59 protein-coding genes, 1 tRNA gene, 1 other RNA gene and 1 pseudogene (1 of these 62 running past the window's edge) are annotated in these 55,424 nt (G+C 53.7%); 27 read left to right on the top strand and 35 right to left on the bottom strand.

The features are described 5' to 3' along the window. The 4 genes from RW65_RS17490 to yceD form a co-directional block, all read right to left on the bottom strand. On the bottom strand, positions 1 to 697 hold the 5' portion of the coding sequence (locus RW65_RS17490) for a beta-ketoacyl-ACP synthase III (RefSeq protein WP_039058084.1). The gene continues 257 nt to the left of window position 1, outside the view; 697 of the gene's 954 nt are visible here — the first part of the coding sequence; its start codon is at positions 695 to 697; its stop codon lies beyond the left edge, outside the window. Positions 698 to 703: 6 nt separating this feature from the next. Beyond that, complete coding sequence (gene plsX, locus RW65_RS17485; RefSeq protein ID WP_156124024.1) at positions 704 to 1,792, bottom strand: phosphate acyltransferase PlsX; 1,089 nt, start codon at positions 1,790 to 1,792, stop codon at positions 704 to 706. 79 nt (positions 1,793 to 1,871) lie between these two features. Continuing rightward, a complete protein-coding gene (rpmF, locus tag RW65_RS17480) occupies positions 1,872 to 2,045 on the bottom strand; it encodes a 50S ribosomal protein L32 (protein WP_007374494.1) in 174 nt (57 codons plus the stop codon). Positions 2,046 to 2,061: 16 nt separating this feature from the next. Further along, the gene (yceD, locus tag RW65_RS17475; RefSeq protein ID WP_039058082.1) at positions 2,062 to 2,583 is read right to left on the bottom strand and encodes a 23S rRNA accumulation protein YceD; all 522 of its coding nucleotides are present in this window, start codon (positions 2,581 to 2,583) and stop codon (positions 2,062 to 2,064) included. A gap of 141 nt (positions 2,584 to 2,724) precedes the next feature. Here yceD and RW65_RS17470 point away from each other — a divergent pair, with 141 nt between their 5' ends. Together RW65_RS17470 and RW65_RS17465 are read left to right on the top strand one after the other, a co-directional pair. Beyond that, positions 2,725 to 3,309 (top strand): Maf family protein, encoded by a 585-nt coding sequence (locus RW65_RS17470; protein ID WP_039058081.1) that lies wholly within the window; start codon positions 2,725 to 2,727, stop codon positions 3,307 to 3,309. 85 nt (positions 3,310 to 3,394) lie between these two features. Continuing rightward, a complete protein-coding gene (locus tag RW65_RS17465) occupies positions 3,395 to 4,546 on the top strand; it encodes a dienelactone hydrolase family protein (protein ID WP_039058080.1) in 1,152 nt (383 codons plus the stop codon). Positions 4,547 to 4,575: 29 nt separating this feature from the next. On the opposite strand, the gene rluC is transcribed toward RW65_RS17465, so the two are convergent. Then, on the bottom strand, positions 4,576 to 5,529 hold the full coding sequence (gene rluC / locus RW65_RS17460) for a 23S rRNA pseudouridine(955/2504/2580) synthase RluC (RefSeq protein ID WP_039058079.1): 954 nt from the start codon (positions 5,527 to 5,529) through the stop codon (positions 4,576 to 4,578). Positions 5,530 to 6,099: 570 nt separating this feature from the next. Between rluC and rne the strand changes: the two genes are divergently transcribed. Beyond that, entirely contained in the window at positions 6,100 to 9,324 is a 3,225-nt protein-coding gene (gene rne, locus RW65_RS17455; protein WP_039058078.1) for a ribonuclease E, read from the top strand. A gap of 42 nt (positions 9,325 to 9,366) precedes the next feature. Here the strand turns inward: rne and RW65_RS17450 are convergent, their stop codons facing one another. Further along, positions 9,367 to 10,305 carry a LysR family transcriptional regulator gene (locus tag RW65_RS17450; protein ID WP_039058077.1) on the bottom strand — a complete coding sequence of 313 codons (939 nt, stop codon included), beginning with the start codon at positions 10,303 to 10,305 and terminating at the stop codon, positions 9,367 to 9,369. 124 nt (positions 10,306 to 10,429) lie between these two features. On the opposite strand from RW65_RS17450, the gene RW65_RS17445 reads away from it, so the two are divergent. Continuing rightward, entirely contained in the window at positions 10,430 to 11,635 is a 1,206-nt protein-coding gene (locus RW65_RS17445; RefSeq protein ID WP_039058076.1) for an MFS transporter, read from the top strand. 265 nt (positions 11,636 to 11,900) lie between these two features. On the opposite strand, the gene RW65_RS17440 is transcribed toward RW65_RS17445, so the two are convergent. The 13 genes and pseudogenes from RW65_RS17440 to flgB form a co-directional block, all read right to left on the bottom strand. Beyond that, entirely contained in the window at positions 11,901 to 12,329 is a 429-nt protein-coding gene (locus RW65_RS17440; RefSeq protein ID WP_039058075.1) for a hypothetical protein, read from the bottom strand. Continuing rightward, positions 12,326 to 13,029, bottom strand: a pseudogene (locus RW65_RS17435) (hypothetical protein). The gene RW65_RS17440 and the pseudogene RW65_RS17435 overlap by 4 nt, the downstream one beginning before the upstream one ends. Before the next feature lie 638 nt (positions 13,030 to 13,667). After that, positions 13,668 to 14,636: a flagellar hook-associated protein FlgL gene (flgL, locus tag RW65_RS17430; protein WP_039058074.1), complete on the bottom strand. Its 969-nt coding sequence runs from the start codon at positions 14,634 to 14,636 to the stop codon at positions 13,668 to 13,670. Between the two features lie 14 nt (positions 14,637 to 14,650). Beyond that, entirely contained in the window at positions 14,651 to 16,300 is a 1,650-nt protein-coding gene (gene flgK, locus RW65_RS17425) for a flagellar hook-associated protein FlgK (protein ID WP_039058073.1), read from the bottom strand. A gap of 75 nt (positions 16,301 to 16,375) precedes the next feature. After that, positions 16,376 to 17,332, bottom strand: coding sequence for a flagellar assembly peptidoglycan hydrolase FlgJ (gene flgJ / locus RW65_RS17420; RefSeq protein ID WP_039058072.1), 957 nt, complete (start codon positions 17,330 to 17,332; stop codon positions 16,376 to 16,378). Then, positions 17,332 to 18,429 (bottom strand): flagellar basal body P-ring protein FlgI, encoded by a 1,098-nt coding sequence (locus tag RW65_RS17415; RefSeq protein WP_039058071.1) that lies wholly within the window; start codon positions 18,427 to 18,429, stop codon positions 17,332 to 17,334. Before RW65_RS17415 ends, flgJ begins: the two co-directional genes overlap by 1 nt. 12 nt (positions 18,430 to 18,441) lie before the next feature. Continuing rightward, entirely contained in the window at positions 18,442 to 19,140 is a 699-nt protein-coding gene (gene flgH, locus RW65_RS17410; protein WP_082022464.1) for a flagellar basal body L-ring protein FlgH, read from the bottom strand. Positions 19,141 to 19,197: 57 nt separating this feature from the next. Further along, positions 19,198 to 19,980, bottom strand: a complete 783-nt coding sequence (gene flgG, locus RW65_RS17405) for a flagellar basal-body rod protein FlgG (protein ID WP_039058069.1) — start codon at positions 19,978 to 19,980, stop codon at positions 19,198 to 19,200. Positions 19,981 to 19,996: 16 nt separating this feature from the next. Next, entirely contained in the window at positions 19,997 to 20,752 is a 756-nt protein-coding gene (locus RW65_RS17400) for a flagellar basal body rod protein FlgF (RefSeq protein WP_039058068.1), read from the bottom strand. Between the two features lie 20 nt (positions 20,753 to 20,772). After that, positions 20,773 to 22,050 carry a flagellar hook protein FlgE gene (flgE, locus tag RW65_RS17395; protein WP_039058067.1) on the bottom strand — a complete coding sequence of 426 codons (1,278 nt, stop codon included), beginning with the start codon at positions 22,048 to 22,050 and terminating at the stop codon, positions 20,773 to 20,775. A 26-nt stretch (positions 22,051 to 22,076) separates the two neighbouring features. After that, positions 22,077 to 22,766: a flagellar hook assembly protein FlgD gene (gene flgD, locus RW65_RS17390; RefSeq protein ID WP_039058066.1), complete on the bottom strand. Its 690-nt coding sequence runs from the start codon at positions 22,764 to 22,766 to the stop codon at positions 22,077 to 22,079. 11 nt (positions 22,767 to 22,777) lie between these two features. Further along, complete coding sequence (gene flgC, locus RW65_RS17385; RefSeq protein ID WP_039058065.1) at positions 22,778 to 23,182, bottom strand: flagellar basal body rod protein FlgC; 405 nt, start codon at positions 23,180 to 23,182, stop codon at positions 22,778 to 22,780. A 4-nt stretch (positions 23,183 to 23,186) separates the two neighbouring features. Continuing rightward, a complete protein-coding gene (flgB, locus tag RW65_RS17380; protein WP_039058064.1) occupies positions 23,187 to 23,603 on the bottom strand; it encodes a flagellar basal body rod protein FlgB in 417 nt (138 codons plus the stop codon). A gap of 157 nt (positions 23,604 to 23,760) precedes the next feature. Here flgB and flgA point away from each other — a divergent pair, with 157 nt between their 5' ends. The 3 genes from flgA (at position 23,761) to flgN (ending at position 25,234) form a co-directional block, all read left to right on the top strand. Next, positions 23,761 to 24,420, top strand: a complete 660-nt coding sequence (gene flgA / locus RW65_RS17375; protein ID WP_039058063.1) for a flagellar basal body P-ring formation chaperone FlgA — start codon at positions 23,761 to 23,763, stop codon at positions 24,418 to 24,420. Between the two features lie 93 nt (positions 24,421 to 24,513). Further along, entirely contained in the window at positions 24,514 to 24,807 is a 294-nt protein-coding gene (flgM, locus tag RW65_RS17370) for a flagellar biosynthesis anti-sigma factor FlgM (protein WP_039058062.1), read from the top strand. Positions 24,808 to 24,811: 4 nt separating this feature from the next. After that, positions 24,812 to 25,234, top strand: coding sequence for a flagella biosynthesis chaperone FlgN (gene flgN, locus RW65_RS17365; RefSeq protein ID WP_039058061.1), 423 nt, complete (start codon positions 24,812 to 24,814; stop codon positions 25,232 to 25,234). A 51-nt stretch (positions 25,235 to 25,285) separates the two neighbouring features. Here flgN and murJ read toward each other — a convergent pair whose 3' ends face one another. The 4 genes from murJ to rimJ all read right to left on the bottom strand — a co-directional run bounded on the left by murJ (position 25,286) and on the right by rimJ (position 29,247). Then, positions 25,286 to 26,824 carry a murein biosynthesis integral membrane protein MurJ gene (gene murJ, locus RW65_RS17360; protein ID WP_039058060.1) on the bottom strand — a complete coding sequence of 513 codons (1,539 nt, stop codon included), beginning with the start codon at positions 26,822 to 26,824 and terminating at the stop codon, positions 25,286 to 25,288. A gap of 252 nt (positions 26,825 to 27,076) precedes the next feature. Further along, entirely contained in the window at positions 27,077 to 28,000 is a 924-nt protein-coding gene (locus tag RW65_RS17355; RefSeq protein WP_039058058.1) for a Gfo/Idh/MocA family protein, read from the bottom strand. Between the two features lie 2 nt (positions 28,001 to 28,002). After that, positions 28,003 to 28,650, bottom strand: coding sequence for a YceH family protein (locus RW65_RS17350; RefSeq protein WP_039058057.1), 648 nt, complete (start codon positions 28,648 to 28,650; stop codon positions 28,003 to 28,005). A gap of 9 nt (positions 28,651 to 28,659) precedes the next feature. Further along, a complete protein-coding gene (gene rimJ, locus RW65_RS17345; RefSeq protein WP_039058056.1) occupies positions 28,660 to 29,247 on the bottom strand; it encodes a ribosomal protein S5-alanine N-acetyltransferase in 588 nt (195 codons plus the stop codon). Positions 29,248 to 29,484: 237 nt separating this feature from the next. On the opposite strand from rimJ, the gene mdtH reads away from it, so the two are divergent. The 10 genes from mdtH to RW65_RS17300 all read left to right on the top strand — a co-directional run bounded on the left by mdtH (position 29,485) and on the right by RW65_RS17300 (position 36,918). Further along, on the top strand, positions 29,485 to 30,693 hold the full coding sequence (gene mdtH / locus RW65_RS17340; RefSeq protein WP_039058055.1) for a multidrug efflux MFS transporter MdtH: 1,209 nt from the start codon (positions 29,485 to 29,487) through the stop codon (positions 30,691 to 30,693). Between the two features lie 65 nt (positions 30,694 to 30,758). Continuing rightward, entirely contained in the window at positions 30,759 to 31,406 is a 648-nt protein-coding gene (grxB, locus tag RW65_RS17335; protein WP_039058054.1) for a glutaredoxin 2, read from the top strand. A gap of 118 nt (positions 31,407 to 31,524) precedes the next feature. After that, positions 31,525 to 32,085, top strand: coding sequence for a lipoprotein (locus tag RW65_RS17330; protein ID WP_039058053.1), 561 nt, complete (start codon positions 31,525 to 31,527; stop codon positions 32,083 to 32,085). Positions 32,086 to 32,210: 125 nt separating this feature from the next. Then, on the top strand, positions 32,211 to 33,254 hold the full coding sequence (pyrC, locus tag RW65_RS17325; protein WP_039058052.1) for a dihydroorotase: 1,044 nt from the start codon (positions 32,211 to 32,213) through the stop codon (positions 33,252 to 33,254). 75 nt (positions 33,255 to 33,329) lie between these two features. Then, positions 33,330 to 33,575, top strand: a complete 246-nt coding sequence (gene dinI, locus RW65_RS17320) for a DNA damage-inducible protein I (protein WP_039058051.1) — start codon at positions 33,330 to 33,332, stop codon at positions 33,573 to 33,575. 278 nt (positions 33,576 to 33,853) lie between these two features. Then, a complete protein-coding gene (gene bssS / locus RW65_RS17315) occupies positions 33,854 to 34,108 on the top strand; it encodes a biofilm formation regulator BssS (protein ID WP_039058050.1) in 255 nt (84 codons plus the stop codon). Positions 34,109 to 34,229: 121 nt separating this feature from the next. Continuing rightward, entirely contained in the window at positions 34,230 to 35,348 is a 1,119-nt protein-coding gene (solA, locus tag RW65_RS17310; protein WP_039058049.1) for an N-methyl-L-tryptophan oxidase, read from the top strand. A gap of 52 nt (positions 35,349 to 35,400) precedes the next feature. Beyond that, positions 35,401 to 35,511: a DUF2770 family protein gene (locus RW65_RS22210; RefSeq protein WP_072037789.1), complete on the top strand. Its 111-nt coding sequence runs from the start codon at positions 35,401 to 35,403 to the stop codon at positions 35,509 to 35,511. A gap of 263 nt (positions 35,512 to 35,774) precedes the next feature. Beyond that, a complete protein-coding gene (locus RW65_RS17305; RefSeq protein ID WP_039058048.1) occupies positions 35,775 to 36,341 on the top strand; it encodes a cytochrome b in 567 nt (188 codons plus the stop codon). Position 36,342: 1 nt separating this feature from the next. Next, the gene (locus tag RW65_RS17300) at positions 36,343 to 36,918 is read left to right on the top strand and encodes a YceI family protein (RefSeq protein WP_039058047.1); all 576 of its coding nucleotides are present in this window, start codon (positions 36,343 to 36,345) and stop codon (positions 36,916 to 36,918) included. A 29-nt stretch (positions 36,919 to 36,947) separates the two neighbouring features. Here the strand turns inward: RW65_RS17300 and trhO are convergent, their stop codons facing one another. Beyond that, a complete protein-coding gene (gene trhO, locus RW65_RS17295; RefSeq protein ID WP_039058046.1) occupies positions 36,948 to 37,997 on the bottom strand; it encodes an oxygen-dependent tRNA uridine(34) hydroxylase TrhO in 1,050 nt (349 codons plus the stop codon). Between the two features lie 217 nt (positions 37,998 to 38,214). Here trhO and RW65_RS17290 point away from each other — a divergent pair, with 217 nt between their 5' ends. The 3 genes from RW65_RS17290 (at position 38,215) to RW65_RS17280 (ending at position 41,072) form a co-directional block, all read left to right on the top strand. After that, positions 38,215 to 39,135: a Kdo(2)-lipid IV(A) acyltransferase gene (locus tag RW65_RS17290; RefSeq protein WP_039058044.1), complete on the top strand. Its 921-nt coding sequence runs from the start codon at positions 38,215 to 38,217 to the stop codon at positions 39,133 to 39,135. A 131-nt stretch (positions 39,136 to 39,266) separates the two neighbouring features. Further along, positions 39,267 to 40,529, top strand: coding sequence for a multidrug efflux MFS transporter MdtG (mdtG, locus tag RW65_RS17285; RefSeq protein ID WP_039058043.1), 1,263 nt, complete (start codon positions 39,267 to 39,269; stop codon positions 40,527 to 40,529). A 168-nt stretch (positions 40,530 to 40,697) separates the two neighbouring features. Next, positions 40,698 to 41,072, top strand: a complete 375-nt coding sequence (locus tag RW65_RS17280) for a MysB family protein (RefSeq protein ID WP_156124027.1) — start codon at positions 40,698 to 40,700, stop codon at positions 41,070 to 41,072. On the opposite strand, the gene RW65_RS17275 is transcribed toward RW65_RS17280, so the two are convergent. From RW65_RS17275 to mdoG, 3 genes are all read right to left on the bottom strand, one after another. Then, complete coding sequence (locus tag RW65_RS17275; protein ID WP_039058041.1) at positions 41,073 to 41,300, bottom strand: YceK/YidQ family lipoprotein; 228 nt, start codon at positions 41,298 to 41,300, stop codon at positions 41,073 to 41,075. It lies immediately after the preceding gene. 76 nt (positions 41,301 to 41,376) lie between these two features. Next, positions 41,377 to 43,905 (bottom strand): glucans biosynthesis glucosyltransferase MdoH, encoded by a 2,529-nt coding sequence (gene mdoH, locus RW65_RS17270; RefSeq protein WP_039058040.1) that lies wholly within the window; start codon positions 43,903 to 43,905, stop codon positions 41,377 to 41,379. Continuing rightward, positions 43,898 to 45,433: a glucans biosynthesis protein MdoG gene (gene mdoG / locus RW65_RS17265; protein WP_156124026.1), complete on the bottom strand. Its 1,536-nt coding sequence runs from the start codon at positions 45,431 to 45,433 to the stop codon at positions 43,898 to 43,900. The genes mdoH and mdoG overlap by 8 nt, the downstream gene beginning before the upstream one ends. Positions 45,434 to 45,706: 273 nt before the next feature. Here mdoG and mdoC point away from each other — a divergent pair, with 273 nt between their 5' ends. After that, positions 45,707 to 46,855, top strand: coding sequence for a glucans biosynthesis protein MdoC (mdoC, locus tag RW65_RS17260; protein ID WP_039058038.1), 1,149 nt, complete (start codon positions 45,707 to 45,709; stop codon positions 46,853 to 46,855). Between the two features lie 35 nt (positions 46,856 to 46,890). Here the strand turns inward: mdoC and ymdB are convergent, their stop codons facing one another. The 4 genes from ymdB to csgB form a co-directional block, all read right to left on the bottom strand. Continuing rightward, positions 46,891 to 47,421 carry an O-acetyl-ADP-ribose deacetylase gene (ymdB, locus tag RW65_RS17255; protein ID WP_039058037.1) on the bottom strand — a complete coding sequence of 177 codons (531 nt, stop codon included), beginning with the start codon at positions 47,419 to 47,421 and terminating at the stop codon, positions 46,891 to 46,893. 249 nt (positions 47,422 to 47,670) lie between these two features. Continuing rightward, complete coding sequence (csgC, locus tag RW65_RS17250; protein WP_039058036.1) at positions 47,671 to 47,994, bottom strand: curli assembly chaperone CsgC; 324 nt, start codon at positions 47,992 to 47,994, stop codon at positions 47,671 to 47,673. Between the two features lie 52 nt (positions 47,995 to 48,046). Continuing rightward, the gene (gene csgA / locus RW65_RS17245) at positions 48,047 to 48,493 is read right to left on the bottom strand and encodes a curli major subunit CsgA (protein ID WP_039058035.1); all 447 of its coding nucleotides are present in this window, start codon (positions 48,491 to 48,493) and stop codon (positions 48,047 to 48,049) included. Between the two features lie 42 nt (positions 48,494 to 48,535). Next, positions 48,536 to 48,991 carry a curli minor subunit CsgB gene (gene csgB / locus RW65_RS17240; RefSeq protein WP_039058034.1) on the bottom strand — a complete coding sequence of 152 codons (456 nt, stop codon included), beginning with the start codon at positions 48,989 to 48,991 and terminating at the stop codon, positions 48,536 to 48,538. Positions 48,992 to 49,578: 587 nt separating this feature from the next. On the opposite strand from csgB, the gene csgD reads away from it, so the two are divergent. The 4 genes from csgD to csgG are packed head-to-tail and all read left to right on the top strand — an operon-like array spanning position 49,579 to position 51,921. After that, positions 49,579 to 50,229: a biofilm master transcriptional regulator CsgD gene (gene csgD, locus RW65_RS17235; RefSeq protein ID WP_039058033.1), complete on the top strand. Its 651-nt coding sequence runs from the start codon at positions 49,579 to 49,581 to the stop codon at positions 50,227 to 50,229. A gap of 4 nt (positions 50,230 to 50,233) precedes the next feature. Further along, positions 50,234 to 50,623, top strand: a complete 390-nt coding sequence (gene csgE / locus RW65_RS17230; protein WP_039058032.1) for a curli production assembly/transport protein CsgE — start codon at positions 50,234 to 50,236, stop codon at positions 50,621 to 50,623. Positions 50,624 to 50,648: 25 nt separating this feature from the next. Continuing rightward, on the top strand, positions 50,649 to 51,062 hold the full coding sequence (gene csgF, locus RW65_RS17225) for a curli production assembly/transport protein CsgF (protein ID WP_039058031.1): 414 nt from the start codon (positions 50,649 to 50,651) through the stop codon (positions 51,060 to 51,062). A gap of 25 nt (positions 51,063 to 51,087) precedes the next feature. Continuing rightward, positions 51,088 to 51,921 (top strand): curli production assembly/transport protein CsgG, encoded by an 834-nt coding sequence (gene csgG / locus RW65_RS17220; RefSeq protein ID WP_039058030.1) that lies wholly within the window; start codon positions 51,088 to 51,090, stop codon positions 51,919 to 51,921. A 21-nt stretch (positions 51,922 to 51,942) separates the two neighbouring features. On the opposite strand, the gene RW65_RS17215 is transcribed toward csgG, so the two are convergent. The 4 genes from RW65_RS17215 to ghrA form a co-directional block, all read right to left on the bottom strand. Then, positions 51,943 to 52,425, bottom strand: coding sequence for a DUF1097 domain-containing protein (locus RW65_RS17215; protein ID WP_156124023.1), 483 nt, complete (start codon positions 52,423 to 52,425; stop codon positions 51,943 to 51,945). A gap of 99 nt (positions 52,426 to 52,524) precedes the next feature. After that, positions 52,525 to 53,082, bottom strand: coding sequence for a TorD/DmsD family molecular chaperone (locus RW65_RS17210; RefSeq protein WP_039058028.1), 558 nt, complete (start codon positions 53,080 to 53,082; stop codon positions 52,525 to 52,527). A gap of 18 nt (positions 53,083 to 53,100) precedes the next feature. After that, positions 53,101 to 53,838 carry a phosphatase gene (locus tag RW65_RS17205; RefSeq protein ID WP_039058027.1) on the bottom strand — a complete coding sequence of 246 codons (738 nt, stop codon included), beginning with the start codon at positions 53,836 to 53,838 and terminating at the stop codon, positions 53,101 to 53,103. 79 nt (positions 53,839 to 53,917) lie between these two features. Further along, positions 53,918 to 54,856 carry a glyoxylate/hydroxypyruvate reductase GhrA gene (gene ghrA, locus RW65_RS17200; protein WP_039058026.1) on the bottom strand — a complete coding sequence of 313 codons (939 nt, stop codon included), beginning with the start codon at positions 54,854 to 54,856 and terminating at the stop codon, positions 53,918 to 53,920. A gap of 261 nt (positions 54,857 to 55,117) precedes the next feature. Between ghrA and RW65_RS17190 the strand changes: the two genes are divergently transcribed. Both RW65_RS17190 and RW65_RS22205 read left to right on the top strand, forming a co-directional pair. Continuing rightward, a tRNA-Ser gene (locus RW65_RS17190) sits at positions 55,118 to 55,205 on the top strand. 46 nt (positions 55,206 to 55,251) lie between these two features. After that, positions 55,252 to 55,388, top strand: a non-coding RNA gene (locus RW65_RS22205) — RtT sRNA. Positions 55,389 to 55,424: the final 36 nt, after the last annotated feature.

Raw genomic sequence — 55,424 nt, 5'->3', positions numbered from 1 at the left:
GATTATTCGCGGCTAAGGTTTCATCAACAATATGCGCAAGCTCCGTCACCGCCACTTTAAACACTTCGTTACCCGCCATGGTTAAATAGGTCGGGTTTTCCGGGTTCACGCGATCGAGATTCGGCAGCGCCAGCAGCTCGCCGTAACTGCCGTCGGCATGCATATGGGTGGAAATGATCCCTTGCTCTTCAGACGCCCCCAGCACTACGGCGCCCGCGCCATCGCCAAACAGAATAATCGTGCCGCGATCGGCAGGATCTAATGTCCGCGCCAGCGCATCGGAACCAATAACCAGCGCATGTTTCACCGCACCGGATTTCACATATTGATCGGCGATGCTTAAGGCGTAGGTGAAGCCTGCACAGGCCGCGGCGACGTCAAAAGCCGGGCAGCCTTTGATGCCCAGCATATTCTGGATTTGGCAGGCTGCGCTTGGAAATGCGTGCGTTGCTGAGGTCGTTGCAACAATGATCAAGCCAATCTGTTCGTTATCAATGCCGGACATTTCAAGCGCGCGTTTGGCGGCTTCATAGCCCATCGTCGAAACCGTTTCATTTGCGCCCGCAATACGGCGCTCACGGATCCCCGTACGGGTGACAATCCACTCATCTGAGGTTTCAACCATCTTCTCTAAATCAGCATTGGTTCGAACCTGCTCAGGCAGATAACTGCCGGTACCAATAATCTTTGTATACATGTACGCTCAGTCACTCTTGGGTAATATACACACGCTCTGGTTTTCGCCCGCAGAGGGCTGCGAAGACGAGGGTGCATACACAGATTCGAGGCGAGCGGCGATCCGTTGTGGAACCTGCCGCTGCACCGCCTGCACTGCCTGCTCAATAGCGACGCTAAATGCGCGCTGATTGGCTGCGCCGTGACTCTTAATCACGGTGCCGCGCAATCCTAACAGACAGGCGCCATTATACTGGTCGGGGTTGAGGTGACTGAATCGCCTTGTCAGGCTTTTTTGTAACCAACGCTTTAATAAAATCAGCCACCACGACCTTTTTTTTCCTTCCCCCTGCGATTTCAGCAGTGAAAGGAACATTCTGACCACGCCTTCCATGGTTTTTAATGTAACGTTTCCTGTAAATCCGTCACAAACCAGTACATCCGTTTTGCCAGTCAATAGTTCATTTGCTTCAAGATAACCAATGTAATTCATTGCGGGCATCGCGCGTAATATTACTGCGGCATCGCGAATGCTATCGTGCCCTTTGGTCTCTTCTTCGCCAATATTCAGCAGCGCCACGCGCGGCGTGGCAATGCCGAGGATCTCTTCGGCCATCACCGCGCCCATCACCGCAAACTGCGCCAGCATAGTGCTATCACAATCAACGTTAGCGCCAAGATCCAGCACCACGGTTTTGCCTTTCTGTTGGTGCGGCAGCACCGTCACCAACGCAGGACGCTCAATCCCTTCTAAGGGCTTGAGCAGCATTTTCGCCAGCCCCATTAGCGCGCCGGTGTTGCCTGCGCTGACGCAGGCCTGAGCGCGCCCTTCTTTAACCAGCTCAAGCGCCATGCGCATTGAGGTGCCGCGGCTATTACGGATCGCCTGCGCTGCGCGCGCATCACTGGCAATAACTGACTGTGCAGGAACAATAAGCAAACGAGAGCGTTGCTCGAAATCAGCTTTGGCAAGTAATGGCGTGATAGCGTCGGGATCGCCGACTAAAAGAAGGTTGAGTTGCGAATTAGAATTCAGTGCCTGCAAAGCTGCAGGCACTGTCACGGATGGGCCGAAATCTCCCCCCATGACATCTAACGCCAGGGTTAGACGTGTCAAGGTATCGTCGCAGCCTCGTTCGGTATATCCCCGCTTACGCGGGGAAATCCTCACTAAGCTTCATCACGCTTGCGCGTGATTACTTAGTGATAACCTTGCGGCCGCGGTAGAAACCGTCGGCAGTAATGTGGTGACGCAGGTGGGTTTCACCAGAGGTTTTGTCTACAGACAGGCTGGTGACTGCGGTCAGCGCGTCATGAGAACGACGCATGCCACGTTTGGAACGGGTTGGTTTATTCTGTTGTACGGCCATGGACCTTACTCCTTAATTACTTACGCTTTAAACTGGCTAATACGGCAAATGGATTTGGTTTTTGCGCTTCATCAGGCAGTTCCCCAAAGACCATGTCCGCCTCGGACACTTCACAGTGTTCAGAATCATGCACCGGAACTACCGGCAGGGAGAGAATGATTTCATCCTCGACCAGCGCCAGCAGATCGATTTCACCGAATTCGTTAACCTCAATCGGCTCATACGCTTCCGGCAGTGCTTCAGCCTGCTCGTCTGAACGCACAGGACTAAAACAATACGTGGTGTAGACCTGATGAACGAACGGTTTCCCGCAACGCTGACATTCGAGCGATACCGTGACCTTCGCATCGCCGGTTAACACGGCAAGGCGCTGGTTATCGATAGCGAACGACATGGAGCATTCTACATCACTGTCTACGCTGGCTACAGACTCAGCGACGCGCTCCGCCTGGTCGGGAGTATAGATACCCTCGTAATCAAGGCGTTTTTGAGCCGTACGAACCGGGTCAAGAGTCAGGGGTAATTTTACCTTTTGCATAGGGCGCGCATATTAACTTTGTAACGTCATAGAGTCAAAGAAAAAGGCAGCCTGCGGTTGCCTTTTGCCAATAATTCGCACACATTGCGGCCTACAGTTTAAAATGCCTGGCATTGTTAAGCCATATTTGGTGAAAAAAATATGTCGCAAATTATCCTTGCTTCCACTTCGCCCTGGCGACGCGCCCTGCTCGACAAGCTCGGTTTACCCTTTGAGTGTGCCGCGCCACAAACCGACGAAACGCCTCATCCAGGCGAAACGCCACGCCATCTGGTATTAAGGCTGGCACAAGAAAAAGCCCACTCGCTGGCCCACCTTTACCCGCAACATTTAATAATTGGCAGCGATCAGGTTTGCGTACTGGATGGCGAAATCGCCGGCAAACCGCACACCGTTGAAAACGCGTGCCAGCAGTTGCTCAAGGCCAGCGGCAATATTGTGACCTTTTATACTGGCCTTGCGCTGTTAAATACCGTTACAGGTCATTGCCAGACGGAATGCGAACCCTTCGACGTGCATTTTCGCCACTTAAGCGAACAAGAGATCGAAAATTATGTGCGCAAAGAGCACCCGCTCAGTTGCGCCGGCAGTTTCAAAAGCGAAGGGTTAGGCATCACGCTTTTCGAACGGCTTGAGGGACGCGATCCTAATACGCTGGTGGGTTTGCCGCTGATTGCGCTCTGTCAGATGCTGCGCCGCGAAGAGTGTAACCCGTTGTTAAACTAATGCTTTGCCGATCACAGATTCTTTTTTAAGCAATCACTACATTCTTCATCAATATTAAAACGTCGTTTTAATTTAAGGAGAGATGATGAAGTTATGTCGTGCGCTGCCGCTGGCCCTTGCGCTGTTGGCTTCCGCCCCTGTCTGGGCACAAGAGACGTGGCAAAAAGAGGGGATTGTCGAAGGCAATCTCCCGGCAAGCTGGCCTGCAATGAAAGCGCAAATGCGCTATCCCGACTCCTGGCTATCGGGAAATTTCAATGACTTTCATCACTGGCAAACCCATAGCCGCCAGCTTCTTCGTCACGCCCTGCTTACCCCCGATGCGACAAAACCTTTTGCGCCACAGTCGATAGCAAAAGAAGATCGCGGCAGCTATACGGCTGAAAAACTGGCGATCAATATCACCGATGATAATCGTATTTCTGCCCTGCTGCTGATGCCGAAATCCCCCGGCCCACATCCGGCGATGGTACTGCTGCACGATCATGGTTCGAAGTTTGATATCGGCAAAGAGAAATTGATTCGTCCCTGGGGCGACAAAGAAAAGCTTACCAGCGCCCAGGCCTGGGCGGACAAATTCTTCAGCGGTAAATTTATTGGCGATGAGCTGGCTAGCCGGGGCTATGCCGTTATCGCTATCGACAGCCCAGGCTTTGGCGATCGCGGACCGATGGTGTATGAGCAACAGCAGGCGTTAGCCAGCAACTACTTCAATCTGGGTCGATCGCTGGCGGGCGAAGTGGCCTATGAAGATATGCGTACCGTCGATTTTATTGCCGCGCTACCGGGAGTTGATCCGCAACGGGTTGGCGTACTCGGCTTTTCTATGGGCGGTTTTCGCGCCTGGCAGCTGGCAGCACTGAGCGATAAAGTCGCCGCTACCGCCGTCATTTCGTGGTTTGGCACCTATAACGGTCTGATGCAGCCCGGCAACAACGTGCTGCGCGGCCAGTCGGCGTTTTATATGCTGCACCCGGGCATGCCCGCTCGAATGGATATTCCCGATATCGCCAGCATCGCGGCGCCAAAACCGATGCTGATTTTTAGCGGCGGCAAAGATACGCTATTCCCGGCGGAGGCGGTAACAGAGGCGTTTGATAAAGCTCACCGCGTTTGGTCGTCACAGCAGGCAGACGACAGGCTGGTGACCAAAAGCTGGCCGCAACTGGGACACGTTTTTTATAAGGAACAGCAGGAGGAAGTGTTTCCGTGGCTGGATAAGTGGCTAAAACCTTAATCACACCCCTCGCCTGCGCGAGGGGGCTTTTATTTAGCGTTGCGTAATACCTGCAGGCAGCGCTTTAGCGCCTCATCAAGGGGCGCTTCAATACGCAGCGTCTCGCCGGTATTTGGATGGGTAAATTTGAGCGCCGCAGCATGCAAGAACAGACGCGACAGGCCCGTACCTGCCAGTTGCTTATCAAATTCCCGGTCGCCGTAGCGATCGTCAAAGGCAATAGGATGGCCCGCATGCTGAGTGTGCACACGAATCTGATGCGTGCGACCCGTGACCGGGCTGCAGCGTACCAGCGTGGCGAACTCGTAGCGCTCTTCGACTTTAAAACGCGTTTCTGAAGGTTTGCCTTCGCTGTTTACCCGCACAATGCGCTCACCGCTTTGCAGAATATTTTTCAGCAACGGCGCCTGCACCGCTTTCACATGGGACTGCCACTGACCACGTACCAGCGCCAGATAATCCTTCTGCATCTCTTTACCGCGCAGCTGTTCGTGCAGCGAACGTAAAGCGGAACGTTTTTTTGCCACCAGCAAGACGCCAGAGGTATCGCGATCGAGACGGTGCACCAGCTCAAGGAAACGGGCTTCCGGGCGCAACGCGCGCAGACCTTCAATCACGCCGAAACTTAATCCGCTACCGCCGTGTACCGCCGTACCGGAGGGTTTGTTGAGCACCAGGATATGATCGTCTTCATACAGAATAACGTCGCTGAGCTGGGCCACTTTTTGCAGATGCGGGGAGACCGCCTCTTCTTCTCTTTCTGCCACACGCACCGGCGGAACGCGAATTTCATCGCCCGCTTCCAGTTTATATTCCGGCTTAACGCGTTTTTTGTTCACCCGCACTTCGCCTTTACGCAGAATGCGGTAAATCATGCTTTTAGGCACCCCTTTGAGCTGGGTACGCAAAAAATTATCGATGCGCTGCCCCGCTTCGTCGGCGGTAATAGCAACAAATTTTACGGATGGTGTCTCAGTTTTCATGGGAGGCGATTCTAAATAGCCGCGATGATTAGCGCCACTCATTTTTCTATGCTTATATTTACAATTGACTCGGCAACTTCGTTTTACACCGATGAGGCGGCGGTTCTTAAACCAATCTTCGCACAAAGGTGAAAAAACTGTGAGTAACCGGGTGATAAATGGTAAAAGTCAGCTTGCTATAACAGGGTTCGCAGGGAATAATGTTGCGGTTTTCCGTGTTGAATCTTGTTAAAACAAGTAAATAAACGGAATGACCAGTTTTGCCTGTCCGATCATACACGCAGCAATGGCGTAAGACGTATTGAGCTTTCAGGCAGTTAGCGGGCTGCGGGTTGCAGTCCTTACCGGTAGATGGAATCTTCTCTGGAGAGTTTTTCCCAGGCTGTTCCCCTGATAATTGCGCTGTGTTTTCCACAGGAAACACAGGCAACCGACACACTGCGCCTCTTAAGCGAACGACAACCGTGAGGTTGGCGACGTGAACAGACTCGAGGCCATCGGTTCTCCCCCGGAAAGGCGATATCTTGCCCGCAGCTTAGTCGTCAATGTAAGAATAATGAGTAAGTTACAATGAAAAGAATGTTAATCAACGCAACTCAGCAAGAAGAGTTGCGTGTCGCACTTGTTGATGGGCAACGTCTGTACGACCTGGATATCGAAAGCCCGGGCCACGAACAGAAAAAAGCGAACATCTACAAAGGTAAAATCACCCGCATTGAACCCAGCCTTGAAGCCGCATTTGTTGATTACGGTGCCGAGCGTCACGGTTTCCTCCCCCTCAAAGAGATCGCCCGCGAATACTTCCCTGCTAACTACAACGCACATGGTCGTCCGAACATCAAAGATGTGCTGCGCGAAGGCCAGGAAGTTATCGTCCAGATTGATAAAGAAGAGCGCGGTAACAAAGGCGCAGCGCTGACGACGTTTATCAGCCTCGCCGGCAGCTATCTGGTGCTGATGCCCAACAACCCGCGTGCGGGCGGTATCTCGCGCCGGATTGAAGGCGACGATCGTACCGAACTGAAAGAAGCGCTCTCAAGCCTTGAACTGCCGGATGGCATGGGCCTTATTGTGCGTACCGCCGGGGTGGGTAAATCCGCCGAAGCGCTGCAGTGGGATCTGAGCTTCCGTTTGAAACACTGGGAAGCCATCCAGAAAGCGGCCGAAAGCCGTTCTGCGCCGTTCCTGATCCATCAGGAAAGCAACGTGATTGTGCGCGCCTTCCGCGACTATCTGCGCCAGGATATCGGCGAAATCCTTATCGATAACCCGAAAGTGCTTGAGCTGGCTCGTCAGCACATCTCCGCGCTGGGCCGTCCCGATTTCAGCAGCAAAATTAAACTCTACACCGGTGAAATTCCGCTGTTCAGCCATTACCAGATCGAGTCGCAAATTGAATCCGCTTTCCAGCGTGAAGTGCGTCTGCCGTCCGGCGGCTCCATCGTTATTGACAGTACCGAAGCGCTGACCGCTATCGATATTAACTCTGCGCGCGCAACTCGCGGCGGCGATATCGAAGAGACCGCGTTCAACACCAACCTGGAAGCGGCGGATGAGATTGCTCGCCAGCTCCGTCTGCGCGACCTTGGCGGCCTGATCGTTATCGACTTTATCGATATGACCCCGGTGCGTCACCAGCGTGCGGTTGAAAACCGCCTGCGCGAAGCGGTCCGTCAGGATCGTGCACGTATCCAGATTAGCCATATTTCCCGTTTCGGCCTGCTGGAGATGTCCCGCCAGCGTCTGAGTCCGTCGCTGGGCGAATCCAGCCATCATGTTTGCCCGCGCTGCAGCGGCACCGGCACCGTTCGTGATAACGAATCCCTGTCGCTGTCGATTCTGCGCCTGATTGAAGAAGAAGCGTTAAAAGAGAACACCCAGGAAGTGCACGCGATTGTGCCGGTTCCGGTCGCCTCTTACCTGCTTAACGAAAAACGCGCGGCGGTCAGCGCCATCGAAGCCCGTCAGGGCGGCGTACGCTGCGTGATCGTGCCAAACGACCAGATGGAAACGCCGCACTATTCCGTGCTACGCGTACGCAAAGGCGAAGAGACGCCAACCCTGAGCTACTTGTTGCCGAAACTGCATGAAGAAGCGATGGCGCTGCCGTCTGAAGAAGAGTACGCCGAACGTAAATTACCGGAACAGCCTGCGCTGGCCACCTTTGTGATGCCGGATATTCCGCCAGTACCGCAAGCGCCAGCCACCGCCGCGCCAGCCGTGCAGCCTGCTACTGCAACCGCATCAACTAACGATGCCGCGCCGGGCCTGTTTGGCCGTTTCCTCTCTGCACTGAAAGGTCTGTTCGCGGGCGAAGCAGCCCCGGCGCCGGTTGAAGTGGAAGAGGAGAAAAAAGCCGACAAGCCGGAGCGTTCACAGGATCGCCGCAAATCGCGTCAGGGCAACCGTCGCGATCGCAACGACCGTCGTGATAGCCGCAGCGAAGGCAACGAAGGGCGCGAAAGCCGCGATAACCGTGATAATCGTGATAACCGCGAAGAAAATCGTCGTAATCGCCGCGAAAAATCGCAGCAGAACGCAGAAACCCGTGAGTCTCGCCAGCCGGTCGCTGTGGATGAAACCGAAAAGGCGAAATCCCGTGATGAGCCGCAGCAGCCTCGCCGTGAACGCCCGCGTCGCCGTAACGATGATAAGCGCCAGGCGCAGCAGGACGTTAAAGAACTGACCCGTGACGAAGTACCTGCTCAGGAGACTGAACAGGAAGAGCGCGTGCAGGTGATGCCGCGTCGTAAACAGCGTCAGCTGAGTCAGAAAGTGCGTATCGTCGACAGCCGCGAAGAAAATCGCGTTGAAGAGGCTGCCGAGCCGATCGCTCCCGCGCAGAACACTCAACTGGCAAAAGTCGACCTGCCGGCAGTTGTAGATACCGCACCGGTGCTGGAGCACGAAGAGAATAACGACGCGCGCGAAAACGCGATGCCGCGCCGTTCTCGCCGTTCTCCTCGCCATCTGCGCGTCAGCGGTCAACGTCGTCGTCGCTACCGCGATGAGCGCTATCCGATGCAGTCAGCAATGCCGCTGGCGGCTGCCTGTGCGTCCCCGGAAATGGCGTCTGGTAAAGTGTGGATCAGCTATCCGGTTGCACGTGTTCAGGAAGAGCAGCAGGTGCAGGAGATGCCGGTTGAAAACACTGTTGTTGCCGGGCAGGATGTCGCTCCGGCGATGGCAGAAGCGCAGCTGGTTACCGCTCGTCAGGGCGACGTTGTTGAACCGCAGGCGGCGACGGAAAGCGCAGAGCCGGTGGTGGTTGAACCGCAGGTCAGCACTGAAGAACCGCAAGCGGTAAGCGTTGAAACCCGTCATCCGGAAGCGATCGATACTGAGGTAGATGCACAGCCGCAGCTCATCGCCGAAGAAGATCGTACCGTTGCTCAGCAAGTGGTGGAAGAAGCCGAACCGGCGCGTCAGGACGCTGTCCCGACAGAAGCTGAAACTGAAACCCCTGCCCCTGTGGTGGTTGAGGTTGAAGAAACCGCTAGCGTTGAAGAAAAAGCAGCGGAAACCGTTGCCCCTGTGCAGATGCCTGCTCCGGTCGTTGCTCCTGCTCCGGTCGTTGCTCCTGCTCCGGTTGCTGCTCCGGCTGTCGTTGCTGAGCATAAAGTTGCCAGCGCGCCAATGACCAAGGCACCAGCACCGGACTACGTCCCGGAAGCACCGCGTCACAGCGACTGGGTACGTCCGCACTTCGTCTTTGACGGTAAAGGTTCAGCGGGCGGCCACAGCGCCACCCACACGGCTACCGCACCGGCGACAAAGCCGAACGCTGTCGATTAAGCGACGGACAGTAAAAACCAGCCGACCTTCGGGTCGGCTTTTTTATGCCTGGCGCACCGGCTGGCGCATGCCGCCGAGCCCCGGCATCACTTCACGCATCAGTTGCAAAAATTTACGCAGTCGCGCCGGATAGTAACGCGCCCACGGATAGACCAGATGAACAGGCAGCGGCGCGGCCTGCCACTGTGGCAATAGCGCAATCAGTTTGCCGCTGCGTAACTCTTCTTCCACAGCCCAACTGGAAATCAGCGTCACACCTAATCCCGCAAGGGCGGTATTACGCGCCGCATACAGGCTGTCCGTATAGAGTCGCGGCGCGATAGCCACCTGCGCGCTCTCCCCGCTGTTTACATCGGTAAGATTGATTTCATGCTGGTAAAAGGTGTTCAGCGCAATCCACGGTAGCGCGGAGAGCTGCTGCGGTGTCTCAACGACGGGGAAACGCGCCAGCAGCGTCGGCGAAGCAACCAGACTTCTGGGCACTTCCGCCAGCAGTACCGACACCGTGGCCGGATCCACTTCTGCGCCAACGCGAATGGCACAATCGATATTGGCACTGAGGAAATCGACATGTTTATCATTGAGCATCCACTCGACGGAGAGCTGCGGATGCCGTTCCAGAAACTCTGCCAGCGGCACGAGGAGTTGCTCCTGACCAAAGGCATGGGGCGCGCGAACGCGTAAAATCCCTACCGGCTCGTCATCGGACTGGTTCAGCTCATCCTCCAGCGCCATCCAGGCATCGGTGACCCGCTTTGCGTGTTGATAGCAACGTTCACCATCATCCGTCAGCTTCATGGCGTGGGTGGTGCGCAGCAGTAGCTTAGCGCCGAGCAGCGCCTCCAGCGACTGCAAACGGCGGCTAACCGTCGCCTGGGTAGTCTCCAGCTGCCTGGCCGCCGCCGATAGCGATCCCGCCTCAACGATACGAATAAAGGTGCGCATCAGATCCACCCGGTCTATACGCTCTTGCCGCTTCATAAAATTATTGCCTATACGTTTAACGTATAACCGTTTTACCACTTCGCCGGCTACCGCGCTATGTCCCGCCGGGTAAAAATGGCTTCACTTTGTTAATCACACCAAACGTTGCGGGAAACCTACTATGAACCCTCTCTCATCAAAAGCCGTTAGCTGGGTTATTTTCGCCCTCGCCCTCGGTGCCGGATTCAGCGTCGCGGCAATCTATTACTCACAGCCGTTGCTGCCGTTGATGGGCAGCGATCTACATTTAACCATTAACGGGATGGGGCTAGTGCCGACGCTGACCCAGGCCGGTTATGCGTTGGGTATTTTGTTTCTGCTGCCGCTGGGCGATCGCCATGACCGTCGCCGCCTGATCCTGGTGAAAAGCGCCGCGCTGGCATTATTGCTGCTGGTCTGTAGCCTGACCGCGCATTTGCCTTCCCTGTTAATCGTCAGTTTGTTGATAGGAATGGCGGCGACGATGGCGCAGGATATTGTCCCCGCCGCCGCGATCCTCGCCCCGGAAGGTAAGCAGGGGAAAATGGTCGGCACGGTGATGACCGGCCTGCTGCTCGGTATTCTGCTCTCGCGAACCGTGAGCGGCTTTGTCGGCGCGGCGTTCGGCTGGCGCATCATGTATCAGTTGGCCGCTGTCAGTATTGCGCTGATTGGCGTGTTGATGTGGTCGGTACTGCCGCGTTTCGCCACGCACTCGACGCTGAGTTACCCGGCGCTGATGAAAACGCTGGTGCACCTGTGGCAACGCTACCCGACGCTGCGCCGCGCCGCATTCGCCCAGGGCTTTTTATCCATCGCCTTTAGCGCCTTCTGGTCCACCCTTGCGCTGATGCTGCTGGAAAAATACCAGTTAGGCAGCGCGGTAGCGGGGACTTTCGGTATCGCCGGTGCTGCAGGGGCCTTAGCGGCACCGCTGGCAGGCGGACTGGCGGATAGAGTGGGCGCGGAAAAAGTCACACAGTTAGGCGCAGGTCTGGTGACCGTCTCTTTTGCCCTAATGTTCCTGTTGCCGGTGTTGCCGCCCCACGGTCAGCTGATACTGATTGCGCTCTCCGCGGTGGGTTTTGACCTGGGTCTGCAATCGAGCCTGGTGGCGCACCAGAACCTGGTCTACGGGCTGGAACCGCAAGCGCGAGGACGTCTGAACGCCCTGCTATTTACCGGCGTGTTTATTGGTATGGCGCTCGGCTCGGCGCTCGGCAGTAAACTTTACTCAATCGCTTCATGGCAGGGTGTGGTGATGCTGGCCAGCGTATCGGGTTTGATTGCCCTGCTGATTCGGCTGTTCGATGCGCGTCAGTTACAGCGTGCGGCACAGAAAGCGTAAGGCAAAAAAAGCTCAGCGCGGATTTGCTCTCCTCTGAAAACAGCGCCAGCCGGGCTACGTTTACAACTATTCAGTCCAGTAGTAAATGACATAAGTAATATGGATTGAGGTAACGAGATGGGCGGAAGCAACATTAAATCCGCATGTTCATGTCGACTATCTTCCCCCATCTCGCCAGGCAAATACCTGGCTTATAAAAAATGAAATTTTGTGAGTTGACTCCCCGGATAGTGATCACTTTCCAGGGAATCAAAGATGGAGGCTATCAATTGTAAGAGCTGCGATAAATTTGCACTAACACGGTATCAGGGGAAGTAATCCTGGCGACGGTGACAGTGTCATTAGTCAATCCAGCCTTCCAGCATTCAGCCTCTAGATCACACTTCTCTTGAGGTTTATAGCCAGCCGATGCAAGGTAATCGCGAACCTTTGTGGTGTCCTGAGCATCTTCAAACTTGATACCGTAAACGAAAGCTTGAGGCCCGCTTATGTTCATGTACTGAAAGGAATACCTTTCTGATATACGCGGCATATCTTTGAGCAAGTCAGGCGTATAATAGTCATACTCTCGCTTATCATCCTGCGTATAGTAGGCGCTGCTGGCAAATTCCATTTTTGCAATTGGCCAGACATAGGCTATTGCTGCGCAACATACCACCGCCGCTGCGAGGATATAGGAGATTTTTTTTCTCATAATCCCATCCTGCCATTACTGGTGCCGAATACCATAAAAGTTTTGTCGCGCCGCGGCAAAATCACGTTACCTGAAAGAAAATCATTATAGGGGACAATGGTCCGCATGAAAGCAGGCAGAATGCCCTTACGCGGCTTAGCCTTTGGAAATTTTTCAGGATCAGGAAAGAGCAAAGGGATGAATTCAGTTACTTGAAAGAGCCGATTGGGCCGTAATAATCCCACCGTTTCAGTGCCTCCTGCTTACTTACAGGACGTAATATTGGAAAAGGGTGAGGGGTTGAGGCTACGCGATAAAACCCAAGTAAGTCAGACACCAGATCTTCACCGCTATAACCACTATCAGTGACGAAATTATAAGGAAATGAACCCTGGAATGCTTCGAAGCGTTTTGCAGCGGTCATCATCATCGCAAGTGCAATACTCTTCTGCTCCCAAAATGGGCGCCCGCGACGGATTCTCCATGTGATGACCTTACCCGAGCGCATAAATCCTCCAGGCGTGGTCATCCCTTGAGAATAGGTTATATCGTAATATTCATCTCCTGAAGCCTCCCCCTTTCGAATTTTTTCTAGTATGTCTCTAATGTCCTTCCCTCGCGCATGGCCTAAATCAACCCACCCGAGAACTTCGGTATAAACTAACCCACCGTTAGCGCTAGCGGCGAGTTTGCCATCGATGATGTCCTTTCTTTTACTCATTCCTAACTTCCCTCCGTAAAGTCAGTTACTTATCAAATTCTATCATTTGGCTTATGAACTTAAGTAACGGTTATACGTCGATCTATGTCACAACCTCTTCAATACTTTGCACGGTGGTAATCTGTTTAATGCGCATTGGAAAATACCCCCCCGCTTTAGCAAACAGACAGTTCCTCGCCCCATCGCAGTGCTTTTTTTCGCAGGATAATGACGTTAATGCCCCTGCTGGGCGTGTAGCCTGGCGGCAAAGTAGAGGCGTTATATCATCATCCAGAAGGATTGCTTGTTTTCGGCGATTCTTACCTCACCGAATACAATGCCATTTTCCTTAAAAATGGAAAGTTGGCGCATGGCTGCTTAACTAACAGAAAACGTTAGAAATTCATAATAGAGATGTATTTGTTGTCGATGTAGAAATGATAATGCGTTCAGAAAAGGCGCTTAAGGGATAAATTACGGTACTGGCTATGTCTTCAGCTTTGGTAGCGCAGGCTGTGATGCAAGCTCTTCAACCGGTTGCAAGCTCGTTATCCGGGAAGATAAAAACGCATTCCCCGGTAAAAAAAAAGCCCGCTCCGGAGTGATGGAGCGGGCATAGCGAACATGCCCAGTTTCAAGACATGCCCAAAATGAAAATGTTATCGATTCATCTGGAACAACGACAGGCCCTGCATATCGGTAAATGCTTTGTAGGACGCCTGCAGCGCAGCTTGTTGCATAGTATAAGACGAAATCACCGAGTTCCAGTCCACATCAATCAATTCGCTCTTCTGCTGCTTCAGCGCGACCCCGCGGTCATCACCGAGAGCATCCAGCGTGTCCAGCTCGTTCAACTGCGTACCCAGTTCAGCACGTACCGTCGAGACGTTGTTGAGGGAGTTGCCGAGGCCACGGCTGGTTTTATCAATCACCGCGCGTGCCGCCGCCTGCGCGGTTTCATTACCTGCGACCGGATTTTTCAGGGCGGTAATGGCCGTATCCAGCATTTTGAACAGATTGGTTTCCGGCGTGCCCGGCAGGTTGGTCGCAGGATCAATAGGTTCCAGCGTCGCATTACTGCTGATGTGGTTAAACACCTCATCGCCCGTATGAGCAATAACCATGGTACGCGAGGCATCAACCTGCTGAGAAATCGCCTGGTTGCCGCCGCTGTAGACGCCACTGGCATTATACGGCGCGCTTTGTGTCTTATAGCCGGCAAAAATGTAGCGCCCGTTACCGTCGGTACTGTTCGCCAGGTTCAACAACTGATCGCGATAGCCCTGCAATTCGGTCGCCAAAGATGCACGGTCATCATCACTCAACGCACCGTTACCTGCTTTAACAATGGTTCCCTGCGCGCCGGTAATCGCCGTCGTCACCTGCTGCAACACACTCTCTTCCAGCGACACTTTCTGCGTGGCAAAGGTACGCGCTGTCGCATACTGATCGTTCTGCGCCTGCGCCTGAGAAATCACGACTGCCTGCGACGCGGCAATCGGGTCGTCGGACGGGCGGTTAACTTTCTGCCCCGTCGACATCTGCTGACCGTAGTCCAACCACTTACTCTGTGAGTTGGTCACGCCGCGCATGCTTTGGTCATACATCATCTGTGTGCTGATACGCATCACTCACCTCTTACTTAACGAATTCCCAACAGCGCGTTAAACAGCGTGCCCGCAGTCTGTAAAACCTGAGCATTCGCCAGGTAATATTGCTGATAACGCTGCAGGTTGCCGTACTCTTCATCAAGGTTAACCCCGGAGATCGACTGCTGTTGCTTGGTCAACTGCGTGACAACGTTGGTCTGCGTGGTAGTGCTGGTTTTCAGCGTTGAGGTTTTGTTACCTACATCGCTTACCAGCGTGGCATAGGCGTCGTTAAAGGTTTTGTTGCCGCCAACGACTTTGGCACTTTGCAGGTTCAACATCGCCTGGCCGTTGCGGTTATCGCTCGCACCGGCGTTGGCGACAGCAGCCATGGCGATTTTCGATTCATCCGTTACTGCCACGCTCATATTGACGATCGCGTTGCTAACCGGACGAACGGTAAAACTGTCGTTGGCTTTCGCGCCGGTGGTTCCGCTGATGCTCACCTTCAGACCGTCGAAATTCAACGAACCGTCGGTGGTATCCGGCGTCACGGCGAAAGAGGTGTTATTGGACAGGCGGGTCACATTCCAGTTGGTACCGTCAAAGGCGACTTTGTAGTCAGTCGCCTGCACCGCAGAACTGGTGGTCACGGAGGCTGTTAGCACCGCATCGCCGGTATTTTTGCTGTTGCTGGTGGTGGAAGGCGCACCGATGGTAAAGAACTGGCCGCCTTGATCGCCATTGGCGTCATACCCCTGGGTATGTTGCTTGTTAAACGAATCCGCAAAGCTCTGCGCCATTTGTCCAAGCTTATTGCGCGCCAGATCCAGATCCTGTGAACGGAACGTCAGCAGCCCGCCCAGTGAACCGGTGGTGATCTGCTTTTCCGGGATCTCAATATTACCGGCAATTTTATCAACGTACGCCACGGCGGTACGTGCCGGATCAGCACTGGACTGCACCGCGGCCAGCTGGCGCGCATCGCCGCCCTGAACCAGCGTGTAACCGTCACCCATGCTGATGTTATAGGTGTTACCGTCCTGGACGTTCACTTCCACGCCAACGATTTTGTTCAACTGGCTGACTAACTGATCGCGCTGATCGAGCAGGTCGTTCGGCGACGAGCCGCCACCTACTGCGGTGAGACGAGAAATTTGTTCGTTAAGGTTGGCAATCTGCGACGAGTAGTTGTTGATCTGGTCAACACTTGAGGAGATGGACAGATTAACCTGTTTATCCTGATCGCGCAGATACTGATCGGCCACCTTGAACTGGTTTACCAGCCCATCAGCCTTACCCAGCAACGCCTGACGTGATGACGGGTCAGAAGCGTTACTCACCAGCGTTTGCATGCTGGAGAAGAAACTCTGCAGGCTGGTCGACAGCGAGTGGGTAGTATCTGACAGCACATCGTCAATTTTTGACATCTGCTGATAGCGCGTGGTCAGACCGCTGTTCTGGTTTTCTGCCGCACGCAGCTGATTGGTAATAAAGGCGTCATACTCACGCTGAACGCCGGAAACGACTACACCATTGCCAACCCAGCCGCCGCCGGTCAGGGTACTGTTGCCCGCAGTCAACACCGTGGTCTGGCGGGTATAGCCCGCGACGTTATAACTGGCGATGTTATTACTGGCGGTACTTAGCGCGGCCTGAGCGGCGCCAAGCCCGCTCATGGCGCTATTAATCAAACTGGACATGGAGGTTCCTTATACACTTTCAGACATGAGTCCTGTTGATAATTATCGGCAACCCAGGAGGAAACTTGAGTGCTTTCAGAACAGATTTTGTGTATCCGTGCTATACGCTTTGCTGACTTTTTCGCCCATCGATTTGAGCTGCTGGATCATGCTTGTTAACTTACGCGCGTAGTGTGGATCGGTGGCGTAACCCGCATTCTGCAATGCCTGTGCGCCCTGCTCCGCCGTCGCAGCGGTGGTGACCGCCGCATAGCGTTTATTGCGCGTCAGCATGCCGACGTAATCAGAAAGCGCTTCCAGATAGGAGCTGTAGACGCGGAATTTAGCTTTCACTTTTACCGCTTCACCGTTCTCATATTCCGTGGTGGTGATTTCCGTGGTCGGCCCTTTCCAGCCGGGAGTGGCTTTCACACCAAAAATGTTAAAGCTCGGCTCACCGTTTTCACGCGGGATCTGCCGCTGGCCCCAGCCGGATTCCAGCGCCGCTTGCGCCAGAATAAGATGGTGCGGTACACCGCTCTGCTGGCTGGCAAGCCGCGCGGGCAGAGAGAGCTGCGCCAGGAAGTCTTTGCTGTCGCCGGTTAACGGCTCGTCGCTGTCGTCCGGCGCTTTAGGCATCGCTTTACGTACCAGCTGCGTCAGCGCCTGATTTTGATAACTGGTGACGGTTTCCAGCGGGAGCTTCATCGGCACCTGCTGCATCTGATCGGCAGGGTCGACCGGCGTTTGATCGCCGGCCATCTGTTTCACCATCATATCCGCCAGCCCCAGACCCTTACCGGCCGTCATCTGTTGGGCAATTTGTTGATCATACATACTGGTGTATAGCCGCGTTGAATCACTGCTGAAAATCCCGTCCTTCGGCAGGGCTTCGCGCATGCTTTTCAGCATCATTTGCACGAACATCCCTTCCATCTGACGGGCCACCGGGCGCAGGTTCGCGCCGGGATCCTGTCGGGTTTGCGACTTCAGTTCATTCAATGATTGCGCGTCCCATGCCGCGCTGTTCAACAATCGGCTATCCGTCAGCATTAGATGACCTCCACTTTCGCACGCAGGCAGCCTGCGGTTTGCATCGCCTGCAGAATGGACATCAGTTCCATCGGCGAGGCGCCAAGAGCGTTGAGTGCGCGCACTACGCTATTGAGGTTGGCGCTGGAGCGCACGCTTTGCAGCGAGCCGCCGCTCTGGCGTAAATCGATTTGTGTTTGTGGCGTGACCACCGTTTGGCCGCCGCCAAATGGCGTATTCGGCTGGCTGACGTTCGCCTGCTGGCTGACCGTCACCGACAGGTTGCCCTGAGCAATAGCACAGTTATCCAGCGCCACTTCGCGGTTCATTACCACCGAGCCGGTACGCGAATTGATAATCACTTTCGCATCCTGCTGGGTAACGCCCACTTCCATATTCTGAATATCGGCCAGTAAACGCACCTGCGAGCTGCTGCCGCTGGAAACACGCACCTGTACGGTACGCGCATCCAGCGCGGTAGCGCTGCCATAGCCGCGATTGCGGTTAATGGTATCGGCGATTTGCTGTGCCATGGTGAAGTCTTCCTGATTCAACTGCAGGTTAAGGGTGTTACCTGCGCCGAACTGGGTCGGCAGCTCGCGCTCAATTACCGCGCCGTTGGTGATGCGGCCACCGTTAAGCTGGTTGACCTGCACGCTGCTACCGCCGGCGGACGCGCCCGCGCCGCCGACCAGAATGTTACCCTGCGCCAACGCGTAGACCTGGCTATCGACGCCTTTCAGCGGCGTCATCAGCAGCGTACCGCCGCGCAGGCTTTTCGCGTTACCCATCGAGGAAACCACCACATCGATGGTTTGCCCCTGGCGGGCAAAGGCCGGGAACTGCGCGGTTACCATTACCGCCGCCACGTTCTTTAACTGCATATTGGTGCCGGTAGGAACGGTGATCCCCATCTGCGACAACATGTTATTTAAGGTTTGTGTGGTAAATGGCGTCTGGGTGGTCTGGTCGCCTGTACCGTCCAGGCCCACCACCAGTCCATAGCCAATTAAGGAGTTTTCACGTACGCCCTGTACACTGGTGAGATCCCGGATACGGTCAGCCTGGGCGAAAGTCGCCACCAGCGCTAACACGATGCCAGTCAAAATCTTAAACATAATTCACCCCGGTTACATCGGCGATAAGTTGAGGAAGAAACGTTGCAGCCAGCCCATATTCTGCGCTTCGTTGATATAGCCGTTGCCGACATACTCGATACGCGCGTCCGCCACCTGGGTGGACGGTACGGTGTTGCTGCCGCTGATAGTGCGTGGGTTCACAACCCCCGAGAAGCGGATGAATTCAGTGCCCTGGTTGATGGCGATCTGTTTTTCACCCACCACATGTAAATTGCCATTGATCAGCACCTGATCGACCGTAACGGTCAACGTGCCGCTAAAGGTGTTGCTGGCATTGGCGCCGCCTTTGCCGTTAAAGTTGTTGCCGCCGGACGCTTCAATATCGGCTTTGGCATTACCGAACAGACCTTCGAGGTAGCGCGGCGTGGTATCCATGCCGAATTTAGCCTTGCTGTCGCGGCTGGCGTTAGCCGACGAACTCTTGCTTGCGCTGACGTTTTCCTGCAGCACAATCGTCAAGGTATCGCCCACGTTACGTGGACGGCGATCTTCAAACAGCGGCTGATAGCCGTAATTGATCGGCTGCGCAGTTTGATAAATCGAGCCATTGACCACCGGCACCGGTCCCGGAATCGGTTGAGCGGTGGTCGCTCCCTGAACCAGCGGTGTTGATGGAACCCAGGCACATCCCGTCAGGGTGAGTACCACTAAAGTCACAATCGGATAGCTGCGCACGGCGTATTTTTGCATTGCATTCATCTTCGAAATCAGGGTTCCGGTGCGGCATTTACCGCACCGGATAACGCCTTAGAGTTGCGTCAGTTTTTGCAGCATCTGATCGGTGGTCGATACTGCTTTACTGTTTATTTCGTAAGCGCGCTGAACCTGGATCATATTCACCAGTTCTTCGGCAACGTTTACGTTTGAGGTTTCCACAAACCCCTGATACAGCATCCCCGCACCGTTCAGCCCCGGCGTCGTGGAGTTTGGCGCGCCTGATGACTGGGTTTCTGCGTACAGGTTTTCACCGAGACTTTCCAGACCGGTGTCGTTCATAAAGGTAGTCAGGTTGAGCTGACCAACCTGAACCGGTGCGGCATTGCCCTGCTGTGTCACGCTAACCACACCGTCGCGACCGATGGTGATGCTCAGCGTGTTCGCCGGAATGGTAATCGCCGGCTGCACCTGGAAACCACCCGCCGTTACCAGTTGGCCGTTCTGATCAACCTGGAAAGAACCGTCGCGGGTATAGGCGGAAGTGCCGTCCGGCAGCAGCACTTCAAAGAAGCCCTGCCCTTTGATTGCCACATCTTTACTGTTGTTGGTTTGTGACAGGTTGCCCTGGCTATGCAGACGCTCGGTGGCGACAGGGCGCACACCGGTACCAATCTGCAAACCCGATGGCAGGTTTGTCTGCGCAGAGGATTGCGCACCAGGCTGACGAATAGTCTGGTAGAGCAAATCTTCAAATACCGCGCGTTGACGCTTAAACCCGTTGGTACTGACGTTCGCCAGGTTGTTGGCGATGACATCCATATTGGTTTGTTGAGCGTCGAGGCCGGTTTTTGCGATCCATAATGAACTGATCATATGTAGTCCTGTTTAATTAGCCCATTGACAGCAATTGGTTGGCGCGCTGCGCGTTGTCGTCGACGTTGCTGATAACTTTCATCTGCATTTCGAAACGACGGGCGCTGGCGATCATGTCGGTCATCGCTTCGACCGGCTTGACGTTACTGCCTTCCAGCACGCCGGACATTACACGGATTGTAGGATCGTCCTGCAATGTCGTACCGCGCGTTGCTTGAGCGGTCTGGTTCAGACGGAAAAAGCCGTCATCGCCACGTACCACTTCCTGCGCATTCGCCTTCACCAGCTTCAGCTTACCGACCGGGGCGATAGTGTTCGCCGGGTCGCCAGGGGTCAGCGCAGAGATAGTGCCGTCAGCGGCAATGGTGATTTGCGAACCTTCCGGCACCGAAATCGGACCGCCGTCGCCCATTACCGGATGCCCCTGAATGGTCAACTGCCCCGTCGGCGTCACCTGGATATTACCGTTTCGGGTATACCCTTCGGTGCCGTCCGCCGTCTGCACCGCCAGCCAGCCGTCCTGCTGCAGCGCAACGTCAAGCGGGCGCGAAGTGTAATCCAGTTGACCCGGTGTCATATCGGCACCGGGGGTAGATGCCACCACCAGCGTACGGGTCGGCAGCGACAGGCCTTGTACCGGCACCGCGCGCAGCGCGTTGAGCTGCGCGCGAAAACCGGGCGTGGAGGCGTTTGCGAGGTTGCTGGCGGTGACAGCCTGCTGATTCAGCGTCTGGCTGGCAGCGCCCATCGCGGTATATATTGCGTGATCCATTAAGCCATCCCGTCAGACAATTAACGCAGGTTAACCAGCGTGTTGAGGATCTGATCCTGGGTTTTGATGGTCTGCGCGTTCGACTGATAGTTACGCTGCGCGACGATCATATTGACCAGTTCTTTACTCAGATCCACGTTTGATGCTTCCAGCGCACCGTTCGTCAGCTTACCGAAGTTACCGGAACCCGCCGTACCAAGCAGCGCAACGCCGGAAGAGGTCGTCGAAGACCAGACGTTGTTCCCTTCAGATTTCAGGCCTTCATTGTTGGCAAAGTTCGCCAGCACGATCTGCCCCAGCAGCTGCGTTTTTTCGTTCGAGTAGCTACCCACCACGGTACCGTCATCGTTGATGGCATAGCTCACCAGCGATCCTGGCGGGAAACCATCCTGATCGACGGAGACCGCGCCGCTGCTACCGGTGTTCTGCTGCATCGAGTTCAGGAAACTCAGGGAGTAGCTGCTGGCCGCGGAACCGTTCAGGCTCTGCAGCGCGATGTCGATCTGCGGCTGGGCATTCGGCGTTGCGGCCAGAGTCCAGGTACGCGGGTTGGTCGCAGGCAGCACTTCGTTATAGTTGGTCACCGAAGAGAGGGTACCGTTAGAGCTGAAGGACATCTGGGCTGCTTTTTGATAGTTCGCACCGGCTACGCTGGAGTCCTGGGTGTAGACATCCCATGTATTAGCGGCGGTTTTCACAAAATAACTATATATAGCGTGTTCGTTACCCAGGCTATCGTACGAAGTGATGGTGGTTTTCTTGTTATAGCTGTCCGAGTTAGCCGGATTGAACGGTGTTGTCGTTGGGATGCTGGCCGTCGAGTTCAGGTTCATCGGCATGGTCGCCGTCGTGGTCGCACGGGCGGACATCACGGTATTCGGGATGGTAATTGCCGTCGGGTTCGCACCGGTCAGCACCGCTGGCGGCGTACCGGCTACCGGATAACCCGTGACCTGCATACCCTGCATGTTGACCAGGTTGCGGTTTTCGTCGAGTTTGAACTGACCGTTACGGCTGTAGTAAACAGAACCGTTGCTGTCGGTCATACGAAAGAAACCGTTTTGGCTGATCGCCACGTCCAGACCACGACCGGTGTTGGTCGTTGTGCCATCGGCGAAGTCCTGAGTGATCCCTGCCACTTTTACGCCAAGACCTACTTTAGAACCGGCAAACATATCGGCGAAGGACGCAGATCCGGACTTAAAGCCATAGGTGGCGGAGTTGGCAATGTTGTTACCAATGACATCGAGGTTGGTGGCCGCAGCATTCAGGCCGCTGACCGCTTGTGAAAAGGCCATGACTTACTCCTGATAAGTGTTTTGGCTTAGATAATCTGCCGTACTTCGTCGAGTGTGGTGGTACCGTAGGTACCTAAATCCAGGGTGCTACCTTTGTCGCCGCGGGTCACACCTTGCACCATCGCAAACTGCAGCGGTTGCGCAACCAGCTGTGTTGCACCGGAGCTGGCAGCAATAGTGACTTTATAAGAGCCATCCGGTGCCGCCGTTCCATCTGTTTGTTTGCCGTCCCAGCTAAAGGTGTGGACGCCAGCTGTTAAGCCGCCGATATCCATAGTGCGTACCACGGTGCCGCTTTTGTCGGTCACGGTGGCGGTCACTTTGTCAGCGGCCTGAGTCAGTTCAACGCCAAACGGGGTGCTTGTTTCTTTACCTACCAGCACGGTTTGCCCTGGGATCATCACGCCATGACCGATCAGGCTCGTCGCCTGCAGCGACTGGCTGTTGTCGATCTGGCCGGAAATCGAACCCAGCGTGGTGTTCAGTTTTTCAATCCCGCTGACGGTGCTGATTTGCGCAAGCTGCGTGGTCAATTCGTTATTTTGCAGCGGGTTGGTGGGATCCTGGTTTTTCAGCTGCGCAACCAGAAGGGTTAAAAAGCTCCCCTGCAGGTCGGAGGCGCTGTTGGTCCCCGTCGCGCTGGTAGTGCTGGTTTTGCTGGTCGATGAGGATGCACCGGTACTGGTCGGGTCATCCAATCTTACGGCGATAGACATGCGCGTCTCCTTTACTGGCCGAGCGTGAGGGTTTTGAGCATCATGCTCTTAACGGTATTAAGCACTTCAACGTTTGCCTGATAGCTGCGGGACGCGGACATGGTGTTCACCATCTCGCCGACCACATCAACGTTTGGCATCTTGACGTAGCCACTGGCATCGGCCAGCGGGTTACCCGGTTCGTAAACCAGTTTGTCCGGTGCCTGGCTTTCCACCACATCAGCCACTTTCACGCCGCCGGTCGCCTGTCCGGGCGCAGCATCTACCTGGAACACCACCTGCTTGGCGCGATACGGCTGGCCGTCGGGTCCGGTGACGCTGTCGGCGTTCGCCAGGTTACTGGCGGCGACGTTCAAACGTTTGGACTGCGCGGTCAGCGCGGAGCCTGCGACATCAAAAATATTCAGCAATGCCATTTACTTAGTTCCCCTGTTGCAGAACAGTCATCATGCTTTTGATCTGCCCACCCAGCACGGTTAAACCGGTCTGGTATTTGACGCTGTTGTCGGCGAACTGCGTACGTTCACGATCCATATCCACGGTGTTGCCATCCATAGACGGCTGATCGGGAATGCGGTACAGCAGATCCGTAGACGGTGCGGTCATCGCCTGCGCCGGAATATGGCGCGAAGAGGTCAGGGCCAACGAAACGCCGCTACCTTCAGCACGACCCCGCTCCATGACTTTTTTTAATTCGCTGGCGAAATCGATATCGCGTGCCTGATACCCTGGGGTATCGGCGTTGGCGATGTTAGCCGACAGAATTTCCTGACGCTGAGCGCTCAGGTTCAGCGCCTCTTGCTGGAAACGAAGTGCGGCATCGAGTTTATCGAGCATGTCTCCCCCACTGATGACAATTATTTAGCCAACAGCTTAAATCCCTGCCGTCAAACTTATCGTTGGAATAAGGGCAAAATGCGTCGCTATTTATTGCGTTGATAGATTCGCTGTGCGGTTAAAATCTCCGCATCCAATCAACAGGCAGGAGTCTGCGATGAACACGTTGAAAGGCGGTTTAGCCGCGACCTTACTGTTATTAGCCACCTTTACCCATGCTGCGGATTTACAGGCGCAGCTGACGTCATTTTTTGCTCAACGTCTTGCTGGCTTTAGCGATGAGGTAGTGGTAAATATACGCACCCCGCAAAACCAGCTGCCCAAATGCGACCAGCCCGCGCTGAGCGTACTCGGTAATGCTAAACTGTGGGGAAACCTGAACGTGCTGGCGAATTGCGCGGGTGAGAAGCGCTATTTGCAGGTTATTGTTCAGGCGACCGGCAACTACGTAGTGGCTGCGCAAAACGTCGCACGCGGCAGCACTTTGCAGCCCGGTAGCGTGACGTTACAGCGCGGCCGTCTCGATCAGTTGCCGCCGAGAACGATGCTGGATATTACCCAGGCGCAGGATGCGGTCAGTTTGCGCGATCTCGCTCCCGGACAGGCGATTCAACTGTCGATGCTGCGCCAGGCGTGGCGGGTAAAAGCGGGTCAGCGTGTACAGGTTGTGGCGTCGGGTGATGGCTTTAGTGTGAACGGCGAAGGTCAGGCCATGAACAATGCAGCGGTGGCGCAAAACGCCCGTGTACGCATGGCTTCAGGGCAGATTGTCAGCGGTATAGTGAACGCTGATGGGAATATTCTGATTAACCTATAATCTTTTTAAAGAAATCATGTCGGCTGCCGATAAATAAGCAACGACTAAAGATATCTGGCCAAAACGCCGTGATACCTCGATGAGGAAAACACTATGAGTATTGATCGTACATCGTCACTGAAACCGGTTAGCACTGTTCAACAGCGTGAAACCAGCGATACCCAAACGCAGAAAACGCGTGTGGAAAAAGCAGCGACGGCAAACAGCACCAGCGTCACCCTCAGCGGCGCGCAAACCAAGCTGATGCAAGCGGGTGCGAATGACATCAATATGGATCGCGTGGAAAAACTGAAAACGGCGATTCGTAACGGTGAACTGAAGATGGACACCGGCAAAATCGCCGATGCCCTGATTGATGAAGCGCAGAGTTACTTACAGAGTAAATAACAGTATGAATCGACTGTCAGACATCCTTGATCAAATGACAGTTATCCTGAGCGCACTGAAAGACGTGATGGATACTGAGCAAAAACAGCTTTCCGTAGGCCATATCAATGGCAGCGCGCTACAACGTATTACGGAAGAAAAAAGCTCATTGCTCGCGACGCTCGATTACCTGGAGCAGCAGCGTCGTTCGACGCAAAAAGAGCCGCACAGCGCAAACGACGATGTCGCCGATCGTTGGCAGACGATTACGCAGAAAACGCAGCATTTGCGCGACCTTAACCAGCACAATGGATGGCTGCTGGAAGGGCAGATTGCGCGTAACAAGCAGGCGCTGGAAGTTCTGAGGCCCCACCAGGAACCTCAGCTTTACGGTGCCAACGGCCAGACCGCTTACGGCAGTCGCGGCGGAAAGAAAATCTCCATTTAAGTAAACCTATTTTTTTTGCCAGGGATAACGCCCTGGCATTTTGCTTTTCTGTTACGCCGTGGTCCTGCGCGCGAACTCTTTCACTTTAAAGCCCAGTAGCGCAAGCGTCGCGAAATAAGCTATCACCCCAATCAGCACCACCGCCATTAAGCGCAGCAGTCGATACGGCATCGTGCCCGTTGACCACTCCGGCATCACATAAAGCATGCCCACAAGCGCCGCCGCCATCACCACGACAGCAATCACTAAACGCAGCAGGAAGCGCGCCCAGCCAGGTTGCGGCGTGAAAATCTGTTGTTTGCGCAGCTGCCAGTAAAGCAGGCTGGCATTCAAACACGCCGCCAGTCCAATCGACAGTGATAAGCCGGCATGTTTCAGCGGGCCAATAAACGCAAGGTTCATTACCTGCGTCAAAATCAGGGTAACAATGGCGATTTTTACCGGCGTTTTAATGTCCTGCCGCGAATAGAAACCCGGTGCCAGTACTTTGACCACAATTAGCCCCATCAGCCCGACGGAGTATGCAATCAGGGCATGTTGTGTCATTAGCGCGTCGTGGGCGGTAAATTTCCCGTACTGGAACAGCGAGACGGTCAGCGGTTTCGCCAGAATGCCAAGCGCCACTGCGCTCGGCAGCGCCAGCAGAAAACAGAGCCGCAGCCCCCAGTCCATTAAGCGGCAATACTCATCATGGTTGCCGCTGGCAAAGCTTTTCGACAGCGACGGCAACAGGATTGTCCCCAGCGCCACGCCAAGCACGCCGGACGGGAACTCCATCAGCCGGTCGGCATAGTACATCCAGGATACGGATCCGGAGACCAGGAACGAGGCGAAAATAGTGTTAATGATGAGGGAGATTTGACTGACCGAAACCCCAAGTATCGCCGGTCCCATCTGTTTGATTACCCGCATCGCGCCAGCATCTTTAAGGTTAATGCGCGGTAGCACCAGCATGCCAATTTTCTTCAAATGTGGCAGTTGATACACCAGTTGCAAGACACCACCGACCGTTACCGCCCACGCCAGCGCCAGTACCGGCGGATGGAAATAAGGGGCGGCAAACAGGGCAAAACCAATCATGCTGACATTTAAGAAGGTGGGCGCAAAGGCCGGTACCGAGAAGCGGTTCCACGTATTAAGAATCGCCCCGGCCAGCGAGGCCAGCGAAATAAGCAAGATATACGGGAAGGTAATGCGCAGCAGCTGGGAGGTTAAGTTAAATTTATCCGCCGTATCGGCAAACCCCGGTGCGGTAACGAGGATCACCCACGGTGCCGCCAGCATCCCGGCAACCGTCACAATCGCCAGCACCAGGGTTAGCAACCCACAGACATACGACACAAAAACCCGCGTCGCGTCTTCACCCTGCTTACTTTTATACTCGGCGAGGATTGGTACAAACGCCTGCGAAAATGCGCCCTCGGCGAAGATCCTGCGCAGCAAATTGGGCAATTTAAACGCCACAAAAAAGGCATCCGTCGCCATTCCTGCGCCAAATACCCTTGCCACAATGGCATCGCGCGCAAAACCCAGCACGCGTGAAAACATCGTCATGGAGCTGACAGCCGCCAGCGATTTTAAGAGATTCATTCTGATTTCCATAAGACACAACGCCTGCAATGCAGGCGTTGATGTACAGCGAAGCGCTAGAGCCAATCCCATCAGGCTATTGATGATCATTTTGACGCCCGGCAGCGCTGACAATCCTCACGTACGGGCTGTACGCTTCGGTTGCTCCGCGCTGTCGCTGGCCAAATTGACGGCAACAATATACGCCCGGTTCAAGAGGCTGTTAGTCTACAGAGAAAAAGGCGAATTACTATCGCCAGTTGTTACCGGCTATTATTCGCTGATGGCCTCGCGCCAGAGTTTTTCGACCACTCGCTGAGCGAGGATCGCTTGTTCACCGCTGGTTTCCGGAACCGTCTGATTTTGTACGCATTCAATAAAATGGCGTGCGCAGCCAGCAAACCCGCGCTGCTCCAGCACGCTCTGCCAGCTCGCAACCGGACGGGCGACGATGCCCTGCCCGCGCTCTTCGCGCCACTCACGCATATCGGTGATGTCGAACAGCCCGCCATCGGTCACCGCCTGGATCCACTCCCGCTGGCTGCCTGCCCGACGGTGCATACTGGTGGTGATCTGCAGATTGCCGGTACTGAAATGGTGCTCGGCATAAATCATCTCGCCGTCGTCATTGGTGTGCAGCGTGCCGCTTTTTAACTGCGCCGCACCGCCTGCCAGCCATAGCGCGGTATCCACCACGTGCAGGTAATCATCAAGCAGGGTAAAGCGCAGATCGTGCGGCCCCACGCTGTCGGTACGGTGTTTATCCATCCGCAGCGAGGCCGCCTGCGGCATCTGCTGTTTCAGCTCGCGATACAGTGGGGAGAACCGTCGGTTGAAACCGACCATAAGCGACAGTTTCTTGCGCGCCGCCAGTTCAATCAGCCGCTCCGCATCCTGTACGTTTTCCGCCAGCGGTTTATCGACGCAGATATGCACGCCGAGGTTAAGCAGTTCGCTGACCACCGCATAATGCGAGGCCGTCGAAGTATGAACAAACACCGCATCACACTGAGAAGCCAACGACGCCAGCGAATCGGCATAAGGAATGCGCCAGCTTTCGCAGATACGCAGCGCCTTTTCCCGCGTCGGTGACCAGGCCGCGGTGAGCGTCCAGTCTGTCGCCGCGCCTAACACCGGCAGCCAGGCTTTCTGCGCGATACCGCCCAGTCCAACCACACCAATACGTAATGTTGTCATGGTTACTCTCCCAGGTGTGCCAGCAGCGAATCCAGACGCTGCTTCAGTTCTGCCACTTCGTCTTCCAGCGCCTCAACGCGCGCCACGAGCGCGTGCTCCGGCGCGCTCACCGCTTCGACAACGATCGCCTGCGTCTGTACATCGCCGCTGAACAGATGCATAAAACGGCTTTCGCGTTTACCCGGCTCGCGGGGCAGACGGACCACATATGGGCCATCCTCGCGCGTTGCCAGCTGTTCTAACGCGCTTTCTACTTCACTCATATCCGCGAAGAGATGCATCCTTTCAGCGCGGGTGCGCAACTCACCCGGCGTTTGCGGACCGCGCAGCAACAGCGTGGCGATGAGCGCCACCTCGGCCGGGGTGAGCTTAAGATCGCCAAATTCGGAATTACAAAAGCGCTGCTCATATTTCGTCACCCGGTTACCAAAACCGCTAACCGTGCGCAGATAGTGGCGTTTCACCAGCTCATCCAGTACCGCCTGCACCTCTGGTTCGCTGAGGTTCATCACCGGTTCACGGTTGGTCTTTTGATTACAAGCGGTGACAACGCCGTTGATAGAGAGCGGATATTGCTCCGGCGTAGTGACCTGCTTTTCCAGTAAACAGCCAATCACCCTCGCCTCTACGGCGGTTAATTGATACTTCATCAAAGCTCCTTAGCGACCGGGGGGAGTCCACTCCTCGGTGGTTAATGCGGTAAGGACGTGATCGCGCCACTGTCCATCAATGAGCAGATAGGATTTAGCATAGCCCTCCTTTTCAAAGCCCAGTCTCGCCAGTAAATCACCGCTGCGTTTATTGTGCGGCATATAGTTTGCCATAATACGGTGCATATGCTGACTGCGCTGCATATAGCGAAGCGCCGAGGTCAACGCTTCAAACATTAATCCCTGCCCCTGCCACTTTTCGCCAATGGAATAGCCGAGATAACAGGCATGAAACGAGCCGCGCACGACGTTAGAGAAATTCGCCACGCCCATAATCTCTTTCTCGTCCGGATCGAGCAGCGCAAAGTAGAAGGCCGTTCCCTGCTTATGAAACTCATTGATCATGCCAAGGCGCGCCTGCCAGCCGGAAGGATAACAATGGCTTTCATCGCGCACCGGTTCCCAGGGTTTTAAATACTGACGATTCTCGGCGTAATAATCCGCCAGTCGCCAGGCGTCACGCTCGTGCACCAGGCGAACCACCAACCGGTCTGTCACTAAGCGTACTTTCGGCACGTTACTGCGATAGCCAAACATGCATTACCACTCCTTCCGTTTTACCACTCTTTTAACCCCTTACCTTTACTATACAGTTGCTCTGCCGCTGTGTGAAAACAGCAGCATGGCATTTTCTGCGTCAAAGACCAATTTCGATGAAAAGTCTCAATCAAACGCTGATTTTGATAAAAAAATATTGTCACCGTTACGATGGGCAAAGCTCTGACGAAGCCGCAGAATAAGGAAGTCTTATCAATCTTATTTCCCGGAGGGGAAATGGCGCGCATATCGCAGGCAAGGAGCCTGGGTAAATATTTCCTGCTTGTCGATAATATGCTGGTAGTTCTCGGCTTTTTCGTGGTCTTTCCCCTGATTTCCATTCGCTTTGTCGACCAGCTCGGCTGGGCCGCCTTGATGGTCGGCATTGCCCTCGGCTTGCGTCAGTTTATTCAGCAGGGCTTAGGTATTTTTGGCGGCGCAATTGCCGACCGTTTCGGCGCTAAGCCGCTCATCGTCACCGGGATGCTGATGCGCGCCGGGGGATTTGCCGCAATGGCGGTGGCCCATGAGCCCTGGCTTTTATGGCTCTCCTGTATTCTCTCGGGGCTGGGCGGCACGCTGTTCGATCCGCCGCGTTCCGCGCTGGTGGTAAAACTGGTGCGGCCGCGGCAACGCAGCCGTTTCTTTTCCCTGTTGATGATGCAGGACAGCGCGGGCGCGGTGATCGGCGCGCTACTTGGCAGTTGGCTGCTGCAATATGATTTTCGCCTGGTGTGTGCGACGGGCGCGTTACTGTTTATCCTCTGCGCGGCGTTTAACGCCTGGCTGCTGCCGGCGTGGAAACTGTCGACGGTAAAAACCCCGGTGCGTGAAGGGCTGGCTCGCGTAGTGCGCGATAAACGCTTTGTCACCTACGTTCTGACGCTTACCGGTTACTACATGCTGGCCGTACAGGTGATGTTGATGCTGCCGATTATGGTCAATGATATTGCCGGTTCAGCGGCGGCGGTGAAATGGATGTACGCCATCGAAGCCTGTCTCTCCCTGACGCTGTTGTACCCGATTGCCCGCTGGAGTGAAAAACGTTTTCGCCTCGAACACCGCCTGATGGCGGGCCTGCTGGTGATGTCATTAAGCCTGCTGCCGGTGGGTATGGTCGGTACATTGCAACAGCTGTTCACGCTGATTTGCACGTTTTATATCGGCTCGATTATTGCCGAACCTGCGCGGGAAACCTTAAGCGCGGAGCTGGCGGATGCCCGAGCGCGCGGCAGCTATATGGGCTTTAGCCGTCTGGGGCTGGCTTTCGGCGGTGCGCTGGGTTATGCGGGCGGCGGCTGGCTGTTTGATGCCGGCAAAGCCTTTCATCAGCCGGAACTGCCGTGGATGATGCTCGGCGCTATCGGCATGATGACCTCGATGGCGCTGCTGTGGCAGTTCAGCCACAAGCGTGTGCACCCGACAATACTGGAGCCTGGCGCCTGATTTGCACCGGGCGTTCCCCTCCTCCATACTGATGATTGATGGATAAGTCAGTCTGGAGGAGAAACGTGAAACTTTACATTTACGAACATTGCCCGTTCTGCGTGAAAGCCCGCATGATTTTCGGCCTCAAAAATATCCCTGTCGAACTCAACACTTTGCTCAGCGATGACGAAGCCACCCCGACAAAAATGATTGGCCAGAAGATGGTGCCAATCCTGCAAAAAGACGATAGCCGTTATCTACCCGAAAGCATGGATATTGTTCACTATGTCGATAAACTCGACGGCAAACCGCTCCTTACGGGCAAGCGAAACCCGAAACTGGAAGAGTGGCTGCGCAAGGTGAATGGCTATGTCAACCGGCTGTTGCTCCCGCGCTTCGCAAAGTCGGCGTTTGCTGAATTTTCCACGCCGCAGGCGCGCGCTGCTTTTGTTAGCAAAAAAGAGGCGGCGATCGGTGACTTTGCCGGGCATCTCGCCCACTCAACGGGTTTAGCGAAAAATATCAGCGACGATTTACGCGCCCTCGATAAGCTGATTGTGCAACCCAACGCGGTCAACGGTGAGCTTTCCGAAGATGATATTCAGCTCTTCCCGCTGTTGCGTAACCTCACCATTGTCAGCGGTATCACCTGGCCAAGCCGGGTAGCGGATTACCGCGATAATATGGCGAAACAGACGCAAATCAATTTGCTGTCATCAATGGCTATTTAACCTGCCGGGACGGAAGCGCTCGTTTCCGTCCCGCCTTTCAGCTTTTTCCGCTGGCCTTTCTCCGGTGTGTATCGCATGCTATGCCCTGCATCAGGTATGGCATTACGTTGAGGAATTCATGAAGAAAATTATTTTTGCCGCACTCTTTCTGTTGAGCGGCGTGCTGGTGGGATGCAATCAATTGACCCAATATTCCATCAGCGAGCAGGAGATTAACCAGGCGTTACAAAAGCGTAATGATTTCGCCAAAGATATTGGCGTTCCCGGCCTTGCGGATGCCCATATCGTGCTCACTAACCTGGCGGCGGCAATCGGCCGTGAAGAACCTAATAAAGTGACCCTGACGGGCGATGCTAACCTGGATATGAACTCGCTTTTTGGTAATCAGAAAGCCACTATCAAGCTGAAGCTGAAAGCGTTACCGGTATTTGATAAACAGAAAGGCGCGATTTATCTGCAAGAGATGGAAGTGGTGGACTCAACCGTCACCCCCGAAAAAATGCAGAGCGTGTTACAAACCCTGATGCCTTATCTCAATCAGTCCCTGCGCAACTATTTTAATCAACGCCCGGCTTATGTCCTGAAAGAGGACAGCAGCAAAGGCGAGGCGCTGGCAAAGAAATATGCCAAAGGCATTGAGGTTAAACCGGGCGAGATTGTTATTCCTCTCACGGATTAAAGACCAGGGCGTTTTAACGCCCTTTTTTGCTGCTTTTTACAGGAAAGGGATGCAAAGGAAAACGTTTCCGCTTATTCTTAGTGCCCGGCAAAAAACGCCTGTTTCTCACCAGCCGGAGCACTCCAATGACCCAACCCCAGGTTTTAAAAATCCGCCGTCCTGACGACTGGCACGTCCATTTACGTGATGGCGATATGTTAAAAACCGTGGTGCCGTGGACCAGCAAAACTTACGCCCGCGCCATCGTCATGCCGAACCTTGCTCCTCCTGTAACCACCGTAGACGCGGCTATCGCCTACCGCCAGCGTATTCTCGACGCCGTACCCGCCGGGCATGATTTTACGCCATTAATGACCTGCTACCTGACGGATAGCCTGAGCGCCGATGAAGTCGAACGCGGTTTTAATCAACAGGTTTTCACCGCCGCGAAGCTCTACCCGGCTAATGCAACGACCAACTCCAGTCATGGCGTCACCAGCATTGATGCGATAATGCCGGTGCTGGAGCGCATGGAAAAACTCGGCATGCCGCTGCTGGTACATGGCGAAGTGACGCACGCGGAGATCGATATTTTCGATCGTGAAGCGCAGTTTATCGACACCGTAATGGAACCCTTGCGTCAGCGCCTGCCGGGGCTGAAAGTGGTGTTTGAACATATTACGACCAAAGATGCGGCAGATTACGTGCGCGAAGGTAACGAACTACTGGCGGCGACCATTACGCCTCAGCATCTGATGTTTAACCGTAACCATATGCTGGTTGGCGGTGTTCGCCCGCATCTTTACTGCCTGCCGATCCTGAAGCGTAATGTTCACCAGCAGGCGCTGCGTGAACTGGTCGCCAGTGGTTTCGCCCGCGCCTTTCTCGGCACTGACTCTGCGCCCCATGCGCGCCATCGTAAAGAGGCCAGCTGTGGCTGCGCAGGCTGTTTCAATGCGCCTACCGCCCTTGGCAGCTACGCCACCGTGTTTGAAGAGATGAATGCGCTGCAGCATTTTGAGGCGTTCTGCTCCGTCAATGGACCCCGCTTCTACGGCTTACCGCTGAACGAGACGTTTATCGAACTGGTGCGCGAAGAAAGCCCGGTGCCCGAAACAATCGCGTTAACGGATGATGCGCTGGTACCCTTCCTTGCTGGCGAAACTGTCCGCTGGCGCGTAAAGGGCTAAATAATTTATCTCCCCCTGTTGTAAAGCCTTGCGTTTAACTGTATAAACATACAGTAAATTACACAGGGGGATATTATGCGCATTGAAGTGACTATCGCCAAAACCACCACCTTACCGCCGGGCGCTGTAGACGCACTGGCGGGCGAGTTATCTCGCCGTGTGAACAGCTTTTATACCGATCGTGAAAATACAATTACGGTTCGCTATGCCGCCGCAAATAATCTGTCGGTATTGGGCGGTGCAAAAGAAGATAAAGATCGCATAACCGAAATTTTGCAAGAAACCTGGGAAAGCGCCGACGACTGGTTTATCACCGACTAATTTCTCTTTAAGTTTGTGCTTATTGCCGGGTCGCCCCGGCTTTTTTTGTTGCTTTTTTAATCAAGCACTTATTACTTCGCTTTATCAGTGAAAATAAGAGCTTATCTTCCTTTCTTGTTACGCCAAAAAAATCTAACCGCCGAAAAAACATGTTGCAGAGTGTTTATTTATTCGATCTGCTACCTCAGTTGTTGGTATACTGAAAAGGCTTCAAATAAAACACGCATTGAACCTCAAGAGTCGTTGTCGAATTAAACACGCCAAGAAAGGGGGTTATGATGGTAAAGAATAATGAAGTCATCCAGACCCATCCACTGGTCGGATGGGACATCAGCACCGTGGATAGTTACGACGCACTGATGCTCCGGTTGCATTACCAGACCCCAAACAGAGCCGCTCAGGAAGAGACCGAAGTCGGCCAGACGTTGTGGTTAACGACCGATGTTGCCCGCCAGTTTATCTCGATACTGGAAGCGGGCATCGCCAAGATTGAATCTGGCGACTATCAGAAAGATGAGTATCGCAGACATTAGTCATAATGTTTACACAAGACTCTACAGGCACCCTTGCGGTGCCTTTCTTGTTTTTCCCCCTTGTATAACGTCCCCTGCTTATTTACCCTCCTGAACACGCTTTTGCCTGGAGAATATCCCCATGAAATACGATTTGATCATTATTGGCAGCGGCTCTGTCGGCGCGGCGGCGGGCTATTACGCCACCCGAAGCGGGCTCAAGGTGCTGATGACCGACGCGCATTTACCGCCGCACCAGCAAGGAAGCCACCATGGCGATACGCGCTTGATTCGCCACGCCTACGGTGAAGGGGAAAAATATGTCCCGCTGGTACTCCGTGCACAGCAGCTCTGGGATCGGTTGGCTACCGACAGCGGCGAAGCGGTGTTTGAAAAGACCGGCGTTATCAATATCGGCCCTGCCGATTCTGCTTTTCTGGCGAATGTCGCCCAAAGCGCTGCGCAGTGGCAGTTGAATGTGGAAAAACTGGACGCTGCCGGGCTGATGGCGCGCTGGCCGGAGATTCGCGTACCCGAGAATTATATCGGGCTGTTTGAATCCAACTCCGGCGTGCTGCGTAGCGAGCTGGCAGTGAAGACCTGGATCCGCCTGGCAAAAGAGGCGGGCTGCGCCCAGTTGTTCAACTGTCCGGTAACCGCCTTACATCATCATGAAGATGGCGTAAGTATCGATACCCAGGAGGGCACATTTCACGGTAACAAAGTCCTCGTCAGCGCAGGTACATGGGTACAAAAACTGCTGCCTGAGCTACCCATTCAACCGGTTCGCAAAGTGTTTGCCTGGTTCCAGGCCGATGGGCGCTACAGCACAAAAAACAATTTCCCGGCGTTCACCGGTGAAATGCCCAATGGAGACCAGTATTACGGCTTCCCGGCGGTGGAGAATGAGCTAAAAATCGGCCGTCACAACGGCGGGCAGCTCATCAGCGACGCACAACAGCGTACACCGTTCGGCGAGGAACCCGGCGATGGTTCAGAGTGTTTTGCTTTTCTGCGCCAGTTTCTACCCGGCATTGGCGGCTGTCTGTATGGCGCATCCTGCACCTACGATAACTCGCCCGATGAGGACTTTATCATTGACACCCTTGCAGGCCATCCCGATACCCTGATTATTACCGGGCTGAGCGGACACGGCTTTAAGTTCGCACCGGTGCTGGGTGAAATTGCTGCAGAATTTGCCCAGGGAAAAAGCAGCAACGTTGATTTACAGCCCTTTTCTCTCGCCCGCTTTACTGGATAATCCCGTGGCGACCTCCTGTTGGGGTCGCCTATTCACTTAATGCGGAGAGAGTATGCGGCGTCTGTTCGATTATTTAATTAATAACGTGCGTGAACATCTCATGTTATATATTGTCCTTTGGTTACTTATTGCCTTAATCGATATTATTTATATTATATGGTAGCGTTGAAAATTGACGAAAATTGACATTAATTTATAAAAATAAATTATTTAATCTAAATATTTGAACACCGACAATGTCCATAAAATCCCACAAAAACAGCATGTCTATATCTTATAAACTATAATCCTGAACAGATTTCGCATATAACAATCAATATTTTTGATAGAGAAAAGATATTTATAGCTTACACAACTTTTTGAGTTGCAATATTCTTTTCCTCCCGCCATTTTAATTTCACCTCTTATTAACCGTGCTTAATAATTATGCCATTACGCAATTCACCTGAACGCTACGGCGTCATTTCCGTTGCCCTGCACTGGCTGATGGCTATTGTCGTTTACGGTATGTTTGCCTTAGGTCTGTGGATGGTTACGCTGAGCTATTACGACGGCTGGTATCATAAAGGGCCGGAGCTGCATAAAAGTATTGGTGTCTTACTGATGCTGGGGCTTTTTTTTCGCGTTATCTGGCGCTTTATTTCTCCGCCGCCGGGGCCGCTCGCCAGTTATTCGCGTTTGACCCATGTTGCTGCCCTGTCGGCCCATATTGCCCTCTATCTGCTGCTGTTCGGCATTCTTTTTAGCGGCTATTTGATCTCAACCGCCGACGGCAAACCCATCAGCGTATTTGGCCTGTTCGATATACCCGCGACGCTTGCCGATGCGGGTTCCCAGGCCGATCTGGCGGGCAATATTCATCTCTGGCTGGCATGGACCGTGGTTGTACTCTCCGTCCTGCATGGCCTTGCGGCCTTTAAACACCATTTCATCGATAAAGACGCCACTCTCAAGCGCATGCTGGGAAAATCGTCACCTGACTCTGGAGCATAATATGAAGAAAATCCTGCCGGGACTCGCGCTCGCCTCGCTGCTGTTTACCACCGGTTCCGCTCTCGCCGCGGACTATAAAATTGATAAAGAGGGACAGCACGCCTTTGTGAATTTCCGCATCCAGCACCTGGGTTACAGCTGGTTATATGGCACGTTTCGCGATTTCGACGGCAGCTTTAGCTTCGATGAAAGCAACCCGGCGACGGACAAAGTGAACGTCACCATTAATACCACCAGCGTGGATACCAACCATGCGGAACGTGATAAGCACCTGCGCAGCGCGGAGTTTCTTAACGTGACCAAATTCCCGCAGGCGACCTTTACCTCCACAGACGTGAAAAAAACCGCTGGCGGGCTGGATATCAACGGCAATCTGACGCTGAATGGTGTGACCAAACCGGTGGTGCTGGCGGCGAAAATGATCGGCCAGGGCGATGATCCGTGGGGCGGCGTGCGCGCCGGTTTTGAAGCGTCCGCCAAGATTAAGCTGAAGGATTTCAACATCACCACCGATCTGGGACCGGCATCGCAGGATGTTGAGCTGATTATTTCCGTCGAAGGCGTTCGTCAGAAATAAAACGAGGGAGAGGGTTGCCCCTCTCCTGTTTATTCCGGGTCAGGAATGCCCAGTTTTGTATTCAGACGTCCGCGGGATTTATTAAAGATTTTATTGCCATTCTCGCGTCCGGCGCGGCGTTTACGCTGCTCTTCTGCCGGCAGTCCGCTCTCTTCTTTACACAGTTCGCTGCAGCAGCCATTAAATTTCTCTGCGCACGCCGGGCACTGGATAAACAGCAAATGACAGCCGTCATTACGACAATTAGTGTGCGCATCGCAGGGCGCGCCGCACTGATGGCAATGGGCAATCACATCCTCGGAGATACGTTCGCCCATCCGCTCGTCGAACACAAAGTTTTTACCGACAAAGCGCACCGGTAAGCCCTGTTCACGCGCACGGCGCGCGTACTCAATAATGCCGCCTTCGATATGCCACACTTTATTGAAGCCATTATGCTTCATCCACGCGCTCGCTTTTTCGCAGCGGATGCCGCCGGTACAGTACATAACGATCTTCTTATCTTTATGCTCCTGCATCATCTCAACCGCTTTCGGCAGCTGTTCGCGGAAGGTATCGGCCGGGATCTCCAGCGCGCCATCGAAGTGACCGACTTCGTATTCATAGTGATTACGCATATCGATAAAAATCGCCTCGGGATCGTCGAGCATGGCATTCACTTGTGCCGCTTTCAGATAATCACCAACATCGCTGGCATCAAAACTCTCATCGTCGATGCCGTCGGCAACAATCCGCTCACGGACCTTCATGCGCAGCACCCAGAACGATTTACCGTCATCGTCAATGGCGATATTTAAACGCACCCCATCAAGGGCCGGATCCCAGGCGTAAAGCGCCGCACGAAAAGCGTCGAATCGGCTTTGCGGCACGCTAACCTGCGCATTAATGCCTTCATGGGCCAAGTAAATACGGCCAAATACCTTCAGTTGGGTAAACGTCTGGTAGAGCGCGTCGCGGGTCGCTTTGGGGTCGGTAATCGTAAAATATTTATAGAACGAGACGGTGACGCGCGGTTCAGTTTCCGCGAGCATCCGCGCCTTCAGTTCATCATTTGAGATGCGGTTGTGTAACACTGGCATGGTGTACGTGTCCTGCAATGATAAAGAGTGAAAAGGGCGGCATCATAAAGCAATTAGTGACAATTTACATCCACACAATTTGCGCTACATTTTGTCTAATTCTAACGATTACTGCGTTACAATTCCTGACAAAACGGGCATTTTGTGCGGCCTGATTTTGGTAAATTCCGAAAAAAATGCGAGAATACAAGGTATTGTTGCTCAAAACAGGACAGTCATGACGCATTTACCTAAGTTTTCAGCATCGCTGCTTCATCCGCGCTTTTGGGCGCTGTGGTGTGGAGTCGGCCTGCTGTGGTTAGTAGTTCAACTTCCCTATCCCCTGCTCTACCGCCTCGGTTGTGGTGTCGGTTTTCTGGCCCAACGCCTGATGAAACGGCGCGCCCGTATCGCGCAGCGCAACCTGGAACTCTGTTTTCCGCAGATGAGCGACGCCCAGCGTCAGCAAATGTTGACGAAAAATTTCGAATCTGTCGGTATGGGATTAATCGAAACCGGGATGGCCTGGTTCTGGTCCGATCGCCGTATGCGCCGCTGGATGGAGGTCATCGATTTTGACTTTGTCAGACAGGTGCAAGCGCAGGGGCGCGGTATTTTGCTGATCGGCGTACATTTTCTGACGCTGGAAATTGGTGCCCGCATGTTTGGCCTTAACGAGCCGGGGATCGGCGTCTATCGGCCGAATGACAATCCGGTTATCGATCTGCTACAAACCTGGGGGCGCATGCGTTCCAATAAGAGCATGATCGACCGTAAAGATCTCAAAGGCATGATCCGCGCTCTGAAAGCCGGCGATGTGGTGTGGTACGCACCCGATCATGACTACGGCCCGCGCGCCAGCGTCTTTGTGCCGTTCTTTGCCGTTGATCACGCGGCATCCACCTCCGGTACGTGGATGCTGGCGCGCATGTCGCAGGCGTGTATTGTACCGTTTGTCCCGCGCCGTAAACCGGGTGGCAAAGGTTACGAACTGATCATGCTGGAGCCGGAGTGTTCGCCGCCGCTGGACGACGCGGAAACCACCGCTGCCTGGATGAATAAAGTGGTTGAGCGCTGCATTATGATGGCACCCGAGCAGTATATGTGGCTGCACCGGCGCTTTAAAACGCGCCCGGAAGGTGTTCCTTCTCGCTACTGAGTCGGCAACGAGCCCGCAAAGATGCGGGCTTATTTTTGTCACACAAAACTGCGCCCGTAGATTGCGGCAATCCACTCCTGCGCCCATAATTAGCCTGCTTATTAAAGAAATGTGTGCTGATATGGACGGTTATGTCACTCTCTGATGCCCCAATAAACTGGAAGCGTAATCTCACCGTAGTGTGGTTTGGCTGCTTTCTCACCGGCGCGGCGTTCAGCCTGGTGATGCCCTTTTTACCCCTCTATATCGAACAGCTCGGCATTACCGATCCCGGCGCGCTTAATATGTGGTCCGGTTTAGTGTTCAGTATTACCTTTCTCTTCTCCGCTGTGGCCTCGCCCTTCTGGGGCGGTCTTGCCGACCGTAAAGGGCGCAAAATCATGTTGCTCCGCTCCGCACTCGGTATGGCCATTGTGATGGCGCTGATGGGCTTAGCGAATAACGTCTGGCAGCTGTTGATGCTGCGGGCGCTGCTCGGTTTACTCGGCGGTTTTGTCCCCAACGCCAATGCCCTGATTGCCACGCAAATACCGCGGAATAAAAGCGGCTGGGCGCTGGGCACGCTGTCGACAGGTGCCGTTAGCGGCGCGCTGCTGGGGCCGATGGCCGGAGGATTGCTGGCGGATAGCTGGGGCTTGCGGATGGTCTTTTTTATTACCGCTTCCGTACTGTTTCTCTGCTTCCTCCTGACGCTGGTCTGCATCCGCGAAAACTTTACTCCCGTTACCCGGCGCGAAATGTTGCACTTCAAAGAGGTTTTCGCCTCGCTGAAAAACCCCAGGCTGGTGTTGAGTCTGTTTATTACTTCGCTGATCATTCAGGTGTCGACAGGCTCTATCGCCCCGATTCTGACGCTGTATGTCCGGGAACTGGCGGGTAACGTCAGCAATATTGCGTTTATTAGCGGCATGATTGCCTCCGTGCCCGGCGTCGCCGCGCTGCTCAGTGCGCCTCGTTTGGGCAAGCTTGGGGACCGAATCGGACCGGAAAAAATCCTTATTGTGGCTTTGCTCCTTTCGGTCCTGTTACTGCTGCCGATGTCGCTGGTACAAAACCCATGGCAGCTCGGTATTTTACGATTCCTGCTCGGCGCTGCCGACGGTGCGCTGCTTCCCGTGGTCCAAACCCTGTTGGTGTATAACTCCACCAATCAGATTGCCGGGCGCATATTCAGTTATAACCAGTCATTTCGTGATATAGGCAATGTGACCGGGCCTTTACTGGGTGCGGCGGTATCGGCCAGCTACGGTTTTCGCGCAGTATTTTGCGTTACCGCCGGCGTGGTCATGTTTAACGCTATCTATTCGTGGTTCAGCCTGCAGCGCCGCGCTCGTAGCGCGCCGGTAACCGAAAGCGGCGCTACGCAACGCAATGTTGTGGGCAGCAAAAAGTAACGCGCCAGATAACTTTTCCCCCGCTGCTTAGGGAGCATCCTTTTCTGTACATACAGGAAAATGCGCATTCACTTATTCCAGATTTGACGCTCGCAAACACAGCGTCTATAGGTTTGTGAATACCTTTTTTACTGTTATCTCAGGAGTGATGATATGGCCGAAACTGAACTGGAGTATTACTCAACGCTGTCAGAAGCAATTGATGCCGCCCGGGAATTATTTATTGCCGATAATCCGGATTTGGATGAAGACGACATCAGCGTGCAGCAATTCAATGTGCAAAAGTATGTCCTTCAGGACGGCGATATCGCGTGGCGCGCGGAGTTTTTTGCCGATGCAGAAGAACCAGGCGAATGCCTGCCGCTGTTGAGCGGTGAAGCTGCGCAAAGCGTTTTCGACGGTGATTTTGATGAGATAGAGATACGCCAGGAGTGGCAGGAAGAGAATACGCTGCACGAATGGGACGAAGGTGAATTTCAGCTCGAACCGCCTCTTGATACCGAAGAGGGGCAGACAGCCGCCGATGAGTGGGACGAGCGTTAATTACTCATAGGGGCCGTGTTGTGTATCCAATGGCAACAGCAGCGTGTCAAAGACCAGTGAAAAGGGTAAATCCAGCACGGTAATGTAGCGCCAGGCCGAGTCGCGTACATCCCACTTCACGCCGGGATAGTATTGATTGCCATGCCCCTGGCCGGGAATTGTCCTGCTGATGATGCTGCCGCAGCCGCTCAGCAGGCACGCCATTATCACCACTAAAATGAGTTTCACAGGCAACCTCTTTTGTCTGAAGCTAAAAAAATACCGGCCCGCAGGCCGGTATTTTCATTTATGTCGGCATCCAGGCTTATTTTGCCTTTAACGCCTGCGGATTAAGTTTCAGCGTTTCGTAATGGCTCACCCATGAGAGATATCTCTCCGGTGCGGACCACACACGATAGTGCAGGCGCGCCAGGGTGACCGGATCGCTTAACAACACCAGCCGACGATCGCGGTTCAGCTTCTCTGGCGTTTCGTTCAGCGCCTGCTCAACATGGCGGTCGCGGGCAATTTCCAGCACGTGACTTGCGCGGTGACGCGCGGTAGCCATCGCCGTTGCCAGGGCATTAAACGATGGGTTAAACACCGCATGCATAAAACCATCTTCCAGCGCGCGTGAACGGTTTAGCTCCAGATATTGATCTGTTGCCACCAGCACCTGCGGCGGAGAGTACTCTTCCGGGATCAGGAACAGTTTCCAGCGCTTGGTGCGCATACCCACCGTTGAACGGCTGGAGATCACCGACACAAACGGCGACAGGATCAGCGAGAAGACAATCGGTGCCAGCCAGAAAAGGAACCGCAGATCCAGCCACGCCATGCCCACCGCCCACACCAGCCCTAACAGCAGTTGCGAGCCGTGGCGCATAAAGGCTTCGCCCCACGGGGTTGAGTCGTCGTCACGCTGCGGTGAATTCCATACCACTTCCCAGCCGAGGAAGGCGCTGACGACAAACACCGTGTGAAATAGCATGCGCACCGGCGCCAGCAGCACGGAAAACAGCACTTCCAGCAGCAGCGAAAGCGTGACGCGCAGGAATCCGCCGTACTCTTTCGGCCCTTTGCACCACACCAGAATGATACTCAGCAGCTTCGGCAGGAACAGCAGTACCATCGTCGAGGCAAACAGCGCAATCGCCAGCTCGGGACGCCACTGCGGCCATACCGGGAACAGCTGGCGCGGTTGCAGGAAGTATTGCGGCTCCGTCAGCGCATGCACCACCTGCAAGGCGGTCGACAGCGCAAGGAACATGAACCACAACGGGGCTGAGAGATAGGACATCACGCCCGTCAGGAACACCGCACGGTGCACCGGGTGCATCCCTTTCACCAGGAACAGGCGGAAGTTCATCAGGTTACCGTGACACCAGCGGCGGTCGCGTTTCAGCTCATCGAGCAGGTTCGGCGGCAGCTCTTCATAGGATCCCGGCAGATCGTAGGCAATCCACACGCCCCAACCGGCACGGCGCATCAACGCCGCTTCCACAAAGTCGTGGGAGAGGATCGACCCGGCGAATGAGCCTTCACCGGGCAACGGCGCAAGGGCGCAGTGCTCAATAAAGGGTTTCACGCGGATAATGGCGTTGTGGCCCCAGTAGTGGGATTCCCCCAGCTGCCAGAAGTGCAGACCGGCGGTAAACAACGGCCCGTAAACGCGGGTGGCAAACTGCTGACAGCGCGCGTACAGGGTATCCATACCGGAGGCTTTCGGCGAAGACTGAATGATCCCGGCGTTCGGGTTCGCTTCCATCAGACGCACCAGCCCGGTCAGACACTCGCCGCTCATCACCGAGTCCGCATCCAGCACCACCATATAGCTGTACTGGCTGCCCCAGCGACGGCAGAAGTCATCGATGTTGCCGCTTTTGCGTTTAACGCGACGGCGGCGTCGACGATAGAAAATCTGCCCTTCGCCCTGCACTTCGGCAATCAATTCCATCCAGGCTTTCTGCTCAGCAACGCAGATATCCGGGTTGTAGCTGTCGCTCAGAACGTAGACGTCGAAATGTTGCTGCTGTCCGGTGGCTTTTACCGATTCCCAGGTCGCACGCAGACCGGCAAAGACGCGATCCACATCTTCATTACAGATGGGCATAATCAGCGCGGTACGGTGCTCAGGATTCAGGGGTTCATCGCCTACCGTCGACGCCGAGATACTGTATTTATCGCGGCCAATCAGCAGCTGCAAAAAGCCCATCAGCGCCGTCCAGAAGCCGGCGGAAACCCAGCAGAACAGCACGGCAAACAGAATCAGGATCCCCGTTTGCAGCACATACGGCAGAAGCTGCATAAAGGAGACCCACAGATCCTGGCCCGCCATATCCGTTGGGTTAATCAGCGCCCACCCCTGATAAGGCAAAATGGTTTTCATATACCAGGTTGCCACCACGGTCTGCGCCAGCGTCAGCACCAGCAGAATGTAGCGACGGATAGAGCCGACGGTACGCCATTTCTGCTCGTGCGCCTGCTCCTCTTTGGTCAGACGTGCAAGGTAGCGCGGTGGCACTTCGCGCCCGCGCAGCCGATCCCAGAAGCGCCCAATCGGGTTCGTGCGCCAGGGATCGGGAAACATCGAAGAGCGTTTCGCTTTCGGCATCGCCTGCAGCTGCGCGCGTCCTTCGTCATCTTTTATCAATTGCCCTTCGGCGAGAGAATTCGGCCAGCTGTGTTCGAGACGGGCAGTCAAAGACCCCAGCGGCGTATCATCTTCTCGCTTCCAGTCCTTATGCTCTTTATCCAGCGCTTCATGCACGCTGCGGATGCTCTCTGTCGGCAACGCCGCCTTCTCCACATCGGAAAGCGGCAGCGCGTCGATATACTCAGTTGTCTTATTCATTGGCAGGTAGCTGATAGCTCCAGGTTTCACTCAGGGTCTGGTCGGCGTTGACCAGCGCCGCGCGCATATCCGTCGTTTTCTTGGCATCTTTCACTTTCACGCGCAGCATCAAACGCCAGCCTTGCGTCACCGGATTATAGCGAACGGTGTTTTCCACAATCTCACCGTTATCACCAATACTGGCTTGCGCGGTTACCGGCGTTTCTTTCGGCAGTTTTTTCATTTCCTGGCCGTTGAAATCGACAACAAACGCAATCGTACCGTCAGGTTGACGGATAAGGTTGGACTGTTTCACATCCCCCGTTGAGCGACGCGTCTGCAAGACCCAGGCATTATCCGGCGCATGCAGTTTGTCTTCATCACGGCTGAAGGTAATGGTGTATTTGAAGTTCATCTCTTTACCCGGTTCCGGCAGCTGATCCGGCGTCCAGTAAGCGACGATGTTATCGTTGGTTTCGTCGTTGGTTGGAATTTCTACCAGCTCGACTTTACCTTTGCCCCACTCGCCTTTCGGCGTCACCCACGCGCTCGGGCGCAGATCGTAGCGGTCATCGATATCTTCAAAGCGGGAGAACTGACGCCCGCGCTGCAGCAGGCCAAAGCCCTGCGGGTTTTCCATCGCATAGCTGCTCACAGCCAGATGTTTCGGGTTGTTCAGCGGCCGCCAGATCCATTCGCCGTTGCCCGCCAGCATCGACAGACCGTTGGAATCATGCAGTTCCGGGCGATAGTTGGTCGCCGCAGACGGCTGCGCAGGCCCAAACAGGAACATACTGGTCAGCGGCGCAACGCCGAGCTTGCCCACTTTGTCACGCAGGTAAACTTTAGACTGCACATCCATCACGGTGTCGCGACCCGGGATTATCACAAAACGGTAAGCACCGGTCGCGCGCGGGGAATCCAGCAACGCATAAATGGTCAGGCGTTTGTCGGTCGGTTTTGGACGCTCGATCCAGAACTCGCGAAAACGCGGGAACTCTTCGCCGGACGGCAATGCGGTATCGATAGCCAGACCGCGCGCGGAGAGACCATACACCTGGCCTGCGCCAATGACGCGGAAGTAGCTCGCACCCAGCATGCTGACGATTTCATCGTTTTTATCTTTATTATTGATGGGGTACAGAACTTTGAAACCGGCGAAACCGAGGTCTTTAACCGTCTCTTTATCGTGCTGGACATTACCGAAGTTGAAGAAATCCGGGTTGTATTTAATTTTACGCACGGTATTGGCAGTCACTTCGTTGATGCTCACCGGCGTGTCGAAGTACATACCCTGATGGTAAAACTCAAGCTTAAATGGGGTGTTAATCGCATTCCAGTAAGCCTTGTCGTGGTTAAACTGGATCTGCTGATAGTCCGCGTATTTCATCTCACGGAACACAGAGGGCAAATTGCTCTTGGGTGCTTCGTAGCCTTTACCGGCCAGTGATTGTGCCTGTTTTGCGACATCGTCAATAGAAAAGGCCCAGCCTGATGACGTATAAAGTGACAACAGAACAGCAGCACCTACCCAACGCATTTTCATCATTCGTAATTTAGGTTTCATAATAACTAAGCACTTCCCCCTTTGTGTGCTTAAATCGATCCGATCCATTTTAATGGAAACTCTGGCAATCCGACAACTGAATCCCCGCTTTGTTCTTCAGGCTGGCTTATTGATTAAGCTTTTGAAACTCGCCCTTTATCGTTTTGCAGCCTTATCCTGGAGACAGGTTATCTGACATAGTGTAGGGTTGGTTGCGAATGTAATCATTATTTGTCTTATGGATAAGACGAAAAGTCTGAGAATGTACGGAGTCCTATGACCAACGCCCCCGCCCAACGAGAATATTTCCTGGATTCCATACGCGCGTGGTTGATGCTGCTCGGGATCCCCTTTCATATATCGCTGATTTACTCCAGCCATATGTGGCATGTTAACAGTACTTTCCCCTCGTGGTGGCTTACGCTTTTCAACGACGCCATTCATGCTTTCCGCATGCAGGTGTTTTTTGTTATTTCCGGCTATTTTTCATACATGTTGTTTTTACGTTACCCGCTTAAGCGCTGGTGGAAAATCCGCGTTGAGCGCGTGGGTATTCCGATGCTAACGGCTATACCGCTGCTGACGCTACCGCAGTTTATGATGTTGCAATATGTGAAAAATAAAACCGCGCAATGGCACACCTTATCGATTTATGACAAATTCAACACGCTGGCGTGGGAGCTGATCTCCCATTTATGGTTTTTATTAGTCCTCGTGATATTAACCACCGTTAGTATGCTGCTATTCAGAAAATTAAGACAGCGCGCTCACCGTCTGACGGACACTATTTCTTTCGCGCACTTATCGCTGTGGTTCCTGCTGGCGGGTCTGGCCTGGGCCGCATTTCGTCGAATCGTGTTTCTGCTCTATCCGGATATCTTGCGCGATGCGCTGTTTAATTATGTGGTGATGCAGACGCTGTTCTACCTGCCGTTTTTCGTCCTTGGCGCAGTAACCTTTATCAACCCGCGCTTGAAGACGCTGTTTACCTCGCCGTCGCCGTGGTGCATGGTCGGTTCCGCTCTGGCGTTTGGCGCCTATTTACTGAATCAGCGGTATGGCAGCGGTGACGGCTGGATGTACGAAACCGAAGCGGTTATCACTATGGTGCTGGGTCTGTGGATGGTCAATGTGGTGTTTTCGTTAGGCTACAAGCTGCTTAATTTCCAGTCGGCGCGCGTGAGCTACTTCGTTAATGCCTCGCTGTTTATCTATCTCGTCCATCATCCGCTGACGTTACTGTTTGGCGCGTGGATAACGCCGCATATCGAGTCTAATTTTATGGGTTTCTTTACCGGCCTGGTGTTTGTTATCGGCATCGCCGTGCTGTTGTATGAAATTCATCTGCGCATTCCGCTGCTGCGCTTCCTCTTTTCCGGCAAGCCGCAACAGAACTCCGCCAAAGGTCACGCCCACGCCAAATAAGTTTTTGACGGCTCTACGACCAGAGCCGCCGTCGCTTATACGCTTTGTTGCGTCAGCAAGCGCTGATAAAGGTGGGTCATTTCCTCGTCAAAACAGACAAAAATGACCTGCTGAAGCTGCGGTCGTCGCGTCAGGTGCGCGGCGACGGTATTAACGGCAATCTCTGCCGCCGCAGCTTTAGGGTAACCGTAGACGCCGGTACTGATAGCCGGAAAAGCAATGGATGTATAACCGTTCGCTTCGGCAAGCTGCAGGCTATTACGATAGGCATCCTCCAGCAGGTGCGCCTCATTCTCTTCCCCGCCGCGCCAGACCGGTCCGACCGTATGGATAACCGCCTTCGCCGGTAAATTTCCCGCCGCCGTAATCACCGCATGTCCTGGCGCGCACTCGCCCTGCAGTTGGCGAACCTGTCGACAGGCTTCAAGCAACGCTGGTCCGGCAGCGCGATGAATCGCGCCATCTACCCCGCCGCCGCCCAGCAGGGAGGGATTTGCTGCGTTAACAATAACATCCACCGCCAGCGTGGTGATATCCCCTTGCACTACTTGCATACGTGGTTGCATTCTCTTCCCCTGGCCGTTCAATAACCCTTAACAGGCTTAAGTGTACCCGCAAACAGCGTGAGCAACATACCTAACGGCAACACGAATCTTTAGACGCAGAATTGACGGCGATCGCAATAATGCACCGTAAGGGCGTTATCCAACGAGAACTTGCCGCCGGGAGAATAAAAAAGGTTTAGCAGGTCAGCATGTTGTATGCGGCGGCTGGGCAGAAAAGAGATGAATGTGTTGTGCAGGCGGGACTGAAAATTAACGTTCCGGCTGCCACTGCTGCACAAGATGCAGCGACTCGCCATCGGAGACGGTCACCATGATTTTGACGTTATCATTTTCGGCAATGTTTAGCCGGATACGCGATATCTCGGTGGTTTTATTCGCGGCAAGCGCCAGGGTATTACGCTGTCGGCTCTGGCTCACGCCCGACTGGCCTTCGCGCTCGGTGATCACCTGTACCTCGCAGACACAATCTTCGACGATCTGCACCACAGGCGTAATGGTATAGTTGTCTCCGTCGCGCGTGGTATTGAAGGTTATCTGGCTGGATAAAGCCGCCAGTAATAATAAAGTGTGCATAGCGCCTCCAAAAAAAACAGGGCCGCAGCCCTGTTTATTTCCGATCGGAAGATCAGTACTGATTAGCTGTTGCGTGGTTACCAAAGCCAGTTTGCTGAACCGTCACGTTTGAATAAGAAGCGGTCTGGTTAACCAGGGCACCGTTGCTTACACCATACTGGCTCACGGAGATATCTGAGTGGTGGCCGTTCCACTGGTCAATGGTGGCACTGTTCAGAGCGCCGTTCTGGGTCAGATCGATGGAACTGGAATCAGCGCCTTGACCAACATCGGCGGTGTTTGACACGCCGGACTGATGAACGGTCAGATCGGATTCACGTGCGTCGCTTTGTAAAGCCACCGCAGAGTTAGCCGTACCATATTGATAAATGCTCATATCAGAATGCGGGCCATTGTTGCTACCGCCACCATGACCACCGCCATACTGCGGAATGCTGCCTGCAAATGCGCCGGCTGAAACAACGATCGCTGCGAATGCTGCCACTTTTAAAAGTTTCATGGAAAACCCCCATTGGATTGATATTTAAAGCCGCAGTCGTTTTCAACGTTGAATAACGCGAATAGCCATCTGCGACTGTCGTTGCACCACTACTGCCGTTTTTTGCGTACCATACTGCGTGATATCTGCCCGGTTACCCGAGCCTTTCTGAATAATGACCGCGCTATTACCAAAGGCGTCCTGATTAATACTCGCGCTATTCGCACTACCTGCTTGATCGATATAAGCAAAGTTTGTGCTACCGGACTGATTAATATGCGCTGAGTTGCTTCCACCATTTTGAGAAATAACGCCTAATAGTTTCGAACCGCGCTGATCTATCAGCGCATTATTGCTCTGACCATGCTGTTCAATATGGGCTGACTGATTATAAGGAACCTGGCTCAACTCATTTACCGCCAGATTGTATTCAGAGTCTGCCAGGTCATAACCGGCCGCAAAAACCATACCCGGCATCACCAGCATGGATAACACCATAAAGGTTATTTTATTCTTCATGCTGTCACCGCCACATTTATATTGTTAATACCTCGTTGCAGAATTGAGTATGTCTGGAAGAAAAATAAAATATCTCACCAGCAAGTAGGATTTTTATTAGACGGATCACTATAAAGTATGAAGCCTCTCTTTTTTAAGGGTTCTAATTAGCGTTTCAAAAGATGATTTTTCTTAATTCCTTACCGCCTGGTTTTAAACCTTACTTAACGCTGCAGGCTGTTAACCCCTCCATTTTGTGATGTTAAGCTTGAGTCAAAATATCGCTATATCATTGTAAGTAATGACTATTTAAACGATTACCCTTAGCATTGCACGCCCTCTTTGCACCAGGAATATTTACTTACTTCGGCACAAAAATAACATTTTAAAATTTAATTTTACATCTTGTTACATGATTAACACTTGCTTTAAGATTGGCAAGCGTTAGATTAAATCCGCTGCACTCATTATTTTGTATTACTTTCCCTTACCCGGGCTGAGTACTTATTCCTGAACACTGAAAAGTGCATCCATCACTATCCCAGTTTCCCTGGTTAATTACCGGGGGTAAAATTGATGAATATAAAACAATTACACGGGGTTTCATCATGTTTTATGAAGTCCAAAGTTCATCTATTTCAATGCTATTGTTAATCACAAAACCATCATTACAGGCAACGGCACTTTTGCAGCACTTAAAATTTACGCTGGCGTTGCCAGGAAAACTGCAAAATATTCAACGACCTCTCGATGACGTACCGGCACTGAGTATTGTTTTATTCGATATGATGGATGCCGATAAAAAGCTTATTCAGCAGTGGCAGAATATATTGTCGCAGAAAAATGCGGAGCTTAAGCTTTTACTAATGAATACCCCCGCGGACTATCCATTCCAGGAGATCGAGAACTGGCCGAATATTACCGGCGTATTCTACATCTCTGAGGACAGAAATCAGCTGGTTGAGGGGTTAAAAGGGGTGCAACGTGGGGAGTACTATTTCTCGCAGAAGCTGGCGAGCTATCTGATTAGCCATGCCGGCAACTACCGCTTCTACAGTACTGAATCGGCACTGCTTACTCATCGCGAAAAAGAGATCCTTAATAAACTGCGCGTGGGCGCGTCAAATAATGAAATCGCCCGTTCGTTGTTTATTAGCGAAAACACGGTCAAAACCCATCTTTATAATCTTTTCAGGAAGATAGCGGTTAAAAACCGTACCCAGGCCGTCTCGTGGGCCAACGATAATCTCAGGCGTTAATATTATGAAACGCTGCTGGTGTAATCTGGCGGCAGCCTCTTTGCTGCTCGCCTGCTTTAATGTGTCGGCTGTGGAAGTCGAAGTACCGGGGCTTTTAACCGATCACACCGTCTCGTCTGTAGGCCACGTATTCTATCGTGCCTTCAGTGATAAGTGGGAAAGTAGCTGGAAAGGGAATTTAACCATAAATGAACGGCCAAGCGCTCGTTGGGGAAGCTGGATAACGATATCCGTAAATCAGACCGTCGTTTACCAGACCTTTCTTTTCCCGACGCATCGTGACTTTGAGAAAAATGTTGAACTCGCGCTGGCGCAAACCCAGCAAGCGCTCGATCACCTGCAAATAAATCAAGCGTTGCTGAGTGTCGGTGATTTGGCAAGTGACGAATTCTAAAAAACGTTAAATTCCGGAGACTATTATGCGTAGCGTATATACCCTGGTTGCGCTGTTGATTATTGCCCCTGCGAGCTTTGCGGGAAACATGACTTTCCAGTTTCGTAATCCTAATTTCGGCGGTAACCCGAATAATGGTGCATTTCTATTAAATAGCGCGCAGGCACAGAACTCCTATAAAGACCCGAGTTATAACGATTACGCTCCTGAAACCCCCTCGGCGCTGGATAATTTTACCCAGGCCATACAATCGCAAATTTTAGGCGGGCTGCTGACCAATATAAATACCGGGAAACCAGGACGCATGGTAACCAGTGACTTTATTGTCGATATTTCAAATAAAGACGGGCAGCTGCAATTAAATGTCACCGACCGCAAAACCGGTAGAACGTCAACCATCCAGGTTTCAGGATTACAAAGCGGTTCAACCAATTTTTAAACCACCGTTTAACAGGATAACGATTATGTCGCGCCTCTTTATTTTATTCGCCGTGTGTTTATTAAGCGGTTGCCTGACTGCGCCGCCGAGACAAGCTGCTAAACCAACGCTGCTGCCGCGAGCGCAAAGTTATCAGGATCTCACACAGCTACCGTTGCCAACCGGGAAAATATATGTCTCGGTATATAATATTCAGGACGAAACCGGTCAATTTAAGCCCTACCCGGCAAGTAACTTTTCTACCGCCGTGCCGCAAAGCGCGACCGCAATGCTCGTCACGGCGCTGAAAGATTCCCGCTGGTTTGTGCCGCTGGAGCGCCAGGGTTTGCAGAATTTATTAAATGAACGAAAAATCATTCGTGCCGCGCAAGAAAACGGCACGGTGGCGATTAATAACCGCGTTCCGCTGCCTTCCCTCACCGCAGCGAATATTATGGTGGAAGGCTCCATCATTGGTTATGAGAGCAACGTAAAATCGGGCGGCGTTGGCGCACGCTACTTCGGTATTGGCGCCGATACGCAATATCAGCTGGATCAGATAGCGGTAAATCTGCGCGTTATTAATGTGTCGACGGGGGAGATCCTCTCATCGGTCAATACCAGCAAAACCATTCTCTCTTATGAAGTTCAGGCGGGCGTGTTTCGCTTTATTGATTATCAGCGGCTGCTGGAAGGCGAAATTGGCTATACCGTCAATGAACCCGTCATGCTATGCCTGATGTCGGCGATTGAAACCGGCGTAATTCTGCTGATTAACGATGGCATCGACAGGGGATTATGGGATTTGCAAAACGGTACGGATCGTAATAATCCGGTGCTGGCCAAATACCGCACCATGGCCGTACCGCCGGAGTCGTAAAAAGTGACGCGTGACGTCAGGTCACGCTTTTTCCTGCTCTTTCATCAGCGGCTGTGGGCGGCGCGAAGCCAGCCACAGCCCGCTGTTTTTCATGGCATAGCCAAACAACAATCCCACCACCAGCGACGGCAACACCAGTCGCCAGTCACCCTGCCCGGCAAAGGTCGCACAAGCGCCAATAAAGGTCCCCGGCACGAAAGAGAGCAGCAGATTTTTGGCCTGCAGGCACATTAAAAACGCTACGCCGCCGGTCAGCAGATAGCCGATAATATCCAGATGCGGAGCCAGTGCGGAACCGTGAATAATGACCTGTGCCCAGGCAACGCCGCTCAGCACCGTGCAGGCTGAAATCAGCAGCCCTTTCAGGCCGCCCTGCGGGCAGGCAAAATAAGCGGTGCATCCAAGGAAGCCCGCCCAGCCCAATAAACCGAGAGAGACAGCCACCCAGCCCCAGATACCCGAGAGAATGCCCGTCGTGATTGCGATAGCGATAAGCGTGTTCATGGCGCGCATCTTAGCAGATGCGCGCTACGGTTATGTGATCATCAGCATACTATTTGAAACGCAATAATCATCGTTGCATTTTAAATGTGATTCAAATCACTATTGCTCGTCAGCGTCTTCCTGCAGTTCATCCCACATAGCGGCAATCGCATCGCGCGACAGCGGTGCCAGCGTGCGCCAGAACGGCGTCGTCGCATGTGCTTCAACTTTGCCAAAGAACGTCCCGCACCAGGGCAGCAGATAATCGGCAAACAGGATTTCCAGCGCCTCGCTTTCATCTTCTGCGGATTGGTCTTCTAACCATGACGCCGCCAGCAACAGCGTGCCGATATGATCGGCTGGCGCATCGGTCAACGGCATCCCGCGACTGGATAAAAATGCACGAACTTCCGCTTCCGTCGCCCCTTCAACCCAGGCACTGCGATAAGGCGCTACGCGGCACTCATCACCGACAAACAGGGCGTTGTAATCAGCAGCCAGCGTCTGCGCATCGCAATTTTTCTGCAAGCGCTCCAGCAGTTCATCCTGTTCCAGCGGCCAGCTCTCTGCCAGTTTCCCCTCACGTATCAACGTGTAGAGCGGTACCAGCAGAGGATCTTGCGGCTGGCGATAAAACAGTGAGCCCAGTACACGGCAGAGGATTGAAAATTCGTTCATCAGTGATTCCAGTCAGTATTAAAGTTCAGCAAATTCAGCGATTGGCGGCATACCGCGAGATTCGAGGAAATCCAGCAGCCGGCGGGGTGAAACATTCAGGATGCGATCTTCCGGAAAATTGACATCATCCAGCACCTTGCGGCATTCGCTAAAATCGCCTAATGAAAAAGCGGTATGCGAGTCTGAGCCTAACGCAACCCAGCCGCCAGCGTCGCGTACCGCGGCGGCAACAGCGCGACAATTCGCCTCGCTGCCCTGACGCGAATGAATAAACGACGAATTATTAATCTCCAGCGCGACGCCATATTTAGCGGCCGCGGCGGCGACCGCCGGAATATCAATTTCGAATTTAGGGTTACCGGGATGGCTAATCATATGGACATTGCCGCTGGCGATGGTGACAATCATCGCCTGCGTATGGGTATCTTTGTCCTGCGGAGGAAAGACCGGTTCGTGAAAACCGGCAATAATAAAATCTAACGAGGTCAGCATCGGGCCGGTGCAGTCAATTTCACCGGCGGTATTTTTAATATTCGCTTCGATACCGCGCAAAATGCCGACGCCATCGACCAGTCGAGGCCAAATGCGCATATTCACGAAGTGCCAGTAGTGCGGCGCATCGGCCATATCCGGCCCGTGATCGGTAATAGCAAACAGTTTGATTCCTTTGCGTTTTGCCTCGGCAATATAGTCGTGAAGCGTACTGTAAGCGTGGGTGCTGGCGACGGTATGCATATGCAGGTCAACGGGATACATGACTCACTCCTGTAGTTATTACGGCATGATAGCAGTTATCATTGTCATTTTTAATGACAGACGACGGATGCTGGCGTCGTCAGTAGCCGCGCGTTCTGTCTACGAGCCCGCTAACCGCTTCGCCCCGCTCCAGCCGCTGGAGTGCCTGCGCAATAAATGCGACAGCTTCGCTGCGACGCGTCGTGGCCGCCATATGCGGGGTCATCGCTACGCGCGGATGCGCCCAAAGCGGGCTTTGCGCAGGTAACGGTTCCTGGCTAAAGACATCGAGCATCGCGGCTTTTAACTTACCTTGATCCAGCGCCGCGAGAAGATCGCTCTCAACAACATGCACCCCGCGCGCAAGGTTTATCAGGTAGCTGTTATCAGCGAGCTGGCTGAGCAATGCGATATTAATAATACCCACGGTTTGCGGGGTATACGGCAACAGATTAATCAGGACGCGCGTACCATGAAGAAATTCGCTGAGCTCTTCATTACCGGCATAACTGGTGACGCCGGGCAGATTTTTACGGCTGCGGCTCCAGCAGCGCAGCGGGAAACCCCATGCGAGCAGGCTTTCAGCCACTTTCCCGCCGAGCACGCCCGCGCCGAGAATACCGATAGTAAAGTCTTCACGTTCGTACTCCTCCAGCGGTTGCCATTTCGCCTGCAGTTTTAACGCTTGATAATCATCGAAGCGTCTAAACCAGTGCAGCACCTGGCTCACCGCGTACTCCTGCATTTGTTGACCCATTCCGGTATCTTCCAGGCGGTACAGGGGAACCGACTCAGGCAACATATGCGGATGCGCCTGCAGCTGGCTAAGGATCGAATCAACGCCTGCGCCTAAGGCAAACACGCCTTTTAGCTTGCGGCCTGCCAGCATCTCAACCGGCGGATGCCACACCAGCGCATAGTCAGCGTGGGCATTATCACCCGCGGTCCATACACGGATGCGGGCCTGCGGCAGCGCCTGACGTAAGGCGTTAATCCATTCGTTATGATCAAATGAGGGGTGATAAAAGATAATGTCCATATCAACTCCAAAAGCGGGGGTGAGCTTTCCGGTTATTTACCGGAACATCTGTGAATTTTTCGTAGGCGTTCAGCATAACAAATTTCATCTGCGCCACGGGCAGAAAGTACCGCGACGAGAAATAAAGCGTTTTCAGAACGTTTAAGAAGCAGGTTGTTTGAAGTTTGTCTAAACGCGCTGATTTATTGAAAAAGGGCATTGACGGCGTTCCCTGTTTTCCCTACATTAGCGCCCGTCCCGCCAGTAGCGGGAAGACAATGTGGTGAGGTGTCCGAGTGGCTGAAGGAGCACGCCTGGAAAGTGTGTATACGGCAACGTATCGGGGGTTCGAATCCCCCCCTCACCGCCATCATTTAAGAGAAGAGCCTGTACGAAAGTACGGGCTTTTTTCGTTTATATCGCACTTATCGGGGGGGATGAGAAGCCCCGACCGGGGTTCGACAACTGGCGCAGCCAGTTGGACAGACCACACACGCAGTGAGTGGGCTGCCCGCAGGGCGAGCGGAGCGAGTCAATCCCCCCCTCACCGCCATCATTTAAGAGAAGAGCCTGTACGAAAGTACGGGCT

It is taken from the genome of Enterobacter sp. Bisph1 (genome assembly GCF_000814905.1).
In the GTDB taxonomy this organism is placed as follows: domain Bacteria; phylum Pseudomonadota; class Gammaproteobacteria; order Enterobacterales; family Enterobacteriaceae; genus Kosakonia.
This window is presented reverse-complemented; position numbering and strand designations above follow the sequence as displayed.

What these genes read in the sequence shown, in the direction of transcription:
- rpmF (WP_007374494.1), bottom strand. Translation starts at nt 2,045, where the DNA reads ATGGCCGTACAACAGAATAAACCAACCCGTTCCAAACGTGGCATGCGT.
- yceD (WP_039058082.1), bottom strand. Translation starts at nt 2,583, where the DNA reads ATGCAAAAGGTAAAATTACCCCTGACTCTTGACCCGGTTCGTACGGCT.
- RW65_RS17470 (WP_039058081.1), top strand. Translation starts at nt 2,725, where the DNA reads ATGTCGCAAATTATCCTTGCTTCCACTTCGCCCTGGCGACGCGCCCTG.
- RW65_RS17465 (WP_039058080.1), top strand. Translation starts at nt 3,395, where the DNA reads ATGAAGTTATGTCGTGCGCTGCCGCTGGCCCTTGCGCTGTTGGCTTCC.
- rluC (WP_039058079.1), bottom strand. Translation starts at nt 5,529, where the DNA reads ATGAAAACTGAGACACCATCCGTAAAATTTGTTGCTATTACCGCCGAC.
- rne (WP_039058078.1), top strand. Translation starts at nt 6,100, where the DNA reads ATGAAAAGAATGTTAATCAACGCAACTCAGCAAGAAGAGTTGCGTGTC.
- RW65_RS17450 (WP_039058077.1), bottom strand. Translation starts at nt 10,305, where the DNA reads ATGAAGCGGCAAGAGCGTATAGACCGGGTGGATCTGATGCGCACCTTT.
- RW65_RS17445 (WP_039058076.1), top strand. Translation starts at nt 10,430, where the DNA reads ATGAACCCTCTCTCATCAAAAGCCGTTAGCTGGGTTATTTTCGCCCTC.
- RW65_RS17440 (WP_039058075.1), bottom strand. Translation starts at nt 12,329, where the DNA reads ATGAGAAAAAAAATCTCCTATATCCTCGCAGCGGCGGTGGTATGTTGC.
- flgL (WP_039058074.1), bottom strand. Translation starts at nt 14,636, where the DNA reads ATGCGTATCAGCACACAGATGATGTATGACCAAAGCATGCGCGGCGTG.
- flgK (WP_039058073.1), bottom strand. Translation starts at nt 16,300, where the DNA reads ATGTCCAGTTTGATTAATAGCGCCATGAGCGGGCTTGGCGCCGCTCAG.
- flgJ (WP_039058072.1), bottom strand. Translation starts at nt 17,332, where the DNA reads ATGCTGACGGATAGCCGATTGTTGAACAGCGCGGCATGGGACGCGCAA.
- RW65_RS17415 (WP_039058071.1), bottom strand. Translation starts at nt 18,429, where the DNA reads ATGTTTAAGATTTTGACTGGCATCGTGTTAGCGCTGGTGGCGACTTTC.
- flgH (WP_082022464.1), bottom strand. Translation starts at nt 19,140, where the DNA reads ATGCAAAAATACGCCGTGCGCAGCTATCCGATTGTGACTTTAGTGGTA.
- flgG (WP_039058069.1), bottom strand. Translation starts at nt 19,980, where the DNA reads ATGATCAGTTCATTATGGATCGCAAAAACCGGCCTCGACGCTCAACAA.
- RW65_RS17400 (WP_039058068.1), bottom strand. Translation starts at nt 20,752, where the DNA reads ATGGATCACGCAATATATACCGCGATGGGCGCTGCCAGCCAGACGCTG.
- flgE (WP_039058067.1), bottom strand. Translation starts at nt 22,050, where the DNA reads ATGGCCTTTTCACAAGCGGTCAGCGGCCTGAATGCTGCGGCCACCAAC.
- flgD (WP_039058066.1), bottom strand. Translation starts at nt 22,766, where the DNA reads ATGTCTATCGCCGTAAGATTGGATGACCCGACCAGTACCGGTGCATCC.
- flgC (WP_039058065.1), bottom strand. Translation starts at nt 23,182, where the DNA reads ATGGCATTGCTGAATATTTTTGATGTCGCAGGCTCCGCGCTGACCGCG.
- flgB (WP_039058064.1), bottom strand. Translation starts at nt 23,603, where the DNA reads ATGCTCGATAAACTCGATGCCGCACTTCGTTTCCAGCAAGAGGCGCTG.
- flgA (WP_039058063.1), top strand. Translation starts at nt 23,761, where the DNA reads ATGAACACGTTGAAAGGCGGTTTAGCCGCGACCTTACTGTTATTAGCC.
- flgM (WP_039058062.1), top strand. Translation starts at nt 24,514, where the DNA reads ATGAGTATTGATCGTACATCGTCACTGAAACCGGTTAGCACTGTTCAA.
- flgN (WP_039058061.1), top strand. Translation starts at nt 24,812, where the DNA reads ATGAATCGACTGTCAGACATCCTTGATCAAATGACAGTTATCCTGAGC.
- murJ (WP_039058060.1), bottom strand. Translation starts at nt 26,824, where the DNA reads ATGAATCTCTTAAAATCGCTGGCGGCTGTCAGCTCCATGACGATGTTT.
- RW65_RS17355 (WP_039058058.1), bottom strand. Translation starts at nt 28,000, where the DNA reads ATGACAACATTACGTATTGGTGTGGTTGGACTGGGCGGTATCGCGCAG.
- RW65_RS17350 (WP_039058057.1), bottom strand. Translation starts at nt 28,650, where the DNA reads ATGAAGTATCAATTAACCGCCGTAGAGGCGAGGGTGATTGGCTGTTTA.
- rimJ (WP_039058056.1), bottom strand. Translation starts at nt 29,247, where the DNA reads ATGTTTGGCTATCGCAGTAACGTGCCGAAAGTACGCTTAGTGACAGAC.
- mdtH (WP_039058055.1), top strand. Translation starts at nt 29,485, where the DNA reads ATGGCGCGCATATCGCAGGCAAGGAGCCTGGGTAAATATTTCCTGCTT.
- RW65_RS17330 (WP_039058053.1), top strand. Translation starts at nt 31,525, where the DNA reads ATGAAGAAAATTATTTTTGCCGCACTCTTTCTGTTGAGCGGCGTGCTG.
- pyrC (WP_039058052.1), top strand. Translation starts at nt 32,211, where the DNA reads ATGACCCAACCCCAGGTTTTAAAAATCCGCCGTCCTGACGACTGGCAC.
- dinI (WP_039058051.1), top strand. Translation starts at nt 33,330, where the DNA reads ATGCGCATTGAAGTGACTATCGCCAAAACCACCACCTTACCGCCGGGC.
- bssS (WP_039058050.1), top strand. Translation starts at nt 33,854, where the DNA reads ATGGTAAAGAATAATGAAGTCATCCAGACCCATCCACTGGTCGGATGG.
- solA (WP_039058049.1), top strand. Translation starts at nt 34,230, where the DNA reads ATGAAATACGATTTGATCATTATTGGCAGCGGCTCTGTCGGCGCGGCG.
- RW65_RS22210 (WP_072037789.1), top strand. Translation starts at nt 35,401, where the DNA reads ATGCGGCGTCTGTTCGATTATTTAATTAATAACGTGCGTGAACATCTC.
- RW65_RS17305 (WP_039058048.1), top strand. Translation starts at nt 35,775, where the DNA reads ATGCCATTACGCAATTCACCTGAACGCTACGGCGTCATTTCCGTTGCC.
- RW65_RS17300 (WP_039058047.1), top strand. Translation starts at nt 36,343, where the DNA reads ATGAAGAAAATCCTGCCGGGACTCGCGCTCGCCTCGCTGCTGTTTACC.
- trhO (WP_039058046.1), bottom strand. Translation starts at nt 37,997, where the DNA reads ATGCCAGTGTTACACAACCGCATCTCAAATGATGAACTGAAGGCGCGG.
- RW65_RS17290 (WP_039058044.1), top strand. Translation starts at nt 38,215, where the DNA reads ATGACGCATTTACCTAAGTTTTCAGCATCGCTGCTTCATCCGCGCTTT.
- mdtG (WP_039058043.1), top strand. Translation starts at nt 39,267, where the DNA reads ATGTCACTCTCTGATGCCCCAATAAACTGGAAGCGTAATCTCACCGTA.
- mdoH (WP_039058040.1), bottom strand. Translation starts at nt 43,905, where the DNA reads ATGAATAAGACAACTGAGTATATCGACGCGCTGCCGCTTTCCGATGTG.
- mdoG (WP_156124026.1), bottom strand. Translation starts at nt 45,433, where the DNA reads ATGATGAAAATGCGTTGGGTAGGTGCTGCTGTTCTGTTGTCACTTTAT.
- mdoC (WP_039058038.1), top strand. Translation starts at nt 45,707, where the DNA reads ATGACCAACGCCCCCGCCCAACGAGAATATTTCCTGGATTCCATACGC.
- ymdB (WP_039058037.1), bottom strand. Translation starts at nt 47,421, where the DNA reads ATGCAACCACGTATGCAAGTAGTGCAAGGGGATATCACCACGCTGGCG.
- csgC (WP_039058036.1), bottom strand. Translation starts at nt 47,994, where the DNA reads ATGCACACTTTATTATTACTGGCGGCTTTATCCAGCCAGATAACCTTC.
- csgA (WP_039058035.1), bottom strand. Translation starts at nt 48,493, where the DNA reads ATGAAACTTTTAAAAGTGGCAGCATTCGCAGCGATCGTTGTTTCAGCC.
- csgB (WP_039058034.1), bottom strand. Translation starts at nt 48,991, where the DNA reads ATGAAGAATAAAATAACCTTTATGGTGTTATCCATGCTGGTGATGCCG.
- csgD (WP_039058033.1), top strand. Translation starts at nt 49,579, where the DNA reads ATGTTTTATGAAGTCCAAAGTTCATCTATTTCAATGCTATTGTTAATC.
- csgE (WP_039058032.1), top strand. Translation starts at nt 50,234, where the DNA reads ATGAAACGCTGCTGGTGTAATCTGGCGGCAGCCTCTTTGCTGCTCGCC.
- csgF (WP_039058031.1), top strand. Translation starts at nt 50,649, where the DNA reads ATGCGTAGCGTATATACCCTGGTTGCGCTGTTGATTATTGCCCCTGCG.
- csgG (WP_039058030.1), top strand. Translation starts at nt 51,088, where the DNA reads ATGTCGCGCCTCTTTATTTTATTCGCCGTGTGTTTATTAAGCGGTTGC.
- RW65_RS17215 (WP_156124023.1), bottom strand. Translation starts at nt 52,425, where the DNA reads ATGAACACGCTTATCGCTATCGCAATCACGACGGGCATTCTCTCGGGT.
- RW65_RS17210 (WP_039058028.1), bottom strand. Translation starts at nt 53,082, where the DNA reads ATGAACGAATTTTCAATCCTCTGCCGTGTACTGGGCTCACTGTTTTAT.
- RW65_RS17205 (WP_039058027.1), bottom strand. Translation starts at nt 53,838, where the DNA reads ATGTATCCCGTTGACCTGCATATGCATACCGTCGCCAGCACCCACGCT.
- ghrA (WP_039058026.1), bottom strand. Translation starts at nt 54,856, where the DNA reads ATGGACATTATCTTTTATCACCCCTCATTTGATCATAACGAATGGATT.